Annotated in this window: 52 protein-coding genes (1 of these 52 running past the window's edge); 34 read left to right on the top strand and 18 right to left on the bottom strand. The window is 71.5% G+C overall.

The window, feature by feature from the left end; genetic code table 11:
* Positions 1-43: 43 nt before the first annotated feature.
* Positions 44-100, bottom strand: a complete 57-nt coding sequence (locus QF030_RS40570) for a trp operon leader peptide (protein WP_078912442.1) — start codon at positions 98-100, stop codon at positions 44-46.
* A 96-nt stretch (positions 101-196) separates the two neighbouring features.
* Here QF030_RS40570 and QF030_RS13190 point away from each other — a divergent pair, with 96 nt between their 5' ends.
* Together QF030_RS13190 and QF030_RS13185 are read left to right on the top strand one after the other, a co-directional pair.
* Entirely contained in the window at positions 197-1,549 is a 1,353-nt protein-coding gene (locus QF030_RS13190; RefSeq protein WP_307162857.1) for a class II 3-deoxy-7-phosphoheptulonate synthase, read from the top strand.
* A gap of 121 nt (positions 1,550-1,670) precedes the next feature.
* Positions 1,671-1,913, top strand: a complete 243-nt coding sequence (locus QF030_RS13185; RefSeq protein ID WP_307162856.1) for a (2Fe-2S)-binding protein — start codon at positions 1,671-1,673, stop codon at positions 1,911-1,913.
* Between the two features lie 8 nt (positions 1,914-1,921).
* Here QF030_RS13185 and bfr read toward each other — a convergent pair whose 3' ends face one another.
* The gene (bfr, locus tag QF030_RS13180) at positions 1,922-2,401 is read right to left on the bottom strand and encodes a bacterioferritin (RefSeq protein WP_307162855.1); all 480 of its coding nucleotides are present in this window, start codon (positions 2,399-2,401) and stop codon (positions 1,922-1,924) included.
* Between the two features lie 196 nt (positions 2,402-2,597).
* Here bfr and QF030_RS13175 point away from each other — a divergent pair, with 196 nt between their 5' ends.
* Positions 2,598-3,230 (top strand): sulfite oxidase-like oxidoreductase, encoded by a 633-nt coding sequence (locus tag QF030_RS13175; RefSeq protein ID WP_307162854.1) that lies wholly within the window; start codon positions 2,598-2,600, stop codon positions 3,228-3,230.
* A gap of 36 nt (positions 3,231-3,266) precedes the next feature.
* Here the strand turns inward: QF030_RS13175 and QF030_RS13170 are convergent, their stop codons facing one another.
* The 5 genes from QF030_RS13170 to thiO form a co-directional block, all read right to left on the bottom strand.
* Positions 3,267-4,145 (bottom strand): deoxyribonuclease IV, encoded by an 879-nt coding sequence (locus QF030_RS13170; protein WP_307162853.1) that lies wholly within the window; start codon positions 4,143-4,145, stop codon positions 3,267-3,269.
* 45 nt (positions 4,146-4,190) lie between these two features.
* Complete coding sequence (gene pknB / locus QF030_RS13165) at positions 4,191-6,131, bottom strand: Stk1 family PASTA domain-containing Ser/Thr kinase (protein WP_307162852.1); 1,941 nt, start codon at positions 6,129-6,131, stop codon at positions 4,191-4,193.
* A 137-nt stretch (positions 6,132-6,268) separates the two neighbouring features.
* Positions 6,269-7,063 (bottom strand): thiazole synthase, encoded by a 795-nt coding sequence (locus QF030_RS13160; protein ID WP_307162851.1) that lies wholly within the window; start codon positions 7,061-7,063, stop codon positions 6,269-6,271.
* A gap of 3 nt (positions 7,064-7,066) precedes the next feature.
* On the bottom strand, positions 7,067-7,267 hold the full coding sequence (gene thiS, locus QF030_RS13155; protein ID WP_307167553.1) for a sulfur carrier protein ThiS: 201 nt from the start codon (positions 7,265-7,267) through the stop codon (positions 7,067-7,069).
* A gap of 32 nt (positions 7,268-7,299) precedes the next feature.
* Positions 7,300-8,466: a glycine oxidase ThiO gene (gene thiO / locus QF030_RS13150; protein WP_307162850.1), complete on the bottom strand. Its 1,167-nt coding sequence runs from the start codon at positions 8,464-8,466 to the stop codon at positions 7,300-7,302.
* 160 nt (positions 8,467-8,626) lie between these two features.
* Here thiO and QF030_RS13145 point away from each other — a divergent pair, with 160 nt between their 5' ends.
* The 6 genes from QF030_RS13145 (at position 8,627) to QF030_RS13120 (ending at position 13,591) form a co-directional block, all read left to right on the top strand.
* Positions 8,627-8,977, top strand: a complete 351-nt coding sequence (locus QF030_RS13145; protein ID WP_307162849.1) for a hypothetical protein — start codon at positions 8,627-8,629, stop codon at positions 8,975-8,977.
* A 32-nt stretch (positions 8,978-9,009) separates the two neighbouring features.
* Entirely contained in the window at positions 9,010-10,257 is a 1,248-nt protein-coding gene (locus QF030_RS13140) for an NAD(P)/FAD-dependent oxidoreductase (RefSeq protein ID WP_307162848.1), read from the top strand.
* A gap of 59 nt (positions 10,258-10,316) precedes the next feature.
* A complete protein-coding gene (locus QF030_RS13135; protein ID WP_307162847.1) occupies positions 10,317-10,682 on the top strand; it encodes an Rv2175c family DNA-binding protein in 366 nt (121 codons plus the stop codon).
* Positions 10,683-10,758: 76 nt separating this feature from the next.
* Positions 10,759-11,406, top strand: a complete 648-nt coding sequence (thiE, locus tag QF030_RS13130) for a thiamine phosphate synthase (RefSeq protein ID WP_307162846.1) — start codon at positions 10,759-10,761, stop codon at positions 11,404-11,406.
* A 212-nt stretch (positions 11,407-11,618) separates the two neighbouring features.
* A complete protein-coding gene (metF, locus tag QF030_RS13125) occupies positions 11,619-12,497 on the top strand; it encodes a methylenetetrahydrofolate reductase [NAD(P)H] (protein WP_307162845.1) in 879 nt (292 codons plus the stop codon).
* A gap of 56 nt (positions 12,498-12,553) precedes the next feature.
* The gene (locus QF030_RS13120) at positions 12,554-13,591 is read left to right on the top strand and encodes an SCO2102 family sporulation regulator (protein ID WP_307162844.1); all 1,038 of its coding nucleotides are present in this window, start codon (positions 12,554-12,556) and stop codon (positions 13,589-13,591) included.
* Between the two features lie 118 nt (positions 13,592-13,709).
* On the opposite strand, the gene QF030_RS13115 is transcribed toward QF030_RS13120, so the two are convergent.
* From QF030_RS13115 to QF030_RS13095, 5 genes are all read right to left on the bottom strand, one after another.
* A complete protein-coding gene (locus QF030_RS13115) occupies positions 13,710-15,182 on the bottom strand; it encodes a phytoene desaturase family protein (RefSeq protein ID WP_307162843.1) in 1,473 nt (490 codons plus the stop codon).
* A gap of 38 nt (positions 15,183-15,220) precedes the next feature.
* Positions 15,221-15,835, bottom strand: coding sequence for a DUF4126 domain-containing protein (locus tag QF030_RS13110; RefSeq protein WP_307162842.1), 615 nt, complete (start codon positions 15,833-15,835; stop codon positions 15,221-15,223).
* Between the two features lie 416 nt (positions 15,836-16,251).
* The gene (locus QF030_RS13105; RefSeq protein WP_307162841.1) at positions 16,252-16,878 is read right to left on the bottom strand and encodes a TetR/AcrR family transcriptional regulator; all 627 of its coding nucleotides are present in this window, start codon (positions 16,876-16,878) and stop codon (positions 16,252-16,254) included.
* Between the two features lie 44 nt (positions 16,879-16,922).
* A complete protein-coding gene (locus tag QF030_RS13100) occupies positions 16,923-19,007 on the bottom strand; it encodes a YhgE/Pip family protein (RefSeq protein ID WP_307162840.1) in 2,085 nt (694 codons plus the stop codon).
* Entirely contained in the window at positions 18,979-20,058 is a 1,080-nt protein-coding gene (locus QF030_RS13095) for an ATP-binding cassette domain-containing protein (RefSeq protein WP_307162839.1), read from the bottom strand. Before QF030_RS13095 ends, QF030_RS13100 begins: the two co-directional genes overlap by 29 nt.
* A 174-nt stretch (positions 20,059-20,232) precedes the next feature.
* On the opposite strand from QF030_RS13095, the gene QF030_RS13090 reads away from it, so the two are divergent.
* From QF030_RS13090 to QF030_RS13080, 3 genes are all read left to right on the top strand, one after another.
* Positions 20,233-20,796 carry an SAV_6107 family HEPN domain-containing protein gene (locus tag QF030_RS13090; RefSeq protein WP_307162838.1) on the top strand — a complete coding sequence of 188 codons (564 nt, stop codon included), beginning with the start codon at positions 20,233-20,235 and terminating at the stop codon, positions 20,794-20,796.
* Positions 20,797-20,987: 191 nt separating this feature from the next.
* Positions 20,988-21,815: a methyltransferase gene (locus QF030_RS13085; RefSeq protein ID WP_307162837.1), complete on the top strand. Its 828-nt coding sequence runs from the start codon at positions 20,988-20,990 to the stop codon at positions 21,813-21,815.
* 275 nt (positions 21,816-22,090) lie between these two features.
* The gene (locus tag QF030_RS13080) at positions 22,091-22,504 is read left to right on the top strand and encodes a DUF3040 domain-containing protein (RefSeq protein ID WP_307162836.1); all 414 of its coding nucleotides are present in this window, start codon (positions 22,091-22,093) and stop codon (positions 22,502-22,504) included.
* Positions 22,505-23,145: 641 nt separating this feature from the next.
* On the opposite strand, the gene QF030_RS13075 is transcribed toward QF030_RS13080, so the two are convergent.
* The 4 genes from QF030_RS13075 to QF030_RS13060 form a co-directional block, all read right to left on the bottom strand.
* A complete protein-coding gene (locus tag QF030_RS13075; RefSeq protein ID WP_307162835.1) occupies positions 23,146-25,659 on the bottom strand; it encodes a transglutaminase family protein in 2,514 nt (837 codons plus the stop codon).
* A complete protein-coding gene (locus tag QF030_RS13070) occupies positions 25,656-27,038 on the bottom strand; it encodes a DUF58 domain-containing protein (RefSeq protein WP_307162834.1) in 1,383 nt (460 codons plus the stop codon). The genes QF030_RS13075 and QF030_RS13070 overlap by 4 nt, the downstream gene beginning before the upstream one ends.
* Positions 27,038-28,069, bottom strand: a complete 1,032-nt coding sequence (locus tag QF030_RS13065) for an AAA family ATPase (RefSeq protein ID WP_307162833.1) — start codon at positions 28,067-28,069, stop codon at positions 27,038-27,040. Before QF030_RS13065 ends, QF030_RS13070 begins: the two co-directional genes overlap by 1 nt.
* 269 nt (positions 28,070-28,338) lie before the next feature.
* Positions 28,339-28,947, bottom strand: coding sequence for a beta-class carbonic anhydrase (locus tag QF030_RS13060; RefSeq protein ID WP_373428759.1), 609 nt, complete (start codon positions 28,945-28,947; stop codon positions 28,339-28,341).
* A 257-nt stretch (positions 28,948-29,204) separates the two neighbouring features.
* Between QF030_RS13060 and rsmH the strand changes: the two genes are divergently transcribed.
* The 16 genes from rsmH to QF030_RS12980 all read left to right on the top strand — a co-directional run bounded on the left by rsmH (position 29,205) and on the right by QF030_RS12980 (position 47,351).
* Positions 29,205-30,161 carry a 16S rRNA (cytosine(1402)-N(4))-methyltransferase RsmH gene (gene rsmH, locus QF030_RS13055; RefSeq protein ID WP_307162831.1) on the top strand — a complete coding sequence of 319 codons (957 nt, stop codon included), beginning with the start codon at positions 29,205-29,207 and terminating at the stop codon, positions 30,159-30,161.
* Between the two features lie 45 nt (positions 30,162-30,206).
* On the top strand, positions 30,207-30,752 hold the full coding sequence (locus QF030_RS13050) for a septum formation initiator family protein (RefSeq protein ID WP_307162830.1): 546 nt from the start codon (positions 30,207-30,209) through the stop codon (positions 30,750-30,752).
* A 5-nt stretch (positions 30,753-30,757) separates the two neighbouring features.
* Entirely contained in the window at positions 30,758-32,719 is a 1,962-nt protein-coding gene (locus QF030_RS13045) for a peptidoglycan D,D-transpeptidase FtsI family protein (protein WP_307162829.1), read from the top strand.
* Positions 32,720-32,879: 160 nt separating this feature from the next.
* Positions 32,880-34,556 carry a UDP-N-acetylmuramoyl-L-alanyl-D-glutamate--2,6-diaminopimelate ligase gene (locus tag QF030_RS13040; protein WP_373428758.1) on the top strand — a complete coding sequence of 559 codons (1,677 nt, stop codon included), beginning with the start codon at positions 32,880-32,882 and terminating at the stop codon, positions 34,554-34,556.
* Between the two features lie 4 nt (positions 34,557-34,560).
* Entirely contained in the window at positions 34,561-35,976 is a 1,416-nt protein-coding gene (locus tag QF030_RS13035; RefSeq protein ID WP_307162827.1) for a UDP-N-acetylmuramoyl-tripeptide--D-alanyl-D-alanine ligase, read from the top strand.
* Positions 35,973-37,046 carry a phospho-N-acetylmuramoyl-pentapeptide-transferase gene (gene mraY / locus QF030_RS13030; protein ID WP_020129934.1) on the top strand — a complete coding sequence of 358 codons (1,074 nt, stop codon included), beginning with the start codon at positions 35,973-35,975 and terminating at the stop codon, positions 37,044-37,046. Before QF030_RS13035 ends, mraY begins: the two co-directional genes overlap by 4 nt.
* Entirely contained in the window at positions 37,028-38,455 is a 1,428-nt protein-coding gene (gene murD, locus QF030_RS13025; RefSeq protein WP_307162826.1) for a UDP-N-acetylmuramoyl-L-alanine--D-glutamate ligase, read from the top strand. The genes mraY and murD overlap by 19 nt, the downstream gene beginning before the upstream one ends.
* A gap of 108 nt (positions 38,456-38,563) precedes the next feature.
* Complete coding sequence (ftsW, locus tag QF030_RS13020; protein ID WP_307162825.1) at positions 38,564-39,928, top strand: putative lipid II flippase FtsW; 1,365 nt, start codon at positions 38,564-38,566, stop codon at positions 39,926-39,928.
* A 6-nt stretch (positions 39,929-39,934) separates the two neighbouring features.
* Positions 39,935-41,032, top strand: a complete 1,098-nt coding sequence (gene murG, locus QF030_RS13015) for an undecaprenyldiphospho-muramoylpentapeptide beta-N-acetylglucosaminyltransferase (RefSeq protein WP_307162824.1) — start codon at positions 39,935-39,937, stop codon at positions 41,030-41,032.
* Positions 41,033-41,175: 143 nt separating this feature from the next.
* Complete coding sequence (locus QF030_RS13010) at positions 41,176-41,970, top strand: cell division protein FtsQ/DivIB (protein ID WP_307162823.1); 795 nt, start codon at positions 41,176-41,178, stop codon at positions 41,968-41,970.
* Positions 41,971-42,247: 277 nt separating this feature from the next.
* Positions 42,248-43,444 (top strand): cell division protein FtsZ, encoded by a 1,197-nt coding sequence (gene ftsZ, locus QF030_RS13005; RefSeq protein ID WP_171396726.1) that lies wholly within the window; start codon positions 42,248-42,250, stop codon positions 43,442-43,444.
* On the top strand, positions 43,441-44,169 hold the full coding sequence (pgeF, locus tag QF030_RS13000; protein ID WP_307162822.1) for a peptidoglycan editing factor PgeF: 729 nt from the start codon (positions 43,441-43,443) through the stop codon (positions 44,167-44,169). The genes ftsZ and pgeF overlap by 4 nt, the downstream gene beginning before the upstream one ends.
* Positions 44,170-44,175: 6 nt before the next feature.
* Positions 44,176-44,895, top strand: coding sequence for a YggS family pyridoxal phosphate-dependent enzyme (locus tag QF030_RS12995; protein ID WP_307162821.1), 720 nt, complete (start codon positions 44,176-44,178; stop codon positions 44,893-44,895).
* Positions 44,896-45,023: 128 nt separating this feature from the next.
* Complete coding sequence (locus tag QF030_RS12990) at positions 45,024-45,665, top strand: cell division protein SepF (RefSeq protein ID WP_062647419.1); 642 nt, start codon at positions 45,024-45,026, stop codon at positions 45,663-45,665.
* A 62-nt stretch (positions 45,666-45,727) separates the two neighbouring features.
* Positions 45,728-46,012, top strand: a complete 285-nt coding sequence (locus tag QF030_RS12985) for a YggT family protein (RefSeq protein WP_020129925.1) — start codon at positions 45,728-45,730, stop codon at positions 46,010-46,012.
* A gap of 52 nt (positions 46,013-46,064) precedes the next feature.
* Positions 46,065-47,351 carry a DivIVA domain-containing protein gene (locus QF030_RS12980; protein ID WP_307162820.1) on the top strand — a complete coding sequence of 429 codons (1,287 nt, stop codon included), beginning with the start codon at positions 46,065-46,067 and terminating at the stop codon, positions 47,349-47,351.
* Positions 47,352-47,568: 217 nt separating this feature from the next.
* On the opposite strand, the gene ileS is transcribed toward QF030_RS12980, so the two are convergent.
* Positions 47,569-50,736 carry an isoleucine--tRNA ligase gene (gene ileS / locus QF030_RS12975; RefSeq protein ID WP_307162819.1) on the bottom strand — a complete coding sequence of 1,056 codons (3,168 nt, stop codon included), beginning with the start codon at positions 50,734-50,736 and terminating at the stop codon, positions 47,569-47,571.
* A gap of 591 nt (positions 50,737-51,327) precedes the next feature.
* Here ileS and QF030_RS12970 point away from each other — a divergent pair.
* From QF030_RS12970 to QF030_RS12945, 6 genes are all read left to right on the top strand, one after another.
* Positions 51,328-52,446, top strand: coding sequence for a TraR/DksA family transcriptional regulator (locus QF030_RS12970; protein WP_307162818.1), 1,119 nt, complete (start codon positions 51,328-51,330; stop codon positions 52,444-52,446).
* A 67-nt stretch (positions 52,447-52,513) separates the two neighbouring features.
* Positions 52,514-53,110, top strand: coding sequence for a signal peptidase II (gene lspA / locus QF030_RS12965; RefSeq protein ID WP_307162817.1), 597 nt, complete (start codon positions 52,514-52,516; stop codon positions 53,108-53,110).
* Between the two features lie 62 nt (positions 53,111-53,172).
* Positions 53,173-54,117 (top strand): RluA family pseudouridine synthase, encoded by a 945-nt coding sequence (locus QF030_RS12960; RefSeq protein WP_307162816.1) that lies wholly within the window; start codon positions 53,173-53,175, stop codon positions 54,115-54,117.
* Positions 54,114-54,596, top strand: a complete 483-nt coding sequence (locus QF030_RS12955) for a GNAT family N-acetyltransferase (RefSeq protein ID WP_307162815.1) — start codon at positions 54,114-54,116, stop codon at positions 54,594-54,596. The genes QF030_RS12960 and QF030_RS12955 overlap by 4 nt, the downstream gene beginning before the upstream one ends.
* Before the next feature lie 66 nt (positions 54,597-54,662).
* Positions 54,663-56,249 (top strand): Na+/H+ antiporter, encoded by a 1,587-nt coding sequence (locus tag QF030_RS12950; protein ID WP_307162814.1) that lies wholly within the window; start codon positions 54,663-54,665, stop codon positions 56,247-56,249.
* A 91-nt stretch (positions 56,250-56,340) separates the two neighbouring features.
* On the top strand, positions 56,341-57,081 hold the full coding sequence (locus tag QF030_RS12945) for an SDR family NAD(P)-dependent oxidoreductase (RefSeq protein WP_307162813.1): 741 nt from the start codon (positions 56,341-56,343) through the stop codon (positions 57,079-57,081).
* Positions 57,082-57,084: 3 nt separating this feature from the next.
* On the opposite strand, the gene QF030_RS12940 is transcribed toward QF030_RS12945, so the two are convergent.
* Positions 57,085-57,671 carry the 3' portion of a mechanosensitive ion channel family protein gene (locus QF030_RS12940; RefSeq protein WP_307162812.1) on the bottom strand. It continues 526 nt past the right edge of the window, so the window shows 587 of its 1,113 coding nt (coding positions 527-1,113); its start codon lies beyond the right edge, outside the window — the gene reads right to left on this strand; it ends in the stop codon at positions 57,085-57,087.

Below are 57,671 nucleotides of genomic sequence, written 5' to 3'. Positions count from 1 at the left end.
CCGCCCCTCGGGCGGCCTTCGCGAAGTCTTGCGTACGCGCAGTTCAGTGGGCCGCCGGATGAGCGGTCCACCACCAGTTCTGGGTCGAAAGCGCGAACATGCGACGCACCCTACCCCACGCGCACCTGAGCGGGAGGGCGTCTCACCTGTCGAGCCGGGCGAAAACGACTCGACACGACCCCGTAATGTTGAGGGCGTGACCGTGAACGCTAAGACCAGCGCGAGCGCTGGCAACACCTGGCGAGACCTGCCCGCGGCGCAGCAGCCCGAGTACCCCGACACCGAGGCTCTGCGCGCAGTGATCGCGGACCTCGAGTCGTATCCGCCGCTCGTCTTCGCGGGCGAGTGCGACCAGCTGCGCGCCCGGATGGCGGCCGTCGCCAAGGGAGAGGCGTTCCTTCTCCAGGGCGGCGACTGCGCCGAGGCCTTCGACGGCGTGTCCGCCGATCACATCCGCAACAAGCTCAAGACGCTGCTCCAGATGGGCGCCGTGCTGACGTACGCCGCCTCGGTGCCGGTCGTCAAGGTCGGCCGCATCGCCGGCCAGTACTCCAAGCCGCGCTCCAAGGGCACCGAGACCCGCGACGGCGTGACCCTGCCGACGTACCGGGGCGACTCGGTCAACGGTTTCGACTTCGACGAGAAGTCCCGCATCCCGGACCCCGAGCGCCTGAAGCGGATGTACAACGCGTCCGCCTCCACGCTCAACCTGGTGCGCGCCTTCACCACCGGCGGCTACGCCGACCTGCGCCAGGTGCACGCCTGGAACCAGGACTTCGTGAAGTCGTCCCCGTCCGGTCAGCGCTACGAGCAGCTCGCCCGTGAGATCGACCAGGCGCTGAACTTCATGCACGCCTGCGGGGCCGACCCGGAGGAGTTCAAGACGGTCGAGTTCTTCTCCTCCCACGAGGCGCTGCTGCTCGACTACGAGTCCGCCCTGACCAGGGTCGACTCCCGCACCGGGCGGCTGTACGACGTCTCGGCGCACATGGTGTGGATCGGCGAGCGCACCCGGCAGCTGGACCACGCGCACATCGAGTTCGCCTCGAAGATCCGCAACCCGATCGGCATCAAGCTCGGCCCCACGACCACGGCCGAGGAGGCGCTGAAGTACATCGAGCGCCTCGACCCCGACCGTGAGCCCGGTCGGCTGACCTTCATCGTCCGCATGGGCGCCGACAAGGTCCGCGACAAGCTGCCCGAGCTGGTCGAGAAGGTCAGCGCCTCGGGTGCGACCGTCGCCTGGATCACCGACCCGATGCACGGCAACACCTACGAGGCGGCCTCGGGTCACAAGACCCGCCGGTTCGACGACGTGCTCGACGAGGTCAAGGGCTTCTTCGAGGTGCACAAGGGCCTCGGCACCCACCCGGGCGGCATCCACGTGGAGCTGACCGGTGACGATGTCACCGAGTGCGTGGGCGGCGGCGACGAGATCTTCGTCGACGACCTGCACCAGCGCTACGAGACGGCCTGTGACCCCCGGCTGAACCGCAGCCAGTCCCTGGACCTGGCCTTCCTGGTGGCGGAGATGTACCGGGACCAGTGACCCCTGATCACAGGAGTGGGGCGCGGATCACATACGACCGCGCCCCACTCCACTTTTGTGGCCCGTGGCCGCCGGGTAAGGTTAGGTTAGCCTTATTGATCTCGGCGGGAGGTGAATCCGCGTGTTCGTATGCAGCTGCTTCGGCGTGACCGAGGCGCAGGTCCAGCAGCACGCGGACAACGGAGCCTGCACGCCCCGCCAGGTTGCCTCCGCCTGCAAGGCGGGCACGGACTGCGGGTCGTGCGTCCGTCGCATCCAGGCGATCCTCGGCCGGGGCGCCGGTCCGCGCCGGGACCTGGCCGACCGGGGCAGCGCGGTGCTCGCCGAACTCGAGGAGTTCGAAGAGCTCGAGGAAGCGGCCTAGCCAGGGCCTCAGCTCTCCGGCTGCTCGATCAGCTGCGCGAGGTACAGCGCCTCACCGAGCTTCTCCACCAGCTCCAGCTGGGTGTCGAGGTAGTCGATGTGGTGCTCCTCGTCCGCGAGGATCGACTCGAAGATGTTCGCGGACGTGATGTCGCCCTTCTCGCGCATCACCTTGATCCCGCGCTTCAGCCGGTCGATCGCCTCGACCTCGACCTGTCGGTCGGCCTCGAACATCTCCTTGACCGTCTGCCCCACCCGCACATGGAAGAGGCGCTGGTAGTTCGGCAGCCCGTCCAGGAACAGGATCCGGTCGGTGAGCACCTCGGCGTGCTTCATCTCGTCGAACGACTCGTGCCGGGTGTACTTCGCGAGCTTCGTCCAGCCGAAGTTCTCCTGCATCTTCGCGTGGAGGAAGTACTGGTTGATCGCGGTGAGCTCACCGGTGAGCTGCTCGTTGAGGAACTCGATGACCTCGGGGTCGCCCTGCATCGCAGAGGCTCCTTCCACGTGGGGTACGGGGTGGGAATCGGGGAGACTGCCGCCGCATGATTGCACCGGCGTGGAAGATCGTCCAGTAAGTGCGTACTTAGTAAGTTAGTGCATGCTTAGTAGCAGTTGCCCGATTCGGGATATGCCCGGTCATGGCTGGTCATGTGCACCGTCCAGGGTCTGTCAGGATGGAGTCATGGGTCAGCCGGTGGAGCGCGAATCTGGAGAAGAAGCAGTGTCCGAGCTTCCGCCGGGACAGCGACTGCAGCGGGGATGGCCCGTCACGCACTACGGCCCGGTGCCCAAGTTCCGGCCCGAACGCTGGGAGTTCAGGGTGTTCGGCGCCACCGCCGACGGTGAGAAGCGCTGCTGGGACCACGACGGGTTCACGGCTCTTCCGTACGCGTCCGTCGTGGCCGATCTGCACTGCGTGACGAAGTTCAGCATGCTCGGCGCCGAATGGGGCGGGATCCCGGCCCGCACCATCCTGGAGAGCGCCCCGCCCGCCCCGAACGTCACCCATGTGATGGTATGGGCGGAGTACGGCTTCAGCTCGAACCTGCGGCTGTCGGACTTCGCCGCCGAGCGCACGATCTTCGCCACCCACAAGGACGGCGAGCTGCTCACCGCCGAGCACGGCTTCCCGCTGCGGCTGGTCGTACCGCACCTCTACGCCTGGAAGGGCCCCAAATGGGTCCGGGGCGTCGAGTACATGACCGCCGACCGCCGTGGCTTCTGGGAGGAGCGCGGCTACCACAACCTCGGCGACCCCTGGAAGGAACAGCGCTACTCCTACCAGGAGGAGCCGGGCGACGGCCCCGAACTCTGAGCTCCCCGGCACGGCGTCGGCCGTCCCGGGATTCCGTCAGCCGTCCCGGAGCTTCTTCAGCCGTTCGACGTCCGCCGCGTGTCCCTCTTTGCCGCCGGGTGTCTCGATGATCAGCGGTACGCCCGCGGTGGCCGGGTGGGTCATCAGCGCCCGGAAGGGGTCCTCCCCGATGTGACCGGCGCCGATGTTCTCGTGCCGGTCCTTGTGGGCGCCGGCCACGTCCTTGGAGTCATTGGCGTGGATCAGCTTCAGCCGGCCCTCGCCGACCGTGTCCACCAGCAGATCGAGGGTCTGGCTCATACCGGCCGGGCCGGTCAGATCGTGCCCGGCCGCGAAGATGTGGCAGGTGTCGAGGCAGACGCCCAGCTTCGGATGGGCGTCCAGCGCCTCGAAGTACGGCCCGAAGTCCCAGGTCCGGGAGCAGAGCGAGGCGCCCTGGCCGGCGGTGGACTCGAGCAGCAGGAACGGGTCGTCGTCGTGGGTCAGCTCGTCGAGCAGCGGCAGCAGATACTCCCGCACCTGCTTCAGCGCCACGGACCGGTCCCGCCCGCCCGTCGCGCTCCCCGTGTGCACGACCACGCCCAGCGCGCCGATCTCCCGGCCGCGGCGCAGCGAGTGCCGCATCGACTCCACCGACTTCTCGGCCGTCGCCTCGGTGTGCGAGCCGAAGTTGATGAGGTACGGCGCGTGCACGTACACCGGGACCGACTCTGCCGCGCACGCCTCCCGGAAGGCCTCGTCCTGGCGCGGGTTGCCGACGGGAGTGGCCCAGCCGCGCGGGTTGGCGACGAAGACCTGGACCGTCTCGGCCCGGAGGTCGTGCGCGTACGACATCCCCACGTCGTGCAGACCGCCGGCCACGGGGACGTGACTGCCGATGGGGTTGCGGGTGGGGAAGGGGGCTCGAGAACTCACCTGTTCAGGGTGTCATGCCCCGGGCGGTGCCCCGGCACCGCACGGTCACCGGATGGTGATCGTGATCGTCGAGCCCTTGGGCGCCGTGTCGCCGCCGTCCACGGACTGGCTCTTCACGGTGTCGCCGAACAGTCCGAGCAGTCCCCGGTCCTCCTCGACCTCGAACCCGGACTCCTCCAGGAGCGACTTGGCGTCGTCGACGCTCGCGCCGACCACGTCCGGGACCTCGACCAGCTCCGGTCCCTTGGACAGCGTCAGCGTCACCGTGTCGCCTTCGGCGGCCTCACTGCCCTCCTCCGGGGTCTGCGCCGCGATCAGGCCCTTGTCGAACTCGGAGTTGACCTGCCCGGTGGCGACCTTCACCTTCAGGCCGGCCTCCTCCAGTTCGGCCTTCGCGTCGTCCAGGGCATCGCCGGTGACGTCCGGAACGTCGACCGGACTGCCCTTGCTGACCACGATCGCGACCGCGGTGCCCGCCCGGCGCTTCGTACCCGCCTCCGGGTCGGTGCTGATCACGAAGCCCTTGAGAACGTCCTCGCTGAACTCCTCGGTGACCAGACCCGGCTCCAGGCCGTCCGTCTTCAGCAGCTCCTCGGCCTTGTCCAGCCGGGAGCCCTCCACGTCCGGCACCTTCACGATCTCGGGGCCGTCGGAGACGGTGAGCGACACGGAGTCGTGCTTGCGGATCCGGGCGCCCGGGCCGGGGTCGGTGTCCATGACGGTGCCGCGCTTCACGGTGTCGCTGTGCTGGTGCCGCACCTTGCCGACCTCGAGGCCGGCGGCTTCCAGCCGGTTCCTGGCCTCCGCCTCCTTCTGCGTCAGCACCGCGGGGACCTTGGTGAACTGGCCGGAGTTGATGTACCAGACGCCGGCGCCCACGCCGAGGACCAGCAGAACGGCGGCGACGAGCGCGAGCACCCCGCGCCGGGGCCGTGCGGTACGGCGCCGGGGCGGCAGGGGTGGTCCGCTCTGGAAACGGGAGGTGCGGTTGAGCGGGTCCTCGCCGTCGGCGGGGTCGTCGTCGTTGACGGGCAGCGGACGGGGCACGGTGAGCGAGCGCGGGATCACGCTCGTCCGGTCGTCGGCGTTGTCGTGCCCCCCGGAGACGGCCTGCGGCGGCGTCGCGTCCAGCTGGTCCACGGTCAGCGCGGCGCGCGCCTCCCGTACCTGCCCGAGCAGCGCGACGGCGTCGTACGGGCGGATGCCGGGGGTGCGGGCGGTGGCCGACGCCACGAGCTCGTCCAGCTCGAACGGCATCCCGGGGACGAGGGCGGACGGCGGCGGAACGTCCTCGTGGAGGTGCTTGTAGAGCACGATCGCGGGGGAGTCGCCGTCGTGAGGCTTCTCACCGGTGAGCATCTCGTAGAGCACCACCCCGCACGCGTACACGTCGACCCGGGGGTCGGCGGCGCCGGGCTGCTCGATCTGCTCGGGTGCGAGATAGGCGACGGTGCCGAGCACGGCTCCCGTGGTGCTGGTCACGGTGTCGACGGACCGCACCAGACCGAAATCCGCGACCTTGACCCGCCCGTCGTCCCCTATCAGGACGTTCTCGGGCTTCATGTCCCGGTGCACGAAGCCGGCCCGGTGCGCGGCGCCGAGCGCGGCCAGCACGGGCTCCAGGATGTCGAGCGCGGCCCGCGGCTGGAGCGCCCCGCGCTCCCGCAGGACGTCCCGCAGGGTGCACCCGGCGATGTACTCCATGGCGAGATAGACGTACGACCCGTCGGCACCCTGGTCGAACACCTGAACGACGTTCGGGTGTGCGAGCCGGGCGACGGACTTCGCCTCCCGGATGAACCGCTCGACGAACGCCCCGTCGGCGGCGAGCGCCGGATGCATCACCTTGAGCGCGAGCACGCGGTCCAGGCGGGTGTCCACGGCCCGGTAGACCGTGGCCATCCCGCCGACCGCGATCCGCGCCTCTACGCGATACCGGCCGTCGAGCAGTTGCCCGACCAGAGGGTCCTGAAGGGTCGTGTCCACGCAGGTGAGTGTACGAGCCGCCGCCGACACCTCCGCCGGTTCCACCGCGATCGCAGCGCTACTGGAGCCGACCTGTGACGCAACCCACGGCTCCCGCGACTCCCGTATCCGAAGACCGGACGGTAGGGGTGCGGCGGTCAGAAAGCGGGGCGCTCGGGGTCCAGCACGGCCCGGCCCTCCACGGGCGAGGACGCCTCCGCGAAGTAGCGGGGCGGGATCCGTCCGGCCAGCCGGGCCAGCCTTCCCGCCTCGACGCCGGCCCGCATGGCCGACGCCATCCGCTCGGGGTCCCGGGCCCGTGTCACCGCCGACGCCAGCATCACCCCCGCACACCCCAGCTCCATCGCCAGCGCCACGTCCGACGCGGTGCCCGCCCCCGCGTCCAGGATCACCGGCACGCGCGCGTGCTCGACGATCAGCTGGAAGTTGTGCGGGTTGCGGATGCCCAGGCCGGAGCCGATCGGGGAGCCCAGCGGCATCACCGCCGCGCACCCCACGTCCTCCAGCTTCCTGGCCAGCACCGGATCGTCGTTCGTGTACGGCAGCACCGTGAACCCGTCGTCCACCAGCGTCTCCGCCGCCTCCAGCAGCTCGATCGGGTCAGGCAGCAGCGTGCGCTCGTCGGCGATGACCTCCAGCTTGATCAGCTCGGTGCCCAGCGCCTCCCGCGCCAGCCGGGCCGTCAGCACGGCCTCCCCGGCCGTGAAGCATCCCGCCGTGTTCGGCAGCACCCCGATGCCGAGCCGCTCCAGCACCGACAGCACCGAACCGTGCACCGAGGGGTCCACCCGGCGCATCGCGACCGTCGTCAGCTCGGTCCCGGACGCCACCAGCGCCCGCTCCAGCGCCTCCGGACTGGACGCACCCCCCGTACCCATGATCAGACGGGACGAGAAGGACCTGCCTCCGAGGACGAGAAGATCGTCGGCCATGGCTCAGCCTCCCTGGACCGCGGTGAGGACTTCCACCCGGTCACCGTCGCGCAGCGCCGTGGACGGCCACTGCGCGCGCGGTACTACGGTCTCGTTGAGCGCGGCGGCCACCCCCGAGGGCGCCGGCGTCAGGGACCGTACGACGCTGTCGAGGGCCGTGCCGGGAGCGAACTCGCGCGGCTCCCCGTTCACCGAGACACTCACGCGGGCGTGTCCCCGGGTGTTCCCGTGGGCGTTCATGCGGGCTGCTCCGAGAGTGCGGCGGCGCCGAAGCGCCGGGGCGTGAAGGGGCGGGCCTCGTCCGGGAGCTCCCCGGTGGCCAGGGCGTGCGCCATCGCGTCACCCGTCACCGGCGTCAGCAGCACGCCGTTGCGGTAGTGGCCGGTGGCCAGCAGCAACCCCGCGAGCTCCGTCGGCCCGAGCAGCGGCGCGTTGTCCGGGGACCCGGGCCGCAGTCCCGCGCGCGTCTCCGTGAGCGGCAGCTCGGTGATCCCCGGCACCAGCTCGTGGGCGTCGCGGAGCAACTCGTACACACCCCCCGCCGTCACCGTGGTGTCCCAGCCCAGCTCCTCGCTGGTCGCCCCCACGACCAGTTCGCCGTTCTCCCGGGGGACCAGGTAGACCTGGCTGCCGCGCACCACGGCCCGCACGGTCCGGTTGAGGAACGGCGCGTGGCGAGGCGGCACGGTCAGCCGCAGCACCTGGCCCTTCACCGGCCGTACGGGAGGCAGCACGTGCTGCGGCACCCCCGCGAGCCGTCCGCTCAGGCTGCCGCCGGCGAGCACCACCTGGCCCGCCGCCAGCGCCGTACCGTCGCTCGTGACGACCCCCGTGGCGCGCTCGCCGACGACGGACAGCCGCTCGGCCCGCACGCGGTGGAAGGCCACCCCGGCCAGCTCGCACGCGGCCACCAGCGCCGCGGTCAGCCGCCGCGGGTCGATCTGGTGGTCGCCGTCGACCCGCAGGCCGCCCCGCACCCCGGGGGCCAGCATCGGCTCCAGACGCCGGCACTCGCGCCCTGACAGCCACTCCGACTCCAGCCCCGACTGCCGCTGAAGGGCGTGCAGTTCGCGCAGATGGGCGCGGTCGTCGGAGTCCAGCGCGACCGCGAGCGTGCCGCAGCGCCGGTAGCCGAGGTCGTGCCCGGTCAGCTCCGTCAGCTCGGCCGCGAACTCCGGATAGCGGCGGGCGGAGGCCAGGTTGAGGCCGAGCAGGGTCTGCTCGCCGTGGTGCAGTTCCGTGACGGCGGCCAGCATCCCGGCCGCCACCTGGGCGGCCCCGCCGCCCGGCGCCGGGTCGGCCACCGCCGTGGCGAAGCCGCGCTGCGCGGCCCGCCAGGCCGTGACCAGCCCGATGATCCCGCCCCCGATGACGAGGACGTCTGACGTACGTGGAGACGACATGGGCGTCCAGCCCCTCCCTTCGCCGGCATGACCCGGATCAGGTTCGACGGTCGGAGGCCGCCAGCCTCCCTCTCAGCCCGGTGCGTCCGGACTCCCGCGTGTGCTCTAGGTTGGCCACCCTAGCCCGTGGTCCGGCGCCTCTGTAAGGGAGCCCTTCGTCATGCCCCGCTCGCTGGACGGCCTCGTCCTCGCGCCCGTCGCCGACCAGGCCCCCGGTCAGGTCGGCACCCGCACCCGCTTCACCTACCACGAGCGCGGCGGCGAGATCTGGGCGGAGTACGCGGGCGGTGACGTCGTACGCGGGCATCTGGTGGGTACCCGCGAAGAGGACCGGCTCGACTTCCGGTACGTACAGCTCAAGCACGACGGGACGACGTCCTGCGGGCACTGCGTCTCGACGGTCGTGGAGCTCGCGGACGGACGGGTGCGGCTCGAGGAGAGCTGGGCGTGGGAGTCGCAGGAGGGCAGCGGCACCAGCGTTGTGGAGCAGGTCACGACGCACGACGGCTGACTGACGTTTCGTCAGCCGCCTAAGGTGATCAGGTGAACGAGCAGAGGCGGGAAGAAGGCGGCCGGGCCGCGCGGCGCGTGGTGGTCGTCGGCGCGGGCATGGCCGGGGTGCAGACCGCCGTGGCCCTGCGTGAACAGGGCTTCGACGGCACGGTGACGCTGATCGGCGCGGAGCCCCACCAGCCCTACGACCGGCCACCGCTGTCCAAGGCGGTCCTGCTCGGCAACGCGGAGGGCTCCGCCTTCGACGTCGACTTCGAGGGACTCGGCATCGAGTTGGTGCTCGGCCGCGAGGCCGACGGCCTTCGCCCCGCCGACCACGAGCTGGACACCGGGGCCGGGCCCGTCCCCTACGACGTCCTCGTCCTCGCCACCGGCGCCGAACCGATCCGGCTGCCCGGCGCCGAGGGCGTGCCCGGCGTGCATCTGCTGCGCACCCTGGACGACGCCGAACGGCTGCGGCCCGTACTCGTCCGGCAGCACGACGTCGTGGTCGTCGGCGCCGGGTGGATCGGCGCCGAGTTCGCCACGGCCGCGCGGGAGGCCGGCTGCGCGGTCACCGTCGTCGAGGCCGCCGACCGGCCGCTGGCCGGGGCCCTGCCCGCCGAGGTCTCGGCCCCCATGGCCGCCTGGTACGCCGACAGCGGCATCGATCTGCGCACCCACGCGCGCGTGGAGCGCGTCGAGCCCGGCGCGGTCGTCCTGGACGACGGCTCCCGGCTGCCCGCGGGCGCCGTCGTGGTCGGCATCGGCGCCCGCCCGGCCACCGCCTGGCTGGCCGGCTCCGGCGTCACGCTGGGCGCCCATCGCGAGGTCGTGGCCGACGCCCATCTGCGGACCTCCGTGCCCGACGTGTACGCGGTCGGCGACTGCGCCTCCTTCCCCTCGCGACGGTACGGCGAGCGGCTCCTCGTCCATCACTGGGACAACGCCCTCCAGGGGCCGCGCACGGTGGCGGCGAACATCGTCGGCGCCGCCACCGACGAACCCCTGGCCGTCTACGACCCGGTCCCGTACTTCTGGTCCGAACAGTTCGGCCGCTTCGTCCAGTACGCCGGGCACCACGTCGACGCCGACCGCGTCCTGTGGCGCGGCGACCCCTCGGGGCCGGCCTGGTCGGTGTGCTGGCTGCGCGAGGACCGGCTGGTCGCCCTGCTGGCCGTGGGCCGGGCCCGCGACCTCGCCCAGGGAAAGCGGCTGATCCAGGCGGGCACGCCCATGAACCCGCGGCTCCTCGCCGACCCGGCACGGCCTCTGAAGGCGGCGACGGCGGCGGTCTGACCGCCTGGTCGGACCGGCCCGACTTCCGACTGTCAGCGGCAGATGGCAGGCTTGTTCCCGTGACCGAGATTGACGCAAAGACCGATGCTCTAGTCCCCGCCTGGCTCACCGTGCCCGACATCGCGGAGATGCTCGATGTCGACGTGATCCGCGTCCGGCAGCTCATCAAGGACGGCCAGCTCATCGCCGTGCGCCGTGGCGAGAACCGCGCGCTGCACGTCCCCGCCGCCTTCATCGACGGGGACCAGGTGGTGAAGGGCCTGGTCGGGACCCTGACCCTGCTGCGGGACGACGGCTTCAAGGACGAAGAGATGCTCGAGTGGCTCTTCACCCCCGACCCGAGCCTGCCCGGTACGCCCGCGCAGGCTCTGAGTGAGAATCGCGGCACGGAGGTGAAGCGCCGCGCCCAGGCGCTCGCCGTCTGATCCGCGTATTCGAACCGACACACCCGGCGTACGGGGGCGCTCGCTCCCGTACGCCACCGCCTGGGGGGATTTCCGCATGTCCGACACCGCCCGCACCGGCCTTTCCGACGCCCTGCTGTACCTCTGCACGGACGCCCGCACCCGACAGGGCGATCTCCCGGAGTTCCTGGACGCGGTCCTCGCGGGCGGTGTCGACATCGTCCAGCTGCGTGACAAGGGCATCGAGGCGGCCGAGGAGCTGGCGCACCTCGAGGTGTTCGCCGACGCCTGTGCCCGCCACGGCAGACTGCTCGCGGTCAACGACCGCGCGGACGTCGCGCACGCGGCCGCCGCCGGCGTGCTCCACCTCGGACAGGGCGACCTGCCCGTTCCCGCGGCCCGCGCGATCCTCGGCGAGGACGTCCTCATCGGCCGCTCGACGCACACCGGGGCGGAAGCCGAAGCCGCCGCCGTCCAGGAGGGTGTCGACTACTTCTGCACCGGTCCGTGCTGGCCCACCCCCACCAAGCCCGGCCGGTCCGCCCCCGGCCTCGACCTGGTCCGGCACACGGCCGCCCTCGGCACCGACCGACCCTGGTTCGCCATCGGCGGCATCGACCTCGGCAACCTGGACGAGGTGCTGGCGGCGGGCGCCCGCCGGGTCGTCGTCGTCCGGGCGATCACGGACGCGGACGACCCCGGTGCCGCGGCCGCGGAGTTCGCGAAGCGGCTGCGGGCGGCGTGACCCGGCCGGCCCCGACCGGCACGGCGGAACGTCCGGTGCGACCGGTACCACGGGTGCCGCCGGTCCATCTGGTACGGCTGTCCAAGGGATGGACAACAAGTCGACAATCCGGGCAAATTTCCCGCATCCGGTTGGGGGACCGCCCACCCCTGGCTAACCTGCGGGTATGGCCCTAGGAACCGCATCCACCCAGGACGGACCGCGCGCGCACCGTGCGCGACATCCTCGCGACCGGCAAGAAGACGTACTCGTTCGAGTTCTACGCGCCGAAGACGCCCAAGGGTGAGCGGAGCCTGTGGAACGCGCTGCGCAGGGTCGAGGCGGTCGCCCCCGACTTCGTCTCGGTGACCTACGGCGCCGGCGGCTCCACCCGGGCGACCACGGTCAGGGAGACCCAGCAGATCGTCGTCGACACCACCCTCACGCCGGTCGCGCACCTGACCGCCGTCGACCACTCCGTCGCCGAGCTGCGCAACATCATCGGCCAGTACGCCGACGCCGGGATCCGCAACATGCTGGCCGTACGGGGCGACCCGCCCGGTGACCCCATGGGCGCGTGGGTGCCGCACCCCCAGGGACTCACGTACGCCGCCGAACTCGTGCGGCTCATCAAGGAGTCGGGCGACTTCTGCGTGGGCGTCGCCGCCTTCCCCGAGATGCACCCGCGCTCGGGCGACTGGGACACGGACGTCACGCACTTCGTCGACAAGTGCCGGGCCGGCGCCGACTACGCCATCACGCAGATGTTCTTCGAGCCCGAGTCGTATCTGAGGCTGCGCGACCGGGTCGAGGCGGCCGGCTGTGTGACTCCGGTCATCCCCGAGGTCCTGCCCGTGACGAGTGTGAAGATGCTGGAGAGCCTGCCCAGGCTCAGCAACGCCCACTTCCCGGCCGCCCTGAAAGAGCGGATCCTCACAGCCAAAGACGATCCGGCCGCTGTACGCTCCATTGGCATCGACTTCGCCACGGAGTTCTGCGCTCGGCTGCTGGCCGAGGGAGTGCCCGGACTGCACTTCATCACACTCAACAACTCCACGGCGACGCTGGAAATCTACGAGAACCTGGGCCTGCATCATCCGCCGCAGGCCTAGACCGGTCGCATCCAGGTACGACACACTGCGTAGCGGCCACTGGGAGAGGGGCGTACATGGGCTGGACGGTCCTCTACATCGCGTTCGGCATGGTCGCGCTGTGGCTGCTCGGCGAGGTTCTGCTGCAGTACAAGGCCCGGCTGCGCTGGCGGCTGCTGGCCTTCGTGGGCTTCCTCGGCGTCGTCCTCGGTGTACTGATCCCGTCGGTCGTCGTCATCGCGCTGGGCGCCGCCGCCTTCGCGGTCGGCCAGACCTACGTCACCCTGTCGTTCCGGCGCGGCTTCGCGGAGGGCTGGGCCTTCCGGCGCGGGGAGTCGGACACGGACGGTGAGGGCGGGACCGTCCCCAAGCGCCGCCGCGGCAAGGCCGAGCGCAAGGACCCGGCACTCGAGGGGTCCGGCCTGGAGGCGGAGGCGGCCGGTTTCGGCTCCGACTCCGCGTACGGCACCGACGACGTGGCGTTCGGCCAGGACAAGAACGCCTTCGCCGACAAGAACGCCTTCGGCGACGACGACTACGACCGGGACGACGTCTTCACGCCCGCGGCCCGTGGCGCCGACCCCTCGGCCGCCGAGACCACGTCCGTGTACGAGCCTCAGCCGCTGCCCGACGACACCGGCTCCTACGGCATATACAGCGACACCGCGTACGCGGCCGCCGCGGGCCAGGGCCAGGCGCAGGGTCAGCCGCAGGACCAGTACGCCACGGCCGCCCAGAGCACGGACCAGAACTACGGATACGACACGTACTCCGGGTACCCCCAGCAGCAGTACGGCTACGACGCCACCGGCGAGCAGCAGTACGCCGCCTACTCCGACCCGTACATCGGCACGCAGACCTACGGCGGCGGCTCCTACGACGCCGGCTACGGACAGCAGCAGTACGGGCAGCAGGGCTACGGCCAGGAGCAGTACGGCACCGGCGGCTACGGAGAGACCCCGGCCGGCGGCGTCTGGGTCCCGCAGCAGCGCAGCACCGACGACCCGCTGGGCGGCGAACTCCCGCCCGAGCAGCAGCAGTACCCGTACCAGGGTGACGGCCAGCAGCAGGGGCACGGCCAGGGCACCGGCTACGACGAGCAGTATCGGTTCTGACGGCCCCTTTCACCCGTGAGCGCCTCCTGCCGTGAGCGTCTCCCGGCGGTGGCACCTCCTGCCGGGGACGGCTCCTGTCGGGGACGCCTCCTGTCGGGACGCCGGGAGCCCTGGACGCTCACTGTGAGCCCCGGAACTGCGGGCCCTCCACGATCAGTCCGGACACCAGCGCGCCCGACATGCCCGCGTGCGGCAGTCCGCCGCCCGGGTGCGACCAGCCGCCGACGGTGAACAGCCCTTGCAGGCCCGTGGAGTTGGCGGGATGCAGCAGCCGCCCCCCGGCAGCCGCCAGCGCCGGCGCCGGGACCGCGCCACCCGCCGCGCCGGTCTCCCGCGCGATGTCGGCGGGGGTGCGCACCTCGCGCCACAGGACTCGGTCGCGCAGACCGGGGACGGCTCGCTCGGCGACGGCGACCAGCGCGTCCACGTGCTCCTCGTGGATCTCCGCACCCGCGGGGACCACCGCTCCGAGCGTGACGGCCTCATGATCGCCGTCCGGGACCAGGGCCGGGTCGTCGGGCCGCAGAACCGTCACCGTCGGCCGTGCGGGCACCGACGGCGCCGTACCGAAGAGGCTCTCCAACTCGCCGTCGCGGTCCACCGAGTGCGCCACCGTCCGGTGCGCCGTCCCCTGCGGCCGGGCGCCGCGCAGCGCGAGCAGTACGGTCAGCCGGCTCGGCAGGCCCCGCTGCGGGCCGACCTCGCCGTCCGCGCGGGCGGGCAGACCGGCGGCGCTGCCGGGAGCGACCACGAAGTCCGCCTCCCGCGTTTCGCCTCCGGCGAGTTCCACGCCCACCGCCCGGCCGTCCTTCTCCAGGATCCGGGTGACCTCGGCGCCGAAGACGAACTCCACCCGGCGGGCCAGACACCGCTCGTAGACCGCTCGCACCAGCTCCCGCATCCCCCCGCGCACGTACCAGGTGCCGAAGGCGTGCTCCATGTACGGCAGCACGGCCGCGCTCGCCGGGGTGACCCGCGGGTCCAGGCCGTACGCGAGCGCGTGCCCCTCGAGCAGCGCGCCGAGCCGGGGGTCACGCAGCTCCCAGGCGCCGACCTCGGCGAGGGTGCCCGCCCGGCGGGTGCGCAGCAGGCGTTTGTGCGGGACCGCCGGGTACGGCTCGCGGGCGGCCAGCACCGACCAGTCGTCCCACAGGGGCTCCTCCAGGAGCGGTCTGCGGGTGCGGTCCCAGGCCTCGCGGGCCCGGACCAGGAAGTCGCCCCAGCGCTGCCCGGCCGGCGCCCCCAGCGCCTCGTCCAGCGCCGCCACGACCCCCGCGCGGGAGGCGTTCGGCAGCGCCACCTCGGTACCGTCCGCGAAGACGTGCCGTGCGGACGGATCGACCTGGACCAGCTCTACGCAGGCCTCCAGTGGCTCCTTGCCGGTCTTGACGAAGAGGTCGCGGTAGACGGCGGGGAGGGGCAGCAGACCGGGACCGGTGTCGAAGCCGAACCCGTCCCGCTCGAAGCGGCGCACCGCTCCGCCGTACGTCTGCGTACGTTCGAACACCGTCACCCGGTGGCCCGCGACGGCCAGCCGGGCGGCCGCCGTCAGCGCGCCCGTCCCGGCGCCGATCACCGCAATCCCTGCCATGCCCGCGACTTTATCGGCCACCACCGACAGCGACCCCGTCAGCCCGGCGGCGGCCACGGGAGCCGGGAGAGCCGGCGTTCCTCCCGCCGCTGGGCCCTGCGCCGCAGGAACCGGCGGATGCGTGAGACGAGGAAGAAGAGGACCGCCAGACCGGCCAGCAGCAGGGCCCCCGCGATGACCGCGGCCGCCTCCGGGTGGAACATCGCGAACGTCACGATCCCGGCGACGCCGAGATCCTCGGCCAGGCTCACGATCACATTGCTGAACGGCTCCGGCGAGGAGTTCACCGCCATCCGGGTGCCGGCCTTCACGGCGTGGCTGGCCAGCGCCGTCGAACCGCCGAGCAGGCCGGCCGCCGCGTCGGAGAGCGAACCGCTCTGCCCGGCGAGCACCGCCCCGACCCAGGCTCCCGCCGCCGGCCGGACGACCGTGTGCACGGTGTCCCACGCGGAGTCCACGTACGGGATCTTGTCGGCCACCGCCTCGCACAGGAAGAGGACGCCGGCGGCTATCAGCACCTCGGGGCGCTGGAGCGTCTCGGGGACTTCGTCGCTCAGGCCGGTCGCGCCGAACACGCCGAGCAGCAGCACCACCGCGTAGGCGTTGATGCCGCTGGCCCAGCCGCTGGTGAACACAAGGGGGAGTACGGACACGGACGCGATCGTAACCAGTCGGCCGCGCGGCGTCCTGAGGTTGAGTGCGCAGAGCTGAGTACGCGTACCTAAGAGGTGAGTTGAGTACGCGCGCGGATGGGGGCCGACCTGCGCGAACGAGAGAGTGGGGGCACGGAAAGAGGCGCGGCTCCGGCACCGGCGACACGGGGCGCCGGAACGGAGCGGCCCTCGATCCGCTCCTTCCGCCGGCCGGTTCGGCGGGAGCGAGGCGCGGGGGGCACCCCGGGGGAACGACCGAACGGGGGAACGGCGGGGGAGGGAACGGGGGAACGGGGGAGCACGAGGAAGCGCCGGTCCGAGGCGGCCCACGGGGGACGTGGCCACCGCGGACCGGCGCTTTCGTGTGTCCACGCGCGCGTGGTGCGGTTCAGCGCCGCACCACGCGCACGTGCGTGCTACCGGTGACCGCTCACCCGGCCCTGGAGCAGCCGGGACAGCGCCGAGTGGACGTCGTCCAGGGACCGCTCCGGCTGGAAGGCCTGCCAGTCCAGCGCGGCCACCAGCACCATGCCCACCAGGGCGGCGGCCGTCAGCTGGACATCGATCTCTTCGCTGAACTCGCCGTTCTCGACGCCCTCCCGCAGAACCCCCTCGACGACGGCCACCGCCTCCTGCCGGACCACCATGAGGGTGGACTGCCAGGCCCGGTTGGTACGCCACAGCTCGGCCACGTAGAGCTGGGTGAAGGACGGGTAGCGGTCGATGAAGACGAGGCCCGCGCGGACCATCGCGTCCAGGGCGTCGACCCTGCTGCCGCCGTTTCGCGCGGTGCGCTCGGCCGCCTCCCGCAGCGAGGCGGTGAGCAGGCCCACGCCGTGCCGCAGCAACTCCTCGAAGAGGACCGACTTGCTCGCGAAGTTGTAGTAGACCGTGCCCTTCGCGACGCCGGCCCGTTCCGAGATCTCGTCCACGGTCGTCGCGGAGAAGCCCTGCTCGGCGATGAGCGTGACGGCTGCCTCGTAGAGCTTCTGCCGGGTGGCCTCGCGGCGGGTGCGGCCGCCCGGGGTGGTGCTGCTTTCCATGCTCCCGATTGTCACAGGAACCCGGCCCGCCGGACGCCGCATCCTCACAGGCTCAGCTCCGGGTGCAGCCGGTCCAGTGTCCACACCTGACGGCGGCGCGCCGACAGCGCGGTCAGCGCCAGGGCGCCCACGGTGAAGGCGACGAGCACCACGCACGCGTGCCACACCGGAGTCAGGCCGCCGCCCGTGATCAGCCTTCTGAGCGCGTCGACGACGTGACTCATCGGCAGGTAGGGGTGGATCGCGTTGAAGAAGCCGGGGCTGGTCTGCACGGGATAGGTGCCGCCCGCCGACGTCAGCTGCAACATGAGCAGAGCGAGCACGAGAATCCGGCCCGCAGCCCCGAAGCGCGCGTTGAGCCACTGGACGAGGGCGGCGAAGCACGCCGTCACCAGGAACAGGAAGCCCAGCGTGCCGGCCGCCCGCGCCATCTCCAGGCCGATCGCCCAGTGCAGCACGGCCATCAGGGCCGTCGTCTGGAGCACTCCGATCGCGACCACCGGCAGCCAGCCCGCCAGCGCGATCCGCCAGGCCGGGGCGCCCGCGGCGAGCGCGCGCCGGTTCATCGGCGCGATCAGCATGTACGCCACCATGGCGCCCACCCACAACGACAGCGGGATGAAGTACGGGGCGAAGCCGGTGCCGTAGTTGGGCGCCTTGTGCAGGTCCTGGGAGGCGAGCTGTACGGGGTCGGCCATGACGGCGGTGCGGGCGTCGCGCTGCCGCGTGTCGTAGTCCGGGATCTGCTCGGCGCCGTCGTGCAGACCGTCGGCGAGCTTTCCGGAGCCGTCGGAGAGCTTGAAGATGCCGCCGTTGAGATCCTGGGCGCCCGTCTCGAGCTTGGTGACGCCCGCGTCGAGGTCCACCGATCCCGTCTTGGCGGTGCCGAGCCCGGTGTGCAGCGTCTTGGCGCCCTTGGCGACCTTCGCCGCTCCCGTGTTGAGCGCGTTGACCTTGGTCACGGCGTCGTCGAGGTCCTCCGAGAGGTGCGGGGCGCTGTCGGCGAGCGACTGTGCCTGCTTCTGGAGGGCGGCGAGGTCGGTGCGCAGCGACTTCAGGTCGCCGTCCTGATCGGCGATCAGCGTGTTGACGTCGTCGGCGACCTTCGCCACGTCGGCGGCGGCGTCCTTGGCCTTCTTCAGATCGGCGCAGGCGGGGTCGGGCAACACCGGCGTCTCACAGCGTGCCCTGTGCACGGCGGCGAGGGTGTCCGAGGCCGTGTGGGCGCCCTCGGCGGCGGTCGGCGCCACCTTCACCAGGGTCGCGAGGTTGTCGCGGATCACCTTGGCCGAGTCGGCGACCAGTTGGGCGGTGTCGCCGATGGTCTTCTCGTTGTCCTTGACGAAGGGCCCCACCGTGTCGGCGATGCCGTTGACCTTGTCGGCGAGTGTCTGGGTGCCGTCCGCGACCTTCTGCGAACCGTCCTCCAGGTCGTCGGCGCCCTTGTCGAGCTTCTTCAGGCCCTTCGCCAGCTTGCCGCTGCCGTCCTTGGCGTCGCCCAGCCCGTCGGCGAGGTCCTTGGAACCCTTCTCGGCCTTCCCTATGCCGCCGGTGAGGTCGTCGGCCCCGTCGGCGGCCTTCGCGGTCGCTCCGTGGATGTCGGAGAAGGAGACGAAGATCTTGTCCAGGAAGGACCGCGAGGTCTTCGTGGACGCGGCGGTGCGCACCTCGCTGAAGACCGTTCGCGAGATCTGCCCGACGATGTAGTTGTTGGCGTCGTTGGTGCGCACCTGGAGGGCGCTCGTCTCGGGCGAGTCGCCCGCGCTGGAGGCGATCCGTCCGCTGAAGTCGGCCGGCATGGTCAGCGACAGGTAGTACCTGCCGTCCTCCACGCCCGCGCGTGCCTCGGCGGCACTCACCTCGTGCCAGTCGAAGACCTCGCTGTCGCGCAGGCCCTTGGCGATGTCGTCCCCGGCGCTGATCCTCTTCCCGTCGGCGCTGGCGCCCCGGTCGTCGTTCACGAGTGCCACGGGGATGCGGTCGAGACGGCCGTACGGGTCCCAGAAGGACCACAGGTACAGCGCGCCGTACAGCAGGGGCAGCAGCAGGAGCGCGACGAGAGCGGCCCGTGGAAGCCTGCCCCGACCGAAACGCCGCAGCTCAAGCGCGGCCAGACTCGGCGATCGCATCCGTCTTCTCCTCTTCCTGCTCGGTCCCGGTGGACTCGGTCCTGTGCGCGGTCCCGGTCTTCTGATCGGTCCCGGTCGGCGTGTCGGACGGGGTGGTCTTGGCGGACACGGTGGTCTTGGCGGCTTCGACGGCTTCGACGGCTTCGACGGCTTCGACGGCTTCGACGGCTTCGACGGCTTCGACGGGTGCGGCGGGCTCGGCGGACTCGGCGGGCTTCGTGGAGTGCGTGGACCGAGAGGTCATGTCGGAGTCGGCCGTGGTCTCCTCGGCGGATCCGGCCGTGGTCTCGTCGCGGGAGTCGACCGCGGCCTCCCGGACCCGGACACGGGTCCCGGCGGCGGTCGCCCGGTCGAGCGGCACGGGCCGCGGGCCGGTGGAGACCGCGACCGCGCCCTCGGGCGCGGCGCCGCACACCGCGAGGACCGTCGTCCCCGCTTCGGCCAGGGACCTGAGCAGCGCCCAGACCTCCTCCCGCTCGGCGTCCGTCAGCTTCAGGTCGATGTCGTCGACGCCGAGCAGCCGGGGACGTCCGATGAGCGCCAGCGCCACGGACAGCCGCAGCGCTTCCAGGCGCTCCAGGTCGCGGACGGCGGTCCGTGACCCCTTGGGCAGGGCATCGCGGTCGAGCCCGGCGGCGGAGAGCGCGGCGTCGATCCGCTGCCCCACTGCGGCCCGCCGCTCCGCGCGAGGCCGCAGCAACTCCCGTACGGGACCGCCGAACCGCCGCTCCAGCAGCGCCCGTTCGCGCAGATGCTCCCCGACGGTCAGCGCCGGGTCGAGGTCGGTCACGCCGGCGACGTGTGCGAGCGCGGCGACGCCTCGCACGGCCGCCGACTGCTTCGGCAGCCGTGCCCCGCCCACGGTCGCCGTGCCCTCGGTGGCCTTCATCCGCCCGGTGAGGGCGAGCAGCAGGCTGGTCCGGCCGGAGCCGGACGGTCCCTCGACGGCGATCAGCGAACCCGGCTCCGCGTCGATGCCGATTCCCCGGAACGCCCATCCGCGAGGGCCTCGGAGCCCGAAGCCGTCGGCGGTGACACCGACCCCGTCCACAGGTCCCCCTGGTGGTGATTAATTGAACTGACTGGTCAGTGCAAAAACTAGCCCGAACCTTCGATCGAAGCAAAACCCCAGGTCAGAACGGATTGTCAGTGCCATACCCCACGATGGGCACATACGGCAACCCGTATCAGGGCGTGCCGTCACACAGACGACAGGAGGTTCGTCATGGCCACCTACCACGCAGCCGCCGCAAAGCGGCGCCGCGCCACCGGCCCTGCCCCCTCACTGAACGGCCCGGCGAGCGACGTGCACCCCGTGCTTCGGCGCACCACGGCCCCACCCGCCGCCCTCGATCTGCTCGCCCAGGCCCGCGCCGGGCTGGACGAGGCGGCCGTCCTCGAAACCCCGAACGAGCGATACGCCACGGCCCACCTCGCCGCCCTGCGCACCGCGGCGGCCGTGCTCGCCGCCCGGGGCCGCCCCGATCCCTCCCCGCGCCGCCGGGCCCGCATCCGGAGCGCCTGGGAAGTGCTCCCCGAGATAGCGCCCGAACTCACCGAGTGGAGCGCCCTTTTCGCCTCCGGCGCCAGGCGCCGCGCCCGGGCCGAGGCGGGCATCCAGGGCGCGGCCACCCGCCGGGACGCCGACGATCTGATACGCGACGTGGCGATGTTCCTGCGCCTCGTCGAACGGATGCTGGTGCTCCAGCCGGTCCTTCCGCAGCCACGCCAGGAAGAGGAGAGCCCGGGCGGCTCCGGTGCGGGGCACGACCTGCCGGACGCGGGCTGACATGGGCCGCCGCCGGGGGCGCCACCGTGACCGGACCGAGGTCCCGGAGGCAATAGGGTGGAAGGCGCCTGAAGCCGTCCCTGCGCCCACCTCGCCCCGCCCGCTCACCTGGCCGGGTCGGACCGGGCCGGGAAGGCAGTCCGTTCGCTCCGCCGCGCAAGAGGCGGTGCCGCGCCGAGGAGTCAACTGCCGTGTCGGACCCGATGCGCCCGCCCGCCTCCCCTCACAGCCCGCACCCGACGCCGCCACGCTCCGACCCTCCCCGGCCCCGCGCCGCGCTCCGTACGGCCGTGGTCTGGGAGGTTCTCCAGGAGGCCCTCGAGCGCCGGGTCAAGGCGACCGGGCGTGAGTCGCTCGACGTCCTCGACACCGGCGGCGGCAGCGGCAACTTCGCGGTGCCCGTCGCCCTGCTCGGGCACCGGGTCACCGTCGTCGACCCCAGCCCCAACGCGCTGTTCGCCCTGGAGCGCCGCACCGCCGAGGCCGGCGTCGCCGATCGCGTCAAGGGCGTCCAGGGCGACGCCCACGGGCTCTTCGACGTGGTCGAGCGGGGCGGCTACGACGCGGTCCTGTGCCATGGCGTCCTGGAGTACGTGGACGACCCGGCCGAGGGCGTCCGCAACGTCGTGGCCGCACTGCGCTCCGGGGGCGTCCTCAGCCTGCTCGCCGCGGGGCTCGGCGGAGCAGTGCTGGCACGCGCCCTCGCCGGCCGCTTCAAGGAGGCCCGGCAGGCCCTCACGGGCCCGGACGGCCGCTGGGGCGAGGGCGACCCCGTGCCGCGCCGCTTCACCGCCGAGCAGCTCACCACGCTGGTCGAGGGCGCGGGACTGCGGGTCGGATCGGTGCACGGCGTGCGGGTCTTCGCCGACCTCGTCCCCGGCGTGCTCGTGGACACCGAGCCGGGCGCACTGGAGGCCCTGCTGAAGCTCGAGGAGGCCGCCGCCGAACTCGCCGCCTTCCACTCCGTGGCGACCCAGCTCCACGTGCTGGGGGAGACGCGGGGGGTCGACGGGACCTGAGCGCCTCCTGGGGCGCACCGCTGATCAGGGCCTTGGCTGCGCATGGAGTACGCCACAGGCCCCCCGTTCGGGCGCGGTGCGCCGTATGATCGAGGGAGACCGCCCGGCATGACGGGTCGGCTCCTGGGGAATGAAACCTCAGCGGGCCGGGACGTCCATGGCGGGCTCCGGTTGGCCAATTGGCGTAGAGGGGCGGGTTTCACGGGGGCGATTCCCTGCCTATCCTGAAGGGACCCCCCGGGTCGCCCCGGCGACTGCACGATGAGGAGGACTCCGTGCCGCTCTCGGAGCACGAGCAGCGCATGCTCGAGCAGATGGAGCGAGCGCTGTACGCCGAAGATCCCAAGTTCGCGTCGGCGCTCGAGGGAAGCGGGCTGCGTACGTACACCCGGCGTCGGGTCTACCAGGCGGTCGCAGGCTTCCTCGTGGGTATCGCGCTCCTCATGGCCGGTATGGTCGCCAAGCAGGTCTGGCTGAGTGTGGTGGGCTTCCTCGTCATGCTGGGCTGTGCGGTTCTCGCCGTGACCGGCTGGCGCAAGGCGCCCAAGCCGGGTGAGCAACCCGCGGCAGGCGCCGCAGGAGCCCCGGGCACCCCGCACGGTCGTGGTCAGGGTCGGCAGAAGCGCTCCATGATGGACCGGATCGAGCAGCGCTGGCAGCGCCGCCGTGACGAGCAGGGCGGTCACTGACACCGCAGCACCACCCCCATGCGTGGAAACATCGAGGGGCGACCACCCGACCGGGTGGCCGCCCCTTCATCGTTGTGCCGCCACAGCCGCGTGCCCCCGGCCCTCCTCCCAGAGCCCGTACAGGCCCCTCGCAGGGCTGTACTACAAGGCTGCACGGCCCTACACGGCTACGCGGCAGTGCTTGGCCTGACACACAGGCCCGCACACGGACTCGGCGCACGGGCTCCTGCCAATGCCGGTCTCTGCCCGAGACCGGCCAGGGCCTAGTCCGCCAGGGCCGAGACCGGCTTCACCTGGAGCCGGGCTCGTACCGATGCTCGATCTCTGCCGGAGACCGCCAGGAGCGAGCCCGGGCAAGCCCGAGACCGCCAGGGCCGCGACCGCCAGGGGCGCGACCGCCAGGGGCGCGACCGGGCAAGCCTGGGACCGCCAGGGCCGAGCCCGGCCAGGCCCGAGACGGCCAGGCCCGAGACGGCCAGGGCCGAGCCCGGCCAGGCCCGAGATGGCCAGGCCCGAGACGGCCAGGGCCGAGCCCGGCCAGGCCCGAGACGGCCAGGGCCGAGCCCGGCCAGGCCCGAGACGGCCAGGCCCGCGACGGCCAGGGCCGAGTCCGGCTTCACCTGGAGCCGGGCTCGGCTTTCTCAGCCGCTCTGCTGCTGGCCCTGAGGTCCGGACGGGCGCCGCACAAGAGTCGCCAGACGGGCCGCCCAGGACGCCTTGAGGGCCGTCCAGCGGTCGCTCAGGTCCCAGACCGCGCGAACGGCCGAACGCGGCGCCACGACGGCACGCACGCGCGTGGTCCAGCCGACCCGCTCGCGCAGCGCCCCCTGCACCCTGCGTACGTCGTCGGCCAGGCCGGACTCCGCCCTCGGCTCCGGGGCGAACAGCACCTGCTCCACGGCGCCCGCCACCCGGTGCACCGAACGGCCCACCGACTCGTCCAGCTCTCCGATCCGGATGATCCGCGCGGCGGCCCGCCGGGGGGTCAGGGCGTCGTCCGGCTCGATGCCGTAGTCCCAGGCCGTGTCGGTGAGCTCGCGCCACACCGCCAGCACATGCCCGACGGTCGCCTCACCGGCCTCCTGCGCCGGCACGTCCAGCAGCACCGCGGGACCGGGGTCGCCCGGCTGCCGGTCGTCGCCGCCGTCCTTGCGTCGGCCCGGGGGAGCCCCGGCGGGCGAGGACGCGGAGTGCTGGGCGGAGGCCAGCCGCACCGAGCGTCTTCTCAGCCGCCACAGCATCGGCAGCAGCGGCAGGGCGAGTGCCGCCGCCCCCAGCAGCGTCCATCCGGCGATCGCGTACCAGGGGGTACCGCCGCCGTCCTGCTCCGTCGGGTCCAGCGGCAGCGCGGCGGCGCAGCCCTCGAGCTTCTTGTCCTGCGCCGAGCAACTGGTGCTCGCCGAGGGCTCGGCCGAAGGCGCCGCGTCCGCCGAGCGGGAGGCCTGGGGCAGGTCGGGCACGGTCTCGCCCGAACTGTCCGGCAGCGTGTACGTGGGCGTCGTGCCGCGGGTGGGGGTCGGCTCGAAACGGGTCCAGCCGACGCCCTCGAAGTACAGCTCCGGCCAGGCGTGCGCGTCCTTGAGGCCGACCGCCACCGACCCGTCCGCCTGCGGGGAACCCGGCGCGAAGCCCACCGCGACCCTCGCCGGTATGCCCAGCGTGCGGGCCATCGCGGCCATCGCGAACGAGAAGTGGACGCAGAATCCCTGCTTGTCCTTCAGGAAGCGGGCGATCGCGTTGGGCCCGCTGCCGACCTCGACCTCGGTGTCGTACTCGAAGCCGCCCGTCACCGCGAAGTAGTCCTGGAGCGCGACGGCCTTCTCGTAGTCGCCGGCGGCGCCCGCGGTGATCTCCCGGGCCTGCTGTGCCACCACCGCGGGGAGGGAGTCCGGGACCTTGGTGTAGGTGCTCCTCACGGAGCCGGGCGCCTCGGGCGCCGAGGCCAGCTGCTCCGCCGTCGGCTGCACGTCGAGGCTCGTCACCTGGTACGTCTTGCCGCTGGTCTTCTGGCCGTGGTCACCGACCAGGGTCATGCCGACCGGCTCGTACCGCCAGTTGCCCTTGATCTGCACGCTGCTGGGCGGGTACGGCATCGGCAGCCAGTCCTGGCCGTAGCCGGTGGCGGCCGCGATCCGGGTCGTGACCTCGGTCCGCTTGACGTCCCGGCCCAGACCGGTGGGCGAGGGGAACTCGTCCGGCACGGCGATGATGTGTCGCTTCGCCGGCTTCCACGTCGTGCCGTCGAAGTCGTCCAGCGACACGATCCTCAGGTACATGTCCGAGATGTTGCTGGTGGTGGTACGCAGGGTCAGGACCGTGCGGTCCTCGTCCACGTTCAGGCTGTCGCGCAGCGACACCAGCGGGTTGACCGCGGAAATGGTGCCCCCGCTGCCGTTGCCCGCGCCGACGCCGGTGCCCGCCCCGTCCAGCAGGCCGCCCTGTATCGCGGGCAGCGGCAGGAGCGGCACCACGAGGGCGACGCCCAGCGCGGCCATGCCGATGCGACGGCCGGTGCGCACCGGGGCCACCGGGCCGGGCTGTCCGCCCGGACCGCGCGGCGCCCCGCCGAAGACCCGGCCCCACTGCGAGAGCCGCTCCCGGCCCTCGGCGAGCAGCAGCATCAGATAGCCGGCCGCGGCGACGAGGAACCACAGCCAGTCGGTCACTCCTTCGGACAGGCCCGCGGCGACCGAGTACAACGCCAGCAGCGGCAGACCGGCCGGGGCCGCGTTGCGGTAGGTCACCGCGAGGGTGTCCACCGCCAGGCCGATCACCAGCACCCCGCCGATCACCATCAGCCGGATGCCGTCGGACAGCGGGGCCGGGATCGCGTACCGCCCCACGTCGTCGGTGCCCGTCTGGAGCAGGTCGCCGAAGTGGCGGAAGGCCTCCGGGCCGGGGATCAGGCCCGCGAGGGCGTGCTCACGGGCGAAGAGCAGGGTCAGCAGCACCAGCGTGACCAGGGCCTGCGCGGCCACCGTCAGCGGCCGGGCCAGCGGCACCCGGCGGGTCGCCGCGCCCACCCCGGACTGGACGGCCAGCAGGAACGCCGCCTGGAGGAACCAGGTCGCCGGGGTGACGAGGGGCAGCAGGGCGCACGAGGCCATCAGTGTCGCCGCCGCCGAGCACAGCGTCAGTCGAGCCCGCCCGCTCATGCCCATCCCTCCCCGCCGTTCGTCCCGCTCGCCGTCGTCAGGCCCGCCCGCTCGCGGTCCGCCTGACGCCAGAGCTCGTTCAGCGAAGCGCCCCGCGGCACGCTCAGGGCCGTCCAGCCCGCCTCGCGCAGCATCCGCAGCCGCTCCTCCTGCCTGTTCATCGGATCGGGCACGCCGTTCGGTTCACGCGCCCAGCTGTCGCCGTCCAGCAGGAAGGCGACCGCGCCGCCGCTGCGCTGGCGCATCTTCGCGGCCACCGCCGCCTGCTCCTCGTCGAGACCGCCGAGGAAGGCCACCAGCAGTCCCTCGTTGCCGCCGCGCAGCACGTCGTAGGCCCGGGACAGGCCCGTGCCGTCGGAGTGGTCGACCACCGCAAGGGTGTCCATCATCAGTCCGGCAGCGTCGGCCGACTCCTGGCTCGCGCCGGCGAACCCGTCGGAGCCCTCGCCGGGTACCGAGTTGCCCGTGTCCGTCAGCAGCCGCACGGAGAAGCCGCGCTCCAGCATGTGCACCAGCACGGACGCGGCGCCCGAGACCGCCCACTCGAAGGCGGAGTCCGGGCCCGCGCCCCGGTAGGCGGGACCCCGGGTGTCCAGCAGTACCGTGCAGCGGGAGCGCTGAGGCTGTTCCTCGCGGCGCACCATCAGCTCGCCGTAGCGGGCCGTCAGACGCCAGTGCACCCGGCGCAGGTCGTCGCCGTAGCGGTAACCGCGCGGGATCACGTCGTCCTCGCCGGCCAGCGCCAGCGCGCGCTGGCGTCCGTCGCCGTACCCCTTGGCCTCGCCGCTCAGGCGGACCGGGGACAGCGACTCCACGCGCGGGATCACCGTCAGCGTGTCGTAGGTGGAGAACGCCCTGGTGAGCTCGCACATGCCGAAGGGATCGCTGAGGCGCAGCTGGAGCGGGCCCAGCGGATAGCGGCCGCGCAGGTCGGAGCGGACCCGGTAGGAGACCTCGCGGCGGCCGCCCGCCTCGACCCGGTCCAGGACGAAGCGGGGGCGCGGTCCGAGCACGTAGGGCACCCGGTCCTGGAGCATCAGCAGGCCGGTGGGCAGCCGCGAGACGTTGTCCATCCGCAGATGGACCCGGGCCTCGCTGCCTGCGGGCACCCGCGCGGGGGAGAGCCGGCGGCTGCCGGCGACCCGGTAGCGGGTGCGGTAGACGACGGCCGCGCAGATCAGCGGCAGCGCGGCCAGCAGCAGCCCGACCCGCAGCAGATCGGGCTGTCCCAGTACGTAGGCGCAGATGGCGGCCGCGATACCGGCGGCCAGGAAGGAGCGGCCGCGGGTGGTCAGACCGGCCAGGGCCGTGCGTGCGCCGCCCTGGTCGCCCTTCTCCCCGTGGGCCGTGGACGGCTGCCCCGCCCCTCCGGTGGTCATCACAGCCTCCGCGACTGCTGGCCGTACGCCTGTGTGCCGTGGCCCAGTCCGTACCCGTGCTGCTGGGGGGACGCGGGCACCGAGGTGCGCTGGATGATCTCCTCGACGACCTGCTCCGCCGTGCGGCGGTTCAGCTGCGCCTGCGCGGTGGGCAGCAGACGGTGGGCCAGGACGGCCACGGCGAGGTTCTGCACGTCGTCCGGGAGCGCGTAGTCCCGGCCGCTGAGGGCGGCGGTCGCCTTGGCCGCGCGCACCAGGTGCAGCGTCGCGCGCGGCGAGGCGCCGAGTCTGAGGTCGGGGTGGGTGCGCGTGGCGGAGACCAGGTCGACCGCGTAGCGGCGGACCGAGTCGGCGACGTGGACTCCGCGGACGGCGTCGATCAGCTTCACGATCTCGTGGGCGTGCGCGACCGGCTGGAGGTCGTCCAGCGGGCTGACCCCGCCGTGCACGTCCAGCATCTGGAGCTCGGCCTCCGGGCTCGGGTAGCCGATGGAGACACGGGCCATGAAACGGTCGCGCTGGGCCTCGGGCAGCGGGTAGGTGCCCTCCATCTCGACCGGGTTCTGGGTGGCCACCACCATGAAGGGACTCGGCAGCTCGTACGTCGTGCCGTCGATGGTGACCTGGCGCTCCTCCAGCGACTCCAGGAGCGCCGACTGGGTCTTGGGCGAGGCGCGGTTGATCTCGTCGCCGATCACGATCTGCGAGAAGATCGCGCCCGGTTTGAACTCGAACTCCCGGCGCTGCTGGTCCCAGATGGACACCCCGGTGATGTCCGAGGGCAGCAGGTCGGGCGTGAACTGGATGCGGCGCACCGAGCAGTCGATGGACTTCGCCAGCGCCTTGGCGAGCATCGTCTTGCCGACGCCCGGTACGTCCTCGATCAGCAGATGCCCCTCGGCGAGGAGCACGGTCAGCGAAAGCCGTACGACCTCGGGCTTGCCCTCGATCACTCCCTCCACCGAACTGCGGACACGCTCCACAGTGGCGGTCAGATCTGTGAGGCTCGCTCGCTCGTCATAGGTCGTCACCCGGCCCTCCTCGGCCCAAACTTTCTCCGGGCCGACGCTCTGTGCGGCAAACCGGCCCACCCCGAATCACGGACGCCGTGCCCGAACTGCTCAGCGTGGCGTCACACCCGCATTCTTGCTGCCGTTACCGATTCGTGTCACTCGCCTGTGGACAACTGTCCTCGTTATGTCGGTCTTATGACTGTTTGGGCGTCCGAGGCGCGGAAATCAACAGCGAAACGACAGCGAACGACGGCGTCCGTGAACGTCGCACAGGGCCGTGGGGGCGGTTACCTGGGGTCGATCTCGCGCAGCAGGCCCGTCTTCACGTCGAACACGAAGCCGCGCACGTCGTCGGTGCTCACCAGGAACGGCGAGGTGCGCACCCGCTGCATCGACTGCCGTACGTCCTGGTCGACGTCGCGGAAGGCCTCCACCGCCCAGGCCGGACGCTGGCCGACCTCCATCTCCAGCTCCGTGCGGAACTCCTCGGTGATCGCCTCGAGGCCGCAGCCGGTGTGGTGGATGAGGACGACGCTACGCGTGCCCAGCTTGCGCTGGCTGATGGTGAGCGAGCGGATCACGTCGTCGGTGACCACGCCGCCGGCGTTGCGGATCGTGTGACAGTCGCCGAGTTCGAGGCCGAGTGCCGCGTGCAGGTCGAGACGGGCGTCCATACAGGCCACGACCGCGACGTGCAGGACGGGGCGGGCGTCCATGCCGGGGTCGGAGAAGGCCGCCGCGTACCGCTCGTTCGCCTCGACGAGGCGGTCGGTGACGGTGCCCTGCGTTATGGCGCCTGCGGGCCGCGCGGGAAGCGATGCAGAAGTCGTCATACCTATGACGGTACTGGTCACGTGCGTTCCGGGCCTGCCGTGAGAACGGAAAAAGAGTGTCATCACGTGCTCTTTGTGAGGTAAGCCACAGAGGAGGCGGGCAGGGGTGCCGTCGGGCCGCGCCGCGCAGGCCGGTTGATTGACCGCGAGACACCGTGGACTAAAGTGACGCGAAGCGGGAGGCGACGATCTCCCTGCTGGACTGAACCCGTGAGACCCCGGCCGGCCGCCGGAGATCTCCCCGCGGCGCCGGCAGGCCTTCCCTTCCTGAGGGGCGGGGACCCGGCGGTGCGTACACCCGCCGGATCTGAGAGGGCCCCTTGAGCCAGAGTCGACACGTCCCGGTGATGCTCCAGCGGTGCCTGGACCTGTTGGCCCCCGCCCTCCAGCGGCCGGACTCGGTGGTGGTCGACTGCACGCTCGGCCTCGGCGGCCACAGCGAGGCGCTGCTGACGCGGTTCCCCGAGGCCCGGCTCGTCGCCCTCGACCGTGACAAGGAGGCGCTGCGCCTGTCCGGCGAGCGCCTGGCCCCGTTCGGCGACCGCGCCACCCTCGTGCACGCCGTCTACGACGAGCTGCCCGAGGTCCTGGACCGGCTCGGCATCGCGCGCGTGCAGGGCGTCCTGTTCGACCTCGGCGTCTCCTCCATGCAGCTCGACGAGGCCGACCGCGGCTTCGCCTACGCCCAGGACGCCCCGCTCGACATGCGGATGGACCAGACGACCGGTGTCAGCGCCGCCGAGGTCCTCAACACGTACCCGCCCGGTGAACTGGTGCGGATCCTGCGGGCCTACGGCGAGGAGAAGCAGGCCAAGCGGATCGTCTCCGCGGTGGTGCGCGAGCGCGACAAGGAGCCGTTCACCAACAGTGCGCGGCTCGTCGAGCTGATCCGCAACGCCCTTCCCCAGGCCGCCAAGCGCACCGGCGGCAACCCGGCCAAGCGCACCTTCCAGGCGCTGCGCATCGAGGTCAACGGCGAACTCTCCGTCCTGGAGCGGGCGATCCCGGCCGCGGTGGGGGCGATCGACGTGGGCGGGCGGATCGCCGTCCTGTCGTACCACTCGCTCGAAGACCGGCTGGTGAAGCAGGTGTTCGCGGCCGGCGCCGCCAACACCGCGCCGCCCGGGCTGCCCGTCGTCCCCGAGCGTTACCAGCCCCGGCTCAAGCTGCTCACCCGCGGTGCCGAACTTCCCACCGAGGAAGAGGTCGCCGAGAACCGGCGGGCCGCCCCGGCGCGTCTGCGCGGGGCCGAGCGAATCAGGGAGTCCATCGAATGACGGGCGTGAGCCGAGGGTTCGGAATTCCGACCCGGGGGAGGCCGAGTGAGTAGGAAACCCGAACTGAAGGGGAGGGCCGCCCGGCTGGCGCGACTCTTCCCGACCGGGCCGCGGCAGGCCGCCCGTACCCCGTTCGTCCTCCTCGTCGTCCTCCTCCTGGGCGGCGGTCTCATCGGACTGCTCGTGCTGAACTCCGCGCTCAGTGAGGGCTCGTTCAAGATGGACGACCTCCAGAAGGACACCAAGAGCCTCACCGACGAGGAGCAGGCGCTCCAGCGGGACATCGACTCCTACTCAGCCCCCGACGCCCTCCAGCGCCGCGCGCGCGAACTCGGCATGGTCCCCGGCGGAGACCCGGCCTTCCTGGATCCCGACGGCACCGTGAAGGGCGTCCCCTCGCCCGCCGTCCAGCAGTCCCTCGAGGACGCTCCCGCCGCCGTACGGCCGCCGGAGGCCATCCCGGTCTCCCGGACGATCGAGGCGCCGCCGTCGCCCGTGACACCCACGCCGAGCACCCTTTCCGAGCCGACCGAGCCCCCGGCTCCGAGCGCCGCCCCGACCGAAGCCATCCCCGAGACCCCCGGCAGGTGACGGAAGTGTCCGACAGGGAACCGCCGCGCCGGCGCGTGCCCGGCCCCGCCCGGCCCTCCCGCCCGGCGACCGCCCAGCGGCGCCCGGGCCCCGGCGCCCGTCCCGCCCGCCGCCCGACCGCACCGCGCCCCGCGGCCCCGCGGGCCATCCGGCTCGGCAGCCCCCGCCCCCGCCTGCGGATGGTCGGCCTCGCGCTGACCCTGGTGCTGATCGCCTTCGTCGTCCGTCTCCTCCAGGTGCAGGCCGTCGACGCGAGCGCCTATGCCGCGAAGGCCGAGCAGAACCGGTACGTCGGCCAGGTGCTCCCCGCCGAGCGCGGCGAGATCACCGACCGCACCGGCGTGGCCTTCGCGAGCAGCGTGGACGCCTACGACATCACGGCCGACCCGACGATGTTCACGCGCGGGCAGCTGAAGGTCGGCGACGGCCCCGAGCAGGCGGCCGCCCTCCTCGCGCCGATCCTCGGCCAGGACCAGTCCGCGCTCGTCAAGAAGCTGCGGCCGAAGGACGCGAGCCTGCGCTACGTCAAGCTGGCCGGCCGGCAGACACCGCAGGTCTGGAAGCAGATCAAGGACCTGAGGTCCGCCCTGTCCACCAAGGAGGAGACGGACAGCTCCACCGTCAACGTCCTCGCCGGCGTCTTCTCCGTCCCCAGCAGCAAGCGCGTGTACCCCAACGGGAACCTCGCCGCCGGGATACTGGGCTGGGTCAACGCCGACGGCAAGGGCGGCGGAGGTGTGGAGCAGCAGCTGAACGGGACCCTGGCAGGCAAGGACGGCAAGATCCGCTACGCCCAGTCCGGCGGCCGCCAGGTGCCCACCGTGGGCTCCACCGAGACCCCCGCGGTGCCCGGCTCCGACGTCGAGCTGACGATCGACCGGGACATCCAGTGGGCCGCGCAGAACGCCATCACCGAGCAGGTGCGGGAGTCCCGCGCGGACCGCGGCTACGTCATCGTCCAGGACAACCGCACCGGCGAGATCCTCGCGATGGCCAACTCGCCCGGCTTCGACCCCAACGACCTCTCGCAGGCCAACTCCGCGGACCTGGGCAACGCCTCCGTCCAGGACGCCTACGAACCCGGTTCCACGGCCAAGGTCATGTCGATGGCCGCCGTGCTGGAGGAGAACGCCGCGACACCGCTGACGCATGTCACCGTGCCCAACCGGCTGCACCGCGGCGACCGGCTCTTCCAGGACGACATCGACCACGCCACCTGGTACCTCACGCTCAACGGCGTGCTCGCCAAGTCCAGCAACATCGGCACCATCCTGGCCACCGGCCAGCTCGGCAGGACGCAGACCGAGGCCAACCAGGTGCTCTACTCGTACCTGCGCAAATTCGGCATCGGCAGCCACACCGGACTCGGCTTCCCCGGCGAGACGAAGGGCATCCTGGCCCAGCCCGGCAAGTGGTCGACCTCGCAGCAGTACACGATCCCCTTCGGTCAGGGCATGTCCCTGAACGCGCTCCAGGCGGCCTCCGTGTACTCGACGATCGCCAACGGCGGGGTCCGCGTCGAGCCCACCCTGGTGCGGGGAACCAAGGGCCCGGACGGAAGCTTCACCCCCGCCGAGGCACCCGCGAAGACCCGGGTCGTCAGCCAGAAGACGGCGAAGACCCTCGCCCAGATGCTGGAGTCGGTCGTGGACGACGAGGAGGGCACGGGCGCCAAGGCGCGTATCCCCGGCTACCGCGTCGCGGGCAAGACGGGTACCGCCAACCGGGTGGACCCGGCCACCGGCACCTACAAGGGCTACACCTCGTCGTTCGCCGGGTTCGCGCCCGCCGACAACCCGCGGGTCACCGTGTACTGCGCCATCCAGAACGCCACCGAGGGCAGCTACTTCGGCGGCCAGATCTGCGGTCCGGTATTCAAGCAGGTCATGGAGTTCTCCCTGAAGACCCTCCAGATCCCGCCGACCGGCGCCAAGGCCGCGAACCTCCCGGTCACCTTCACCCCCTGACCGCCCCGTACCGACCGCCCCGCACCGAACGCCCCGTACCGCCCCGCACCGAACGCCCCGTACCGACCCGCACCGAACGCCCCGTACCGACCGTCCCGCACCGCCCGACTCCGACCCCGCCCCGTCACTGTTCAGCGCCGAGCAAGCCAGGAACCAGCCCGTGACCATGATCACTCCCGACCCCGGGAACCCCGCACCGCCCGCAGCGCCGTCCGCGGCCCCGGCCTCGCTTCGCCCGCAGGCGGGTACGCCCGGTACGCTCACCGCCGTGCCACACGCTGATCAGTCCCGAACCACCCAGAAGGGCGCTTCCGTGACATATCCGGGACCGCCGCGACCGGCCCAGGTCTCCGCCACACCCCTCGCGGAGCTCGCCGGTCAGCTGGGCGCCGAACAGCCGGAGGGCGCCGCCGTCGAGGTCACGGGCATCACCCACGACTCGCGCGCGGTCCGCCCCGGCGACCTGTACGCCGCCCTGCCGGGCGCCCGCCTGCACGGCGCCGACTTCGTCACCCAGGCCGCGGGTCTGGGCGCGGTCGCCGTCCTGACGGACCCCACCGGCGCGGAACGCGCCGCCGCGACCGGCCTGCCGGTCCTGGTGGCCGACGACCCGCGCGCGCGGATGGGCGCACTGGCGGCCGCCATCTACGGCGCCCCGGGCCGCGACCTGCTCCAGATCGGCATCACCGGCACCTCGGGCAAGACGACCACCGCCTATCTCATCGAGGGCGGCCTCAAGCCGGTCAGGTCCACCGGTCTGATCGGGACCGTCGAGATGCGCATCGGCGACGAGCGGATCAAGTCCGAGCGCACCACCCCCGAAGCCACCGACCTCCAGGCGCTGTTCGCGGTCATGCGCGAGCGCGGTGTCGAAGCGGTCGCCATGGAGGTCTCCAGTCACGCGCTGGTCCTGGGCCGGGTCGACGGCTGTGTCTTCGACGTCGCCGTCTTCAACAACCTCAGCCCGGAACACATGGAGTTCCACTCCGGCATGGAGGACTACTTCCAGGCCAAGGCGCAGCTGTTCACCCGGAAACGCAGCAAACTCGGCGTGGTCAACTTCGACGACGAGTACGGCCGCCGGCTCATCCGCGAGGCGGAGGTCCCGGTCGTCAGCTTCTCCGCGGAGGGCCACCCGGACGCCGACTGGCGCGCGGTCGACGTCGAGATCGGTCCGCTGGACTCGACGTTCACCGTCGTGGGCCCGGACGGGGTGCACATCGCCGCCAGGTCGCCGCTGCCGGGCTCGTTCAACGTGGCGAACACCCTGGCCGCGATCGTCTCCCTCGCCGTCGCCGGCATCGACCCGCGGACCGCCGCGGACGGCGTCGCCGCGGTGCCGGGCGTGCCGGGCCGGCTGGAGCGGGTGGACGCCGGGCAGCCCTACCTCGCGGTCGTCGACTACGCGCACAAGACGGACGCCGTCGAGTCGGTCCTGAAGGCGCTGCGCAAGGTCACCAAGGGCCGGCTGCACGTCGTCCTCGGCTGCGGGGGCGACCGGGACCGCACCAAGCGCGTCCCGATGGGCGCCGCCGTGGCCCGGCTCGCCGACACCGCCGTACTGACCTCCGACAACCCCCGCTCCGAGGACCCCCTCGCGATCCTCGCGGCGATGCTCCAGGGCGCGGCGTCCGTGCCCGCGCACGAGCGCGGCGACGTCCTGCTGTTCGAGGACCGTGCCGCCGCGATCGCCGCGGTCGTCGCCCGTGCGCACGCCGGGGACACCGTGCTGGTCGCGGGCAAGGGCCACGAGCAGGGCCAGGACATCGCCGGGGTGGTCCGTCCGTTCGACGACCGCCAGGTGCTTCGCGAAGCTATCCAGCAGACCCAGGGATGAACTTGTGATCGCCCTCTCCCTCGCCGAGATCGCAGCAGTCGTCGGCGGGCAGACGCACGACATACCGGATCCGTCCGCGGAAGTCACCGGACCGGTCGTCCGGGACTCCCGTGACGTGGTGCCCGGCAGCCTCTTCGTCGCCTTCGTCGGCGAACGCGTGGACGGCCACGACTACGCGGCCGCGGTCGTCGAGGCGGGTGCGGCGGCCGTACTGGCCGCACGCCCCGTCGGCGTCCCCGCGATCGTCGTGGACGACGTCCAGACGGCGCTGGGCGCCCTCGCCCGGCACGTCGTGCGGAAGCTCGGCGCGACCCTCGTCGCGCTCACCGGCTCGGCCGGCAAGACCAGTACCAAGGACCTCATCGCGCAGGTCCTGCAGCGCAAGGCGCCCACCGTCTTCACGCCGGGCTCGCTCAACAACGAGATCGGACTGCCGCTGACCGCCCTGTCGGCGACCGAGGAGACGAAGTTCCTCGTGCTCGAGATGGGCGCCCGCGGGATCGGCCACATCCGCTACCTCGCCGATCTGACGCCTCCGAAGATCGGCCTCGTGCTCAACGTCGGCACCGCCCACATCGGCGAGTTCGGCGGCCGCGCGCAGATCGCACAGGCAAAGGGCGAGCTCGTCGAGAGCCTCCCGCCGGCCGGCGAGGGCGGCGCCGCGATCCTCAACGCCGACGATCCGTTGGTCCGGGCCATGGCCTCCCGTACGAAGGCGAAGGTGGTCTTTTTCGGAGAGTCAGGCGAAGCGGACGTACGGGCCGAGAACGTGCGACTCACGGACAGCGGACAGCCCGCCTTCAGCCTTCACACACCCTCCGGGTGCAGCGACGTGACCATGCGCCTGTACGGTGAGCACCACGTGTCGAACGCGCTCGCAGCGGCCGCCGTCGCCCATGAGCTGGGCATGTCCGCGGAAGAGATCGCCACCGCGCTCTCCGAGGCGGGCTCCCTCTCCCGCTGGCGGATGGAGGTCACCGAGCGCCCGGACGGCGTGACGATCGTCAACGACGCCTACAACGCGAACCCCGAGTCCATGCGAGCCGCTCTGCGCGCGCTCGCGGCCATGGGCAAGGGGGGCCGGACGTGGGCGGTGCTCGGCAAGATGGCCGAGCTCGGGGACGAGGCGCTCGCCGAGCACGACGCGGTCGGACGGCTCGCCGTCCGGCTCAATGTCGGCAAGCTCGTCGCGGTCGGGGGCAGGGAAGCCGCCTGGCTGCAACTGGGCGCATATAACGAGGGTTCGTGGGGTGAGGAGTCGGTGCACGTGTCCGACGCACAGGCGGCGGTCGACCTGTTGCGCAGCGAGTTGCGCCCGGGGGACGTCGTGCTCGTGAAGGCGTCCCGTTCGGTCGGCCTCGAGAGTGTCGCGCAGGCGCTGCTCGCGACCGGCACCGAGGGTGAGGTCGCCGCCCGATGATGAATCAGATCCTGTTCGCGGGTGTGATCGGCCTCTTCCTGACGCTGGTCGGTACGCCGCTGCTGATCAAGCTGCTGGCACGCAAGGGCTACGGCCAGTACATCCGCGACGACGGCCCGCGCGAGCACGCCAGCAAGCGCGGTACGCCGACGATGGGCGGCATCGCCTTCATCTTCGCGACGATCGCCGCGTACTTCCTGTCCAAGGTGATCACCGGCAAGCCCCCGACCTACTCGGGTCTGCTGGTGCTCGGCCTGATGACGGGCATGGGTCTGGTCGGCTTCCTCGACGACTACATCAAGATCGTCAAGCGGCGTTCGCTGGGTCTGCGGGCCAAGGCGAAGATGGCGGGCCAGCTGATCGTCGGTATCGCCTTCGCGGTGCTCTCGCTCCAGTTCTCCGACTCGCGCGGCAACACCCCGGCCTCCACGAAGCTGTCGTTCATCACGGACTTCGGCTGGACGATCGGCCCGGTGCTGTTCGTCGTCTGGGCGCTGTTCATGATCCTCGCGATGTCCAACGGCGTGAACCTGACGGACGGTCTGGACGGCCTCGCCACCGGCGCCTCCGTCCTCGTCTTCGGCGCCTACACCTTCATCGGCGTCTGGCAGTTCCAGGAGTCCTGCGCCAACGGCGAGACCCTGACCAACCCCAGCGCCTGTTACGAGGTGCGCGATCCGCTGGACCTCGCGGTCATCGCCTCCGCGCTGATGGGCGCCTGCCTCGGCTTCCTGTGGTGGAACACCTCGCCGGCCAAGATCTTCATGGGCGACACCGGTTCGCTGGCGCTCGGCGGCGTGCTCGCGGGTCTCGCGATCTGCTCCCGCACCGAGCTGCTGATCGCGCTCCTGGGCGGCCTGTTCGTGCTCATCACGATGTCGGTCGTCATCCAGGTCGGCTCCTTCAAGCTCACCGGCAAGCGCGTCTTCCGGATGGCGCCGCTCCAGCACCACTTCGAACTCAAGGGCTGGTCCGAAGTCCTGGTGGTGGTCCGTTTCTGGATCATCCAGGGCATCTGTGTGATCGTCGGACTGGGCATCTTCTACGCGGGATGGGCAGCGGACAAGTGACCGACTGGCAGGGGAAGAACGTCACCGTCGCCGGGCTCGGCGTCTCCGGCATCCCGGCGGCCAAGGTGCTGCACGGGCTCGGCGCGAAGGTCACCGTCGTCAACGACGGGGACGACGCACGCGCGCGTGAGCAGGCCGCCGAGCTGGAGGCGCTGGGCGTCACCGTGCGCCTGGGTGACGGGGCGACCCTGCCCGAGGGCACCGGACTCATCGTCACCGCACCCGGCTGGAAGCCCGACAAGCCGCTGTTCACGGCGGCCCACCAGGCCGGAGTACCGGTCTGGGGCGACGTCGAACTGGCCTGGCGGCTCAGGGAACTGGACGGCAGGAAGGCAGCGCCCTGGCTGTGCGTCACGGGCACCAACGGCAAGACGACCACCACCCAGATGCTGGCGTCGATCCTCGAGGCGGCCGGCCTGCGCACGGCGGCCGTCGGCAACATCGGCGTCTCCCTGCTGGACGCCGTCCTCGGGGAGGAGACGTACGACGTCCTCGCCGTCGAACTCTCCAGCTACCAGCTGCACTGGGCGCCGTCGCTGCGCGCCCATTCCGCCGCCGTCCTGAACCTCGCCCCCGACCACCTCGACTGGCACGGCTCCATGGAGGCGTACGCCAAGGACAAGGGCCGTGTCTACGAGGGCAATCGGGTCGCCTGCGTCTACAACCTCGCCGACAAGGCCACCGAGGACCTGGTGCGGGAGGCGGACGTCGAGGAGGGCTGCCGGGCGGTCGGCTTCACCCTCGGCGCCCCCGCCCCGTCCCAACTCGGCGTCGTGGACGGCATCCTGGTCGACCGCGCCTTCGTCGAGAACCGGCAGCACAACGCCCAGGAGCTCGCCGAGGTCTCCGACGTCCGTCCGCCCGCCCCGCACAACATCGCCAACGCCCTTGCCGCGGCGGCCCTCGCGCGCGCCTTCGGGGTGCCCGCCAAGGCCGTACGGGACGGCCTGCGGGCCTTCACACCGGACGCCCACCGCATCGCCCACGTGGCGGACGTGGACGGCGTCGCGTACATCGACGACTCCAAGGCGACCAACACGCACGCCGCGGAAGCGTCGTTGGCGGCCTACGAGTCGATCGTCTGGATCGCCGGCGGACTGGCGAAGGGCGCCACCTTCGACGAGCTGGTCGCCAAGTCGGCGAAGCGGCTTCGAGCGGCGGTGCTCATCGGCGCCGATCGCGCCCTGATCCGGGAAGCCCTGGCGCGACACGCCCCGGAAGTACCCGTCGTCGACCTCGAGCGGACGGACACTGGGGCGATGCTCGCGGCTGTCCAGGAGGCCCGGCGCCTCGCCGTCGAAGGCGACACGGTGCTCCTCGCCCCGGCCTGCGCCTCCATGGACATGTTCGTCAACTACAACCAGCGCGGCGACCTGTTCGCCGAGGCGGTTGGCGAGCTCGGAACCTGACCCGGCCGCCTGCCGGGCGACCTTGGGAGGGACGCGTGGGACCGTCACGGCCGACGTACGGCGCGGCAGCCGGGTACAGCGGTTGCGCCGCGCACCGGGGAGCAGCCGATGCCCGGTAGCCGTACCGGGCGTCCGCCTGTCCAGCGGACCGTCCGCAGACCCGCCGCAGCGTTCCGCGCACCCCGCGGCAACCCCGTACGACGGCTCCACACGCGTGTGCAGAGGGCCTGGGACCGGCCGCTGACCGCGTACTACCTGATCTTCGGCGGCAGCCTGCTGATCACCGTCCTGGGCCTCGTGATGGTCTACTCGGCCTCCCAGATCACCGCGCTGCAGATGTCGTTGCCGGGATCGTTCTTCTTCCGCAAACAGTTCCTGGCCGCCTCCATCGGGGCCGCGCTGCTGCTGGTCGCCTCCCGGATGCCGGTGAAACTGCACCGGGGGCTCGCCTATCCCATCCTCGCGGGCGCCGTCTTCATGATGGCGCTGGTGCAGGTACCGGGGATAGGGATGTCGGTCAACGGCAACCAGAACTGGATCTCGCTCGGCGGTTCCTTCCAGATCCAGCCCAGCGAGTTCGGCAAGCTCGCGCTGGTGCTGTGGGGTGCCGATCTGCTCGCCCGCAAACAGGACAAGAAGCTGCTCGCGCAGTGGAAACACATGCTGGTGCCGTTGGTGCCGGTCGCGTTCATGCTGCTCGGGCTGATCATGCTCGGCGGCGACATGGGCACGGCGATCATCCTGACGGCGATCCTGTTCGGGCTGTTGTGGCTGGCGGGGGCGCCCACCCGGCTCTTCGTCGGGGTGCTGTCGATCGCGGCCACCCTTGGTGTGATCCTCATCAAGACCAGTCCCAACCGGATGGCCCGCTTGCAGTGCATCGGCGCGACCGACCCCGGACCCGGCGACGCCTGCTGGCAGGCCGTGCACGGAATCTACGCCCTGGCCTCCGGCGGGATCTTCGGCTCGGGACTCGGTGCGAGTGTGGAGAAATGGGGCCAACTGCCCGAAGCTCACACCGACTTCATCTTCGCCGTCACCGGTGAGGAACTGGGCCTCGCGGGGACGCTGTCGGTACTCGCCCTGTTCGCGGCTCTAGGCTATGCGGGTATCCGCGTGGCCGGACGCACGGAGGACCCCTTCGTGAGGTATGCCGCGGGAGGCGTGACCACCTGGATCACCGCTCAGGCGGTGATCAACATCGGTGCGGTGCTCGGTCTGCTGCCGATCGCCGGCGTCCCGCTCCCGCTGTTCTCCTACGGGGGTTCCGCCCTGCTGCCGACCATGTTCGCCATCGGGCTGCTGATCGCTTTCGCACGCGACGAGCCCGGTGCGCGGGCGGCGCTTGCGATGCGGCACCCCCGCTTTGGTAGAAAGCGGGGGACTGGGGGCTCCGCGTTCGACCGGAGTTTCCGGAGATGGAACACGATGCGACGGCGTGCCTCGGCGGCGCGTTCGTCCGGAGAGCGGTGAATTTCGGTGCATGTCGTACTCGCTGGTGGGGGGACCGCCGGCCACATCGAGCCGGCGCTCGCCCTCGCGGACGCCCTGCGCAGGCAGGACCCCACCGTGGGGATCACGGCCCTGGGGACGGAGCGCGGCCTGGAGACCACGCTCGTTCCGCAGCGGGGCTACGACCTCGCGCTGATCCCCGCGGTGCCGCTGCCGCGCAAGCCCACCCCTGAACTGATCACCGTCCCGGGCCGGCTGCGCGGCACGATCAAGGCCGCCGAGCAGATCCTGGAGCGCACCAAGGCGGACGCGGTCGTCGGCTTCGGCGGCTACGTGGCGCTGCCCGGTTACCTGGCCGCCAAGCGCCTCGGCGTCCCGATCGTCGTCCACGAGGCGAACGCCCGCCCCGGCCTGGCCAACAAGATCGGCTCGCGCTACGCGGCCCGGGTCGCGGTCTCCACGCCCGACAGCAAGCTGCGGGACGCCCGCTACATCGGCATCCCGCTGCGCCGCTCCATCGCCACCCTGGACCGCGCCGCCATGCGCCCCGAGGCCCGGCACGTGTTCGGCCTCGACCCCAACCTGCCCACTCTGCTGGTCTCCGGCGGTTCGCAGGGCGCCCGTCGCCTCAACGAGGTCGTCCAGCAGGTCGCGCCCTGGCTCCAGCAGGCCGGTATCCAGATCCTGCACGCGGTCGGCCCGAAGAACGAACTGCCGCAGGTGCAGCAGATGCCGGGGATGCCCCCCTACATCCCGGTACCGTACGTGGACCGGATGGACCTCGCGTACGCCGCCGCCGACATGATGCTCTGCCGCGCGGGCGCGATGACCGTCGCCGAACTCTCCGCCGTCGGGCTCCCGGCCGCCTATGTCCCGCTGCCCATCGGCAACGGCGAACAGCGGTTGAACGCCCAGCCGGTGGTCAAGGCGGGCGGCGGGCTGCTGGTCGACGACGCGGAACTGACCCCCGAGTGGGTCCGGGAGACCGTCCTGCCCGTCCTCGCCGACCCGCACCGGTTGTACGAGATGTCCCGCGCGGCCAGCGAGTTCGGCCGCCGGGACGCCGACGAGCTGCTCGTCGGCTTGGTGTACGAGGCGATCGCCGCCAGCCGTGCACGACGTTAGGAAACGCGTCGGCGAGTGAGCCGAAGGGGCGCGTCGGTGTCGGGAGCCCGAGCACGCGAAGGCCCGAGGGGCTGAGCGCGGCCGGGCTCCCGACACCGGCTGCGGCGCCCCGGAGGTGAACCGAGCCAGGAAAGGGAGTGTGCGTGGCCGGATCCGCCACCGCCGAGCGCGGTGCACGCCAGCAGGAGTCGTCCGGCCCGCCCCTCGTCCGGCGGTTGGGGCCGCGCCGACTTCGTACGATCATCATTCTCGCGCTGGCCGTCGTGTTCCTCGGCGCGGGCGCCGGCTGGGCGCTGTACGGCTCGCAGTGGCTGCGCGTGGAGCGTGTCTCCGTGTCCGGCACGAAGGTGCTGACATCGCAGCAGGTGCGGGCGGCCGCCGCCGTGCCGGTCGGATCGCCGTTGGTCTCGGTCGACACCGACGCGATCGAGGCCCGGCTGCGCAGCGAACTGCCCCGGATCCACTCGGTCGACGTGGAGCGTTCGTGGCCCCATGGAATCGGCCTGAAAGTGACAGAGCGTACGCCGGTTCTGCTTGTCCGAAAGGGGTCGAAGTTCGTGGAAGTGGACGACGAAGGCGTCAGTTTCGCCACGGTTTCCGAGGCCCCGAAAGGCGTTCCGCTGCTCGAAATGGCCGCTTCCTCGTCCCGTTCGGCCGCCGCGAGCCTGCGCCGGTTCGGCGAGGCCCGGCTGGTGCGGGAGGCGGTGAGGGCCGCCGGTTCCCTGCCCGCCGGCGTCGCGCGGGCGACCCGGGTCGTCAAGGTCCGTTCCTACGACGACATCTCGCTGGAGTTGAGCGGCGGCCGCACGGTCGCGTGGGGGAGCGCCGAGAAGGCCGCGGCGAAGGGTCGCACACTCACCGCACTCATGAAAGCCGCCCCGGCCGCCCGGCACTTCGATGTCAGCGCGCCCACCGCCCCCGCGTCAGCGGGGAGTTGACGCACATCCGCGCAGGCCACCACCCTGGTTGGGCAGTGACACGCCTGATCACATAGGGTGAAAAGAAAAACGGGAGGTTCGGCGTGTTCGTTGAACGGGCGCCACGTGTCGACTTAGTGTCCTGTTCAGAAGACTCCAAGGAACACTCACACTGGTAACCCTAAACTTCAGCGTTAGGGTTCGGGTCGGCGAAACGGACCGTCCCATTCGGCATCAGTCGTCGGATCGCATCACCTGCGAGGCGACGACACGTAACTCGAGGCGAGAGGCCTTCGACGTGGCAGCACCGCAGAACTACCTCGCAGTCATCAAAGTCATCGGTGTCGGCGGCGGTGGTGTCAATGCCATCAACCGGATGATCGAGGTCGGTCTCAAGGGCGTCGAGTTCATCGCCATCAACACCGACGCGCAGGCGCTGTTGATGAGCGACGCCGACGTCAAGCTCGACGTCGGCCGTGAACTCACGCGCGGACTCGGCGCCGGCGCCAACCCGGCCGTGGGCCGCAAGGCCGCCGAGGACCACCGCGAGGAGATCGAGGAGGTCCTCAAGGGGGCCGACATGGTCTTCGTCACGGCCGGCGAGGGTGGCGGCACCGGCACCGGCGGCGCGCCCGTCGTGGCCAACATCGCGCGCAACCTCGGCGCCCTCACCATCGGCGTGGTCACCCGCCCCTTCACCTTCGAGGGCCGGCGCCGCGCCAACCAGGCCGAGGACGGCATCGCCGAACTCCGTGAAGAGGTCGACACCCTCATCGTCATCCCCAACGACCGGCTGCTGTCCATCTCGGACCGCCAGGTCTCGGTCCTGGACGCCTTCAAGTCGGCCGACCAGGTCCTGCTCTCCGGCGTCCAGGGCATCACCGACCTCATCACCACCCCCGGTCTGATCAACCTCGACTTCGCCGACGTCAAGTCGGTCATGTCCGAGGCCGGTTCGGCCCTCATGGGCATCGGCTCGGCCCGCGGCGACGACCGCGCGGTGGCCGCCGCCGAGATGGCGATCTCCTCGCCGCTCCTGGAGGCCTCCATCGACGGCGCCCGGGGCGTCCTGCTCTCCATCTCCGGCGGCTCCGACCTCGGCCTGTTCGAGATCAACGAAGCCGCCCAGCTGGTCAGCGAGGCCGCGCACCCCGAGGCCAACATCATCTTCGGCGCGGTCATCGACGACGCCCTCGGCGACGAGGTCCGGGTCACCGTCATCGCGGCCGGCTTCGACGGGGGCCAGCCCCCGGCCCGCCGGGAGACCGTCATGGGTTCGTCCTCGTCCTCGGCGCGCCGCGAGGAGCCCACTCCGGTACGGCAGCCCGAGAGCCGGCCGTCCTTCGGCTCGCTCGGCAGCGTGACTCCCAAGGAGGACCCGCAGCCGGCGCCCGAGCCGGTTGCAGACCTTCCGGTCTCGCCGCCGGTGCCGCCGTCGCGGTCCTACTCGGACAGCGCGGCCGAGGAACTGGACGTGCCGGACTTCCTGAAGTGATAGGACAGCGCGAGAGCGTGAGCGGCGCGCACTTCGCCTTCACCGACCGGTGGGGCGGGGTGAGCGCCGCTCCGTATGAGGAGCTCAACCTCGGCGGAGCGGTCGGCGACGACCCCGACGCCGTACGCGCCAATCGTGAACTGGCGGCCAAGTCGCTGGGTCTCGACCCCGGCCTGGTCGTCTGGATGAACCAGGTGCACGGCAACGACGTCGCCGAGGTCGACGGACCGTGGACCACCCGGCTCACCCCACCGGTCGACGGACTGGCGACCGCGACCCGGGGACTCGCCCTCGCCGTGCTGACGGCGGACTGTGTGCCCGTCCTGCTCGCCGACCCCGTCGCCGGGGTGGTCGCGGCCGCTCACGCCGGGCGGCCCGGCATGGTCAAGGGGATCGTGCCCGCCGCGATCGACGCGATGGAGTCGCTCGGCGCGGACCCCTCCCGGATCGTCGCCCGCACCGGACCCGCCGTGTGCGGGCGGTGCTACGAAGTGCCGGAGGGGATGCGCGCCGAGGTGGCCGCCGTCGAGCCGGCGGCGAGCGCCGAGACGAGCTGGGGCACTCCCGCCGTCGACGTGGTCGCCGGGGTGCACGCGCAGCTCGATCGGCTCGGGGTGCGCGACCGGGAGCGGTCGCCGGTGTGCACACGGGAGTCGAACGATCACTTCTCGTACCGCCGCGACCGCTCCACGGGGCGACTCGCGGGATATGTCTGGCTGGACTGATAGGGCATGACGGACCGTAAGCGTGAACTCGCCGCAAACCTGGCGAAAGTGGAGGAGCGGATCGCCGCCGCATGCGCGGCCGCGGGCCGTGCGCGGGAGGAGGTGACCCTGATCGTGGTCACCAAGACCTACCCGGCGGGCGATGTCCGGCTCCTGTCGGAACTCGGTGTGCGCCATGTCGCCGAGAACAAGGACCAGGACGCCGCGCCCAAGGCGGCCGAGTGCGCCGAACTGCCGCTGCGATGGCACTTCGTCGGCCAGCTGCAGACCAACAAGGTGCGCTCCGTGGTCGGTTACGCGGACGTGGTGCAGTCCGTCGACCGGGCCAGGCTGGTGACGGCCCTGTCCAAGGAGGCCGTGCGGGCCGGGCGCGAGGTGGGCTGTCTGCTGCAGGTGGCGCTCGACGCCGGGGCGAGCGAGCGGGGTGAGCGGGGCGGGGTGGCCCCGGGCGGCGTCGAGGAGTTGGCCGCTCAGGTCGCCGGGTCGCCGGGGCTGCGCCTTGACGGACTGATGACCGTCGCACCTCTGACCGGGGAGTACGCCGGGCGCCAACGCGAGGCCTTCGGGCGGTTGATGGATTTGTCGACTGACCTGCGCCGAGCCCATCCGGCTGCGAACATGGTGTCGGCAGGGATGAGTGCGGATCTCGAGGACGCCGTGGCGGCCGGAGCGACACATGTACGCGTCGGCACTGCGGTACTCGGAGTCCGCCCCAGGCTCGGGTAACGTCGCCAGGAAGTCGGACCACAGTAGAAAATATGGTCATTACCGCCGAAGGGCGGACACAAGGGCCACGTGGATCGCGGGACTTGGCAGTTGAAAGTCGATCCACCACAGAGCGGAGGACTCAGAGAATGGCCGGCGCGATGCGCAAGATGGCGGTCTACCTCGGCCTCGTGGAGGACGATGGGTACGACGGCCGGGGATTCGACCCCGACGACGACTTCGAACCCGAGCTCGACCCGGAGCCCGAGCGGGACCACCGGCGACATGAGCCGTCTCACCAGTCACATGGTACGCATCAGTCCCAAAGGGACGAAGAGGTGCGAATCGTGCAGCCGCCGGCGCCGCGTGAGCCGGTGGCTCGTTCCGCTTCGCTGGGCGCGGAATCCGGACGCCCGGCGCGGATCGCGCCCGTGGCATCCATCACACAAGAACGTCAGTCCCTGGAGAAGAACGCACCGGTGATCATGCCCAAGGTCGTGTCGGAACGAGAGCCGTACCGGATCACCACACTTCACCCCCGGACCTACAACGAGGCCCGTACCATCGGGGAACACTTCCGTGAGGGCACCCCGGTGATCATGAATCTGACGGAGATGGATGACACAGACGCGAAGCGACTTGTCGACTTTGCGGCCGGTTTGGTGTTTGGTCTTCACGGCAGCATCGAGCGGGTGACGCAGAAGGTGTTCCTGTTGTCGCCTGCTAACGTCGATGTCACGGCGGAGGACAAGGCCCGCATCGCAGAGGGCGGGTTCTTCAACCAGAGCTGAGACGCAGGTCCGGAAACGGCAGTACAGAGAAGCATGGAACAGGGGAGAGGGAAGCACCGAACATGAGCGTGGTCCTGGATGTCGTCTACATCGCGCTGATGGTCTTCCTCATCGTGCTCATCTTCCGGTTGGTCATGGACTACGTCTTCCAGTTCGCCCGCTCATGGCAGCCCGGCAAGGCGATGGTGGTCGTTCTGGAGGCCACCTACACTGTCACCGATCCACCGCTCAAGCTTCTGCGGCGGGTCATCCCGCCGTTGCGTCTCGGGGGCGTGGCGCTCGACCTGTCCTTCTTCGTACTGATGATCATCGTCTACATCCTGATCTCGATCGTGAGCCGGCTGTGAGCGATGTGAACTACCGTCTTGCCGATGCCGACGACTACGTTGAGGTGAAGAGATGCCGTTGACCCCCGAGGACGTGCGGAACAAGCAGTTCACGACCGTCCGCCTCCGAGAAGGCTATGACGAGGACGAGGTCGATGCCTTCCTCGATGAGGTCGAAGCCGAACTGACCCGCCTGCTTCGTGAGAACGAGGACCTGCGGGCCAAACTGGCCGCGGCCACGCGCGCTGCTGCCCAGAACCAGCAGAACATGCGCAAGCCGCCCGAACAGGACCAGCAGCAGGGTGGCATGCCCCAGCAGGGCGGCATGCAGCAGGGCGGTATGCAGCAAGGCGGCATGCAGCAGGGCGGCATGCAGCAGCAGGGCGGTATGCAGCAGCAGGGCATGCCCCAGCAGGGGATGCCTCCGCAGGGCATGCGAGGCCCGGGCGCTCCGGTGCCCGCCGGCATATCGGGCCCGCCGCAGCAGCAGATGGGTGGCCCCATGGGTGGCCCGCCCCAGCTGCCGAGCGGTGCGCCGCAGCTGCCCGCCGGCCCCAACGGCGGCCAGGGTGGCCCGCAGGGTCAGGGTCCGATGGGCCAGGGCCCCATGGGTCAGGGCCCGATGGGCCAGGGTCCGATGGGTCAGAACCCTATGCAGCAGCAGATGGGTGGCCCGATGGGCCAGAACCCCATGCAGCAGCAGATGGGTGGCCCGATGGGCGGCCCCATGGGTGGTCCGATGGGCGGCCCCGGTCAGGGTCCCGGTGGCGACAGCGCCGCCCGTGTCCTGTCGCTGGCCCAGCAGACCGCCGACCAGGCGATCGCCGAGGCCCGTTCCGAGGCCAACAAGATCGTCGGTGAGGCGCGTTCGCGTGCCGAGGGTCTCGAGCGGGACGCCCGTGCCAAGGCCGACGCCCTGGAGCGGGACGCGCAGGAGAAGCACCGCGTCGCGATGGGCTCCCTGGAGTCCGCCCGCGCCACGCTGGAGCGCAAGGTCGAGGACCTGCGTGGCTTCGAGCGCGAGTACCGCACGCGTCTGAAGTCGTACCTCGAGTCCCAGCTGCGACAGCTGGAGACCCAGGCCGACGACTCCCTCGCTCCGCCGCGTACTCCGGCCACGGCCTCGCTGCCGCCGTCCCCGGCGCCTTCCATGGCACCGGCCGGTGCAGGTGGCCAGTCCTACGGCGGCAACCCGGGCATGGGCGCTCCCAGCCCGGCCGGTCCGTCCTACGGCGGGCAGCAGCAGATGTCCCCGGCGATGACCCAGCCGATGGCGCCGGTGCGGCCGCAGGGCCCGTCGCCGATGGGCCAGGCTCCCTCGCCGATGCGTGGCTTCCTCATCGACGAGGACGACAACTGACGGCCTGTAGTACGCCTTAGGCGTCGGCATCGTTCAAAGGGCGGGACCCCGGATCACCATCCGGGGTCCCGCCCTTTTTACGCGTGTTGACGGCGATCATGCGCGCGCCCCGGCCGTGAGCCCGCCCTGAGTCCCCCGGCGGAGCCGCCCGGCGCCCGCACCGCTGGACATGCCAAGGGCCCGGCCCCCTCGCGGGAACCGGGCCCTCGCGCGCTGCCTATGCCTTGCGCAGGCGGAACGTCAGCGTCAGACCGTCGTCGGTGAACGGGGCGCCGTACGTGTCGTCCGCCTCGCCCTCGGCGAAGTCCGTGGCGAGCACCTCGTCGGCGATGAGGCCGGCGTGCCCGGACAGGGCGTCGGCGGTCGCCGGGTCGGTGGCGGTCCAGCGCAGCGCGATGCGGTCGGCGACGTCGAGGCCGCTGTTCTTGCGGGCCTCCTGGATCAGCCGGATCGCGTCCCGGGCCAGGCCCGCACGGCGCAGCTCCTCGGTGATCTCCAGGTCGAGGGCGACCGTCGCGCCGGAGTCGGAGGCGACCGACCAGCCCTCGCGCGGGGTCTCCGTGATGATGACCTCGTCGGGGGCCAGGGTGATCGTCTCGCCGTCGACCTCCACCGAGGCCGCGCCCTCGCGCAGGGCGAGGGAGAGCGCGGCCGCGTCGGCGTTCGCGACGGCCTTGGCGACATCCTGGACGCGCTTGCCGAACCGCTTGCCGAGAGCGCGGAAGTTGGCCTTGGCGGTGGTGTCGACCAGGCTGCCGCCGACCTCGGAGAGGGACGCCAGCGACTCGACGTTGAGCTCCTCCGTGATCTGTCCGTGCAGCTCGCGGTCGAGGGCGCCGAAGCCGCTCGCTGCGATCAGGGCGCGCTTGAGGGGCTGGCGGGTCTTCACGCCCGACTCCGCGCGCGTGGCGCGGCCCAGCTCCACCAGGCGGCGGACGAGGACCATCTGCTTCGACAGCTCGGGGTCGATCGCGGAGAGGTCGGCCTCCGGCCAGGCCGCCAGGTGGACGGAGTCCGGGGCGCCCGGGGTGACCGGCACGACGAGGTCCTGCCAGACCCGCTCGGTGATGAACGGCGTCAGGGGGGCCATCAGCTTGGTGACCGTCTCGACGACCTCGTGCAGGGTGCGCAGCGCGGCCTTGTCGCCCTGCCAGAAGCGGCGGCGCGAGCGGCGCACGTACCAGTTGGACAGGTCGTCGACGAACGCGGAGAGCAGCTTGCCGGCGCGCTGGGTGTCGTACGCCTCCAGAGCCTGCGTCACCTGGTCGGTGAGCGCGTGCAGTTCGGAGAGCAGCCAGCGGTCCAGGACCGGACGGTCGGCCGGGGCCGGGTCGGCCCCGCTCGGCGCCCAGCCGGACGTACGGGCGTACAGGGCCTGGAAGGCGACCGTGTTCCAGTACGTCAGGAGCGTCTTGCGGACGACCTCCTGGATGGTGTTGTGGCCCACGCGGCGGGCCGCCCACGGGGAGCCGCCGGCCGCCATGAACCAGCGGACCGCGTCGGCGCCGTGCTGGTCCATCAGCGGGATCGGCTGCAGGATGTTGCCCAGGTGCTTGGACATCTTGCGGCCGTCCTCGGCGAGGATGTGGCCCAGGCAGACGACGTTCTCGTACGAGGACTTGTCGAAGACCAGCGTGCCGATGGCCATCAGCGTGTAGAACCAGCCGCGGGTCTGGTCGATGGCCTCGCTGATGAACTGCGCCGGGTAACGGGACTCGAAGAGGTCCTTGTTCTTGTACGGGTAGCCCCACTGCGCGAACGGCATCGAACCCGAGTCGTACCAGGCGTCGATGACCTCCGGCACGCGCGTGGCCGTCCGTCCGCAGCCGTCGTGGGGGCAGGCGAAGGTGACCGCGTCGATGTACGGGCGGTGCGGGTCCAGCTCGGACTGGTCGGTGCCGGTGAGCTCGGTGAGCTCCGCGCGCGAGCCGGCGACGGTGAGGTGGTCCTCCTCGCAGCGCCAGATCGGCAGCGGGGTGCCCCAGTAGCGGTTGCGGGAGAGCGCCCAGTCGATGTTGTTGTCGAGCCAGTCGCCGTACCGGCCGTGCTTGACCGTGTCCGGGAACCAGTTGGTCTTCTCGTTCTCCTGGAGGAGGCGGTCCTTGACGGCGGTGGTGCGGATGTACCAGGACGGCTGCGCGTAGTAGAGGAGCGCGGTGTGGCAGCGCCAGCAGTGCGGGTAGCTGTGCTCGTACGGGATGTGCCGGAAGAGGAGGCCGCGCCGCTGGAGGTCCTCGGTGAGCTTTTCGTCCGCCTTCTTGAAGAAGACGCCGCCGACCATCGGGACGGACTCCTCGAAGGTGCCGTCCGGGCGGACCGGGTTGACCACGGGCAGGCCGTAGGAACGGCAGACCTTGAGGTCGTCCTCACCGAAGGCGGGGGACTGGTGGACCAGCCCGGTGCCGTCCTCGGTGGTGACGTACTCGGCGTTCACCACGTAGTGGGCCGGCTCCGGGAACTCCACCAGCTCGAACGGACGTTGATAGGTCCAGCGCTCCATTTCGGCGCCGGTGAAGGTCTGGCCGGTGGTCTCCCAGCCCTCGCCGAGCGCCTTGGCGACCAGCGGCTCGGCGACGACGAGCTTCTCCTCGCCGTTCGTCGCCACGACGTAGGGGACCTCGGGGTGCGCGGCCACGGCCGTGTTGGAGACCAGTGTCCAGGGGGTCGTCGTCCAGACCAGGAGGGCGGCTTCGCCGGCCAGCGGACCGGAGGTGAGCGGGAAACGGACGTACACGGACGGGTCGACGACCGTCTCGTAGCCCTGGGCCAGCTCGTGGTCCGACAGACCCGTGCCGCACCGGGGGCACCAGGGGGCGACGCGGTGGTCCTGGACCAGCAGACCCTTGTTGAAGATCTCCTTCAGCGACCACCAGACCGACTCGATGTACTCGGGGTCCATCGTGACGTAGGCGTCGTCGAGGTCGACCCAGTAGCCCATGCGGGTCGTCAGCTCGGAGAACGCGTCGGTGTGGCGGAGCACGGACTCGCGGCACTTGTCGTTGAACGCGGCGATGCCGTACGCCTCGATGTCCTGCTTGCCGGAGAAGCCGAGCTCCTTCTCGACCGCGAGCTCCACCGGGAGGCCGTGGCAGTCCCAGCCGGCCTTGCGGGCCACGTGGTAGCCGCGCATGGTGCGGAAACGGGGGAAGACGTCCTTGAAGACGCGGGCCTCGATGTGGTGGGCGCCCGGCATGCCGTTGGCGGTGGGCGGCCCCTCGTAGAACACCCACTCGGGGCGGCCCTCGGACTGCTCCAGGCTCTTGGCGAAGATCTTCTGCTCGCGCCAGAAGTCGAGCACCGCGTGCTCGAGCGCGGGCAGGTCGACCTGGGCGGGTACCTGGCGGTACTGCGGCTGCGTGTTCAACGAGCTTCCTCCGGCGGACATACTGCCTTCCGTCGGAGGGACGAGAGCCGACTTGTCTGTCTACGCCGTGTGCGGCGCGCTCCCGCGGTACCACCCTCCTTGGCCCTCCGGCGCCCTCTACGCGCCGGTGAGCCCCCTCATTGGGGTCGCGATGCCGGTTCTACTGACCCTCGCCTGTCGGCGGCGGCTTTCCTCCGGCGGCTCCGGGGTGATCTTCACGTCGCGCTCGCCCCCGGGCTTCCACCGTCCCCGGGTCGCTCTGGGCTGCGTACGCCGCTACTCGTCCCCATCCACGCTTTTCGCTCCGCCCAGTGTACGGCTCCCCGACGACAGCGGCCGACGGGTTTTCGGCGCCGCGGGCCCCGGTGGAGGGCTCGGTCCGACATGACCCGAATGGTGGCTATGTGTGATGGTGTGGGCGTTCAGATTTCGGGATGGTCGGCCCGGCGGATTACCCGGCGGGGAGCTGGGCACAACGGATGCAGGCTCGCCGAGCGGCATGCGCGAGGCGGGCGAATCGGGCGGTGCGCCCCGTTGCCGCGGGCCTCAAGTCGATTTATCGTCCCAGCACGATTCGCGTGCAAGATCACAATATGTGAAGGGGCTGCGGCCATGGTGGCGAAAAAGACCGCCGTACAGCAGTCGTCGTCCGGCAGCTCCACGCGTGCCTCCGGTGCTTCCGGCGCCTCCGGCGGCGCGGCCGGGGACGTGGCCGGGGACGTGGCCGTGAAGACGGTGCGGTCCGCTGCGGCAGAGGCGCCGAAGAAGGCGGCTGCCAAGAAGGCGGCCGTCAAGAAGACGGTGGCCAAGAAGGCGGTGGCCCGAAGACCCGCGGAGGAGGAAGCGGCGAAGGCCGAGGCGGCCGGGCCGGTCGAGAGGGAGGCGCCGGCCAGGAAGGCGTCCGCAGCGAAGAAGAGCGCCGCCAGGAAGAGCGCCGCGAAGAAGGGTGCGGTGGAGAGCGCCGAGGCGGAGGACGCCACGGGGACAGCCGGCACCGGGGCGGCCGTCAAGAAGACGGGTGCCGAGAAGGGCGCGGCCAAGAAGGCGGCTGCCGGGGAGACCACGGCCGCCAAGAAGGCGGCCGGCAAGAAGGTCACCGCCGAGAAGGTCACCGACACGAAGGTCACCGCCGAGAAGGCGGCGGTCGAGAAGATCGTCGACGCCGAAGGCGTGACCGGGACGAGCGCGGGCAGGAAGAGCACGGCCAAGAAGGTGGGCGCGGCCTCGGCCGCGGAGCAGACGGGAGCCACGACTGTGGTTGCGAAGAAGACTCCGGGTACGGCCACGGCGGCGAAGACCGCCGTCCCCAAGGCGCGCCTCGCGGCGCTGGAGCCCGGCGAACTCGCGGTGCGGCCCGGCGAGGAGCCGTGGACGGCACAGGAGGCCGAGGAGGCCCGTGCGGAGCTCCAGTCCGAGCAGGCGCGGCTGCGGGCGGAGCTGGCCGCGTCCGAGGCGGCCCTGACGGGGCTGATGCGGGACTCCGGCGACGGCGCCGGCGACGACCAGGCGGACACCGGGACCAAGAACATCACGCGAGAACACGAGCTGGCGCTGGCCGCCAACGCGCGCGAGATGCTCGTCCAGACGGAGCACGCCCTGGAGCGGCTGGACGCCGGCACCTACGGCCTGTGCGAGAACTGCGGCCAGGCCATCGGCAAGGCCCGGATGCAGGCCTTCCCGAGGGCCACGCTGTGCGTCGAGTGCAAGCAGAAGCAGGAGCGCCGGTACTGATCACCTGGCTGCCGGGGGGTGTGCCGTACCCTCGTCCTCAGTCAGGTACCTAGGTTGAGGGACTCACGTGGCAGAGGCGGAGCGCGTCATCGGTACGCCGGACACCCCAGAGACGGGATCCGAGCCGGAGCAGTCGTCCGGCCCGGGCGGCCAGGAGAGCACCGAGGCGCGGCCCAGGGGCAAGCGCCGGATCGCCGTGCTCTTCACCGTCGCCACGGTGGCGTACGTGATCGACCTGGTGAGCAAGATGATCGTGGTCGCCAAGCTGGAGCATCACGCGCCGATCGAGATCGTCGGGGACTGGCTGCGGTTCGAGGCCATCCGCAACGCGGGCGCGGCCTTCGGCTTCGGCGAGGCCTTCACCATCATCTTCACGGTGATCGCGGCTGCCGTGATCGTGGTGATCGCCCGGCTCGCCCGCAAGCTCTACAGCCTGCCCTGGGCGATCGCCCTGGGCCTGCTGCTGGGCGGCGCGCTGGGCAACCTCACCGACCGGATCTTCCGCGCGCCGGGCGTTTTCGAGGGCGCGGTCGTGGACTTCATCGCGCCGAAGCACTTCGCCGTCTTCAACCTCGCCGACTCGGCGATCGTCTGCGGCGGCATCCTGATCGTGCTGCTGTCCTTCAAGGGCCTGGACCCGGACGGGACCGTCCACAAGGACTGACCGCCAGGCGGTTGTCCACAGGGCCGTACGGCGGTACCCGAGCCGTCCGGCATACTCGACGGGTGAGCACGATTCCCGAGACCCGTACCCTGCCCGTGCCGGACGGCCTGGAGGGCGAGCGCGTAGACGCCGCCATCTCCCGCATGTTCGGCTTCTCCCGTACGAAGGCCGCCGAGCTGGCTGCGGCGGGGAAGGTCACGGTCGACGGCTCGGTGGTCGGCAAGTCGGAGCGGGTGATCGGCGGGGCCTGGCTGGAGGTCGAGATGCCGCCGGCGCCGGCGCCGGTGCAGATCGTCGCCGAGCCGGTCGAGGGCATGGAGATCGTGCACGACGACGACGACGTGGTCGTGATCGTCAAGCCGGTCGGCGTGGCCGCGCACCCCTCGCCCGGCTGGAGCGGAACGACCGTCATCGGCGGGCTCGCCGCCGCCGGGTACCGCATCTCCACCTCCGGTGCCGCCGAGCGCCAGGGCATCGTGCACCGCCTCGACGTCGGCACCTCGGGCCTCATGGTGGTCGCCAAGTCGGAGCGGGCGTACACGTCGCTGAAGCGCCAGTTCAAGGAGCGCACGGTCGACAAGCGCTACCACACGCTCGTCCAGGGCCACCCCGACCCGACCAGCGGCACGATCGACGCGCCCATCGGCCGGCACCCGCACCACGACTACAAGTGGGCGGTCACGGCCGAGGGCAAGCCGTCCGTCACGCACTACGACCTGATCGAGGCCTTCCGTGCGGCCTCCCTGCTGGACGTGAAGCTGGAGACGGGACGTACGCACCAGATCCGCGTCCACATGGCCGCCCACCGCCACCCCTGCGTCGGCGACCTGACGTACGGAGCCGACCCCACGCTCTCCAAGCGGCTGGGCCTGACGCGGCAGTGGCTGCACGCCGTGCGGCTGGGCTTCGAGCACCCCGGTGACGGGCAGTGGGCGGAGTTCGCCAGCGACTACCCCGAGGACCTGGAAAGGGCCCTGGAGCAGGTCCGCGTGGAGACCTACGGATGAGCAGGGCCGCCGACGACTCCCCGTACGCGGTGCGGGTCGCCGAGGACCCCGCCGACCGTGAGGCGTGCTTCGCGGTGCGCAAGGAGGTCTTCGTCGGCGAGCAGGGCGTGCCCGAGGACCTGGAGTACGACGAGCTCGACGCCGGCGCCGTCCATGTGCTGGCGGTCCGGGAGGACGGGCTGCCGCTCGGCACCGGGCGGCTGCTGTACGGCGAGGCGGCCGCCGCCAGGACCGGCGGCGATCCGTCGGTGGGCTCGCTGGGACGGCTCGCCGTGACCCGCGAGGCACGCGGGCTGGGGGTCGGGATCGCGCTGGTGCGGGCCATCGAGGCGGCGGCACGCGCGCGGGGGCTCGCGGCCGTGGACCTGCACGCACAGACGCAGGCACTGGGTTTCTACGAGCGGCTGGGGTACGCGGCGTACGGGCCGGAGGACATGGAGGCGGGGATTCCGCACCGGTCCATGCGGCGTTCTCTGTAGCGGACGGTGGTCGTGCGACGCTGGAGGTCTGGATGTTCTTGATCGTCTAGACCCGGAGCGCTGACCGTGGACCAGCTGGCCCTGTTGTTCGTCCTCTTGCTCGGGGCCGTGGTGAGCGTTCCGGTCGGGGACCGGTTCGGGTTGCCGGCGCCGGTGCTCATGACCCTGCTCGGGATCGTCCTCGCGGTGCTCGACTTCGTGCCCAACGTGGACATCCCGCCGGACCTGATCCTGCCCCTCCTGCTGCCGCCCCTTCTGTACGCGGCCGTGCGGCGGACCTCGTGGCGGCAGTTCGCGGCCAACGTGCGGCCGATCTTCCTGCTGGCCGTGGCGCTGGTGTTCGTCACGACGGTGTGCGTGGCGGCCGTGGCCCACACGATCGTGCCGGGGCTGCCGATCGCCGCGGCCGTGGCCCTGGGCGCGCTGGTGGCGCCGCCCGACCCGGTGGCCGCCACCGCCGTGGCCGGACAGCTCGGGCTACCCCGCCGGCTGGTCTCCATCCTGGAGGGCGAGGGGCTGTTCAACGACGTGACGGCCATCGTGCTCTACCACGTCGCGATCGCCGCGGCCGTGAGCGGTTCGTTCTCGCCGTGGCAGGCCGGTCTCGACCTGGTCCTGTCCGCGGTGGTGGCGGTCGCGGTGGGCGTCGCGCTCGGCTGGGGGGCGAACAGGCTGCTGGACGTCCTCGGGGACACGACGCTGCAGATCGGGCTGACGCTCCTGGTGCCGTACGCCTCGTACGTGCTGGCGGAGGAGTTCCACGGGTCCGGGGTGCTCGCCGTCCTGACCACCGCCCTGTTCCTCGCCGAGTACGCCACCGACCCCGACGACGTGCTGACCCGGCTGGCCGGCCACACCTTCTGGGACATCGTCGACACCCTCGTCACGGGCGTCGCGTTCGGGCTGATCGGCCTGGAACTGCACAACGCGATCCGGACGGCGTCCGGGCGGTGGGGCGAGATGCTGGGCTGGGCCGCGGTGATCGTGGTCGTGGTCGTCCTCGTACGGCTGCTGTGGCTGCTGCCGGCGACCTGGCTGACCCAGCGGCTGCACGCCAGGCAGGACCACCTCGAGGACATTCCGACGAACTGGCGGGAGACCCTCGTCATGTGGTGGTCCGGGATGCGCGGGGTGGCCTCGGTGGCGCTGGCACTGGCCGTGCCGCTGAAGACCGACGACGGCGGGCCCTTCCCCGACCGGGACGAGATCATCTTCATCGCGTTCGGTGTGATCATGGCGACGCTGGTCCTTCAGGGACTGACGCTGCCGTGGCTGGTGAAGCGCCTCGACGTGCAGTCGGACACCGACCGGGAGAAGGAGTTCGAGAAGGAACTCGCGGTGCGGGCCGCGAAGGCGGCGAAGCGGCGGCTGCGGGAGATCGAGGCCGAGGAGGACCTGCCGGAGGAGCTGTCCGAGCAGATGCTGCGGCGGGCCTTCGACATCGGCTTGCGGATCAGCCCGGACGTCGGGGAGGACGAACGGCGGGAGGGGCACGACCAGCGGGTGCGCAGGCTGAAGCGGGTGCGGCGGATCCAGGGGGAGATGCTGAGCGCGGCCCGGCACGAGGTGGTCGCGGCCCGCAGCGAGCCGGGCGCCGATCCGGAGATCGTGGACCGCGTGCTGCGCCATCTGGACGTGCGCAGCCTCAAGTGAGGCGACCGGTCCCCCTCCCGAGGCTGCCCGGTTCGATGGCGGTCGCGTAAACCGCCATTCCCCTGTCGGTACTCCTGGTTACGCTCGTGCCATGGCGCGCAATGTGGTGATCAGCGGAGGCGGAACAGGAATCGGGCTCGCCGCGGCGCGGGTCTTCGCCGCGGACGGAGATCGGGTGCTGCTGCTCGGGCGGCGGGCGGAGGTGCTGGAGAACGCCGGGGTGGCCGGTGCGCTCACCTACGCCGCGGATCTCGGCGAGCCCGAGCAGGTGCGGGGGGTCGCCCGGTTCGTGGCGGCGGAGTTGGGGACCGTGGATGTGCTGATCCACAGCGCCGGGGGCGCCGGGCAGCTGGAGCCGCCGAGCGAGAGCGCTGATCCGCTGGACCGGGTCGCCCACCACTGGACCGTCAACTTCCGTACCAACACGCTGAGCGCCGCCCTGCTCACGGAGGCCCTGAAGGACCGGCTCGCCTCGCCGGGCGGGCGGGTGCTGTTCGTCAGCTCGATCGCCGCCTACCGGGGGTCGGGCAGCGGGGCGTACGGTGGCGCCAAGGCCGCGCTGCACCCGTACGCCCGTGATCTCGCCCGGGAGCTGGGGCCCCGGGGCGTCACCGCGAACGTCGTCGCCCCGGGGTATGTCGAGGACACCGGCTTCTTCGGGGACGCGATCGACCCGGCGCGGCGCGAGCGGCTCATCGGCGAGACCTTCACCGGGCGCGCCGGGACGCCCGGGGACATCGCCGCCACGCTGCACTGGCTGGCCTCCCCGGGCGCCGGTCACGTCACTTCGCAGGTCGTCCAGGTCAACGGGGGTGCGGAGCGCGGGAACTGAGGGTCAGCGGCCGGCCCGCGGAGGCTCGTGGACGCGACGGGGCGCACCGTCGGGGGAGGGCGACTGGCCGGGCAGGCGGCCCGGGGCCAGCGCCGCGTCCGCCGTGTTGACCCGCGGGAGCGCGTAGGGGTGCTCCCGCGACAGCCAGCGGATCATCTCCTCGCGGACCCTGACCCGCACCGTCCAGATGTCGTCGGCGTCCTTCGCCGTGACCAGGGCCCGCACCTGCATGGTGTTGGGAGTGGTGTCGGTGACGTCGAGCCCGTAGGCGCGGCCGTCCCAGGCCGGGCACTCGCGCAGGATGTCGCGCAGCTTCTCGCGCATGAGCTCCACCGGCGCGTTGTGGTCGACGTGCCAGTAGACGATGCCCGTCATCTGCGGGGTGCCGCGCGACCAGTTCTCGAAGGGCTTCGAGGTGAAGTACGAGACCGGCATGGTGATCCGGCGCTCGTCCCAGGTGCGCACGGTCAGGAACGTCAGGGTGATCTCCTCGACGGTGCCCCACTCACCGTCCACCACGACCGTGTCGCCGATGCGCACCATGTCGCCGAAGGCGATCTGGAGGCCGGCGAACATGTTGCTCAGCGTGG

Origin of the sequence: Streptomyces rishiriensis (assembly GCF_030815485.1) — a bacterium.
Taxonomy (GTDB): Bacteria; Actinomycetota; Actinomycetes; order Streptomycetales; family Streptomycetaceae; genus Streptomyces; species Streptomyces rishiriensis_A.
Note: the sequence above shows the minus strand (reverse complement) of the source record. Positions and strands in the feature narration are given on the sequence as shown.

Excerpts from the sequence above, each read along its gene's own strand:
- bfr (WP_307162855.1), bottom strand. The coding sequence starts at position 2,401 with ATGCAGGGCGACCCCGAGGTCATCGAGTTCCTCAACGAGCAGCTCACC.
- QF030_RS13175 (WP_307162854.1), top strand. The coding sequence starts at position 2,598 with ATGGGTCAGCCGGTGGAGCGCGAATCTGGAGAAGAAGCAGTGTCCGAG.
- QF030_RS13160 (WP_307162851.1), bottom strand. The coding sequence starts at position 7,063 with ATGGCCGACGATCTTCTCGTCCTCGGAGGCAGGTCCTTCTCGTCCCGT.
- thiO (WP_307162850.1), bottom strand. The coding sequence starts at position 8,466 with ATGTCGTCTCCACGTACGTCAGACGTCCTCGTCATCGGGGGCGGGATC.
- QF030_RS13145 (WP_307162849.1), top strand. The coding sequence starts at position 8,627 with ATGCCCCGCTCGCTGGACGGCCTCGTCCTCGCGCCCGTCGCCGACCAG.
- thiE (WP_307162846.1), top strand. The coding sequence starts at position 10,759 with ATGTCCGACACCGCCCGCACCGGCCTTTCCGACGCCCTGCTGTACCTC.
- QF030_RS13120 (WP_307162844.1), top strand. The coding sequence starts at position 12,554 with ATGGGCTGGACGGTCCTCTACATCGCGTTCGGCATGGTCGCGCTGTGG.
- QF030_RS13115 (WP_307162843.1), bottom strand. The coding sequence starts at position 15,182 with ATGGCAGGGATTGCGGTGATCGGCGCCGGGACGGGCGCGCTGACGGCG.
- QF030_RS13105 (WP_307162841.1), bottom strand. The coding sequence starts at position 16,878 with ATGGAAAGCAGCACCACCCCGGGCGGCCGCACCCGCCGCGAGGCCACC.
- QF030_RS13100 (WP_307162840.1), bottom strand. The coding sequence starts at position 19,007 with ATGCGATCGCCGAGTCTGGCCGCGCTTGAGCTGCGGCGTTTCGGTCGG.
- QF030_RS13090 (WP_307162838.1), top strand. The coding sequence starts at position 20,233 with ATGGCCACCTACCACGCAGCCGCCGCAAAGCGGCGCCGCGCCACCGGC.
- QF030_RS13075 (WP_307162835.1), bottom strand. The coding sequence starts at position 25,659 with ATGAGCGGGCGGGCTCGACTGACGCTGTGCTCGGCGGCGGCGACACTG.
- QF030_RS13070 (WP_307162834.1), bottom strand. The coding sequence starts at position 27,038 with ATGACCACCGGAGGGGCGGGGCAGCCGTCCACGGCCCACGGGGAGAAG.
- QF030_RS13060 (WP_373428759.1), bottom strand. The coding sequence starts at position 28,947 with ATGACACTCTTTTTCCGTTCTCACGGCAGGCCCGGAACGCACGTGACC.
- mraY (WP_020129934.1), top strand. The coding sequence starts at position 35,973 with ATGATGAATCAGATCCTGTTCGCGGGTGTGATCGGCCTCTTCCTGACG.
- murD (WP_307162826.1), top strand. The coding sequence starts at position 37,028 with ATGGGCAGCGGACAAGTGACCGACTGGCAGGGGAAGAACGTCACCGTC.
- ftsW (WP_307162825.1), top strand. The coding sequence starts at position 38,564 with ATGCCCGGTAGCCGTACCGGGCGTCCGCCTGTCCAGCGGACCGTCCGC.
- QF030_RS12995 (WP_307162821.1), top strand. The coding sequence starts at position 44,176 with ATGACGGACCGTAAGCGTGAACTCGCCGCAAACCTGGCGAAAGTGGAG.
- QF030_RS12990 (WP_062647419.1), top strand. The coding sequence starts at position 45,024 with ATGGCCGGCGCGATGCGCAAGATGGCGGTCTACCTCGGCCTCGTGGAG.
- QF030_RS12985 (WP_020129925.1), top strand. The coding sequence starts at position 45,728 with ATGAGCGTGGTCCTGGATGTCGTCTACATCGCGCTGATGGTCTTCCTC.
- QF030_RS12980 (WP_307162820.1), top strand. The coding sequence starts at position 46,065 with ATGCCGTTGACCCCCGAGGACGTGCGGAACAAGCAGTTCACGACCGTC.
- ileS (WP_307162819.1), bottom strand. The coding sequence starts at position 50,736 with ATGTCCGCCGGAGGAAGCTCGTTGAACACGCAGCCGCAGTACCGCCAG.
- QF030_RS12970 (WP_307162818.1), top strand. The coding sequence starts at position 51,328 with ATGGTGGCGAAAAAGACCGCCGTACAGCAGTCGTCGTCCGGCAGCTCC.
- QF030_RS12955 (WP_307162815.1), top strand. The coding sequence starts at position 54,114 with ATGAGCAGGGCCGCCGACGACTCCCCGTACGCGGTGCGGGTCGCCGAG.
- QF030_RS12945 (WP_307162813.1), top strand. The coding sequence starts at position 56,341 with ATGGCGCGCAATGTGGTGATCAGCGGAGGCGGAACAGGAATCGGGCTC.